We start from the raw sequence: 57,500 nt of genomic DNA, 5'->3' as shown, positions 1-57,500 counted from the left end.
TGCTCCGTCAGACTTTCGTCCATTGCGGAAGATTCCCTACTGCTGCCTCCCGTAGGAGTCTGGGCCGTGTCTCAGTCCCAGTGTGGCCGATCACCCTCTCAGGTCGGCTACGCATCGTTGCCTTGGTGAGCCGTTACCTCACCAACTAGCTAATGCGCCGCGGGCCCATCTGTAAGTGATAGCCGAAACCATCTTTCAGCATATCCCCATGAGGGGAAATGCATTATCCGGTATTAGCTCCGGTTTCCCGAAGTTATCCCAGTCTTACAGGCAGGTTGCCCACGTGTTACTCACCCGTCCGCCGCTGACTTCAGGGAGCAAGCTCCCATCCGTCCGCTCGACTTGCATGTATTAGGCACGCCGCCAGCGTTCGTCCTGAGCCAGGATCAAACTCTCCATATAAGAGTAAGATTTAGCTCTGATAAAAAAATTAAGATTAACGTTGACGTTTTTGTTCGTTCAGTTTTCAAAGGACGATCTTTTTTGTTTGCCGCTCATTAGGCGACTTAACTATCTTATCATAACCAAGTTATTGAGTCAATAGTTTTTTATTTATTTTTTGCTGTCTAGCTTGCTGTCTTGCAGCAACAGATATTAATATACCACCTATATGAAAGGTGCGCAATATAATTTCATTAAAAAAATACATGGTCGTTAAAGAAAAACTATTCTTATTTTTCCACTATTTCTTAGTGCGGACTTTCGCAGGCCAAGCGCTAATCTCTCTCTTAATAGCCCGCTCCTCCACACTTCGATAAACCATCTCCTTCTATAATAAAAAAGCTGGAGGCAGGCCCGTTTGTTATCGGGTCTGCCTCCAGCTGGAAAAAAGAATTCTGCTATATTTTTTAACGGTGGCGCATAAGCGGGAACAGCAGCACATCCCTGATGGAAGGAGAATTGGTCAACAGCATGACAAGGCGGTCAATTCCGATTCCCAGTCCTCCTGTCGGCGGCATGCCGTACTCAAGGGCTTCAATGAAGTCATCATCCATCATATGGGCTTCATCATTTCCTTGCTCACGCTCTTTCAGCTGTGCTTCAAATCGTTCGCGCTGATCGATTGGATCATTCAGCTCTGTGAAGGCATTAGCATGCTCACGGGCAACAATGAACAATTCAAAACGGTCAGTGAACCTCGGATCCTCTTCATTCTTTTTCGCAAGAGGGGAGATTTCAACAGGATGTCCGAAGATGAATGTCGGCTGGATCAGCTTTTCTTCTACTTTCTGTTCAAAGAATTCGTTGACGATATGGCCATATTCCATTGATTCTTTGATTTCTACATTATGTTCCTTCGCAAGGGCCTGTGCCTCTTCCTTGCTCATCTGCTGCCAGAAGTCTACACCGGTATGCTCTTTGATTGCATCTACCATATGAAGCCTTGTCCATTCCGGCTTTAAGTCCACTTCATATTCACCATACTGTACAGTCGTAGTGCCAAGGACTTCCTCAGCTATATGGGCAACCAGGTTTTCGGTCAGGCTCATGATATCGCGGTAATCTGCATAAGCTTCATAAAGCTCAATCATTGTGAACTCTGGGTTATGCCTTGTAGATACCCCTTCATTACGGAATACGCGGCCGATTTCATACACTTTCTCCAGTCCGCCCACTATCAGGCGCTTTAAGTGCAGCTCGATTGCGATGCGCATATACAGTTCCATATCAAGAGCATTGTGGTGGGTGATGAATGGGCGCGCAGATGCTCCTCCGGCGATGCTGTGCATCATTGGCGTTTCCACTTCAAGATATCCCTGGCTGTCCAGGTAGCGGCGCATTGATTGGATGATGCGGCTTCTTGTGATGAACGTCTTCTTGCTTTCCTGGCTCATGATCAGATCCAGGTAGCGCTGGCGGTATCTTTGCTCAACATCTTTTAAGCCATGGAACTTCTCAGGAAGCGGGCGCAGTGACTTAGTCAGAAGCTCGAACGCCTCCACCTTGATGGAAAGCTCGCCAACCTTTGTCTTGAACAGTGTGCCTGTTACGCCGACAAGGTCGCCAAGATCGGCACTATTGAAGATTTCATAGCTTTCTTCTCCTACAGCATCCTGCCTTACATAAATCTGGATCTGGCCTTTAAGGTCCTGGATATGCGCGAAGCCTGCCTTCCCTTTTCCGCGCTTCGTCATGATCCGGCCGGCAAGAGTGACAGAAATATTCTGTTCTTCGATTGCTTCTTTCTCCTGCTCTCCATACTCTTCAATCAAGTCCTCGGACTGGTGGGAGCGATCGAATCTCTTTCCGAATGGATCCATTCCTTTTTCCCGCAGGCTGTTCATTTTCTCTCTGCGGACTCTCATCAAGTCATTTAACTCTTCATGGCTTTCGCTCATAGAAATCATCTCCAATACTGATCTTTTTATGTAAACCCTCATACAGGAACATCAGGTTTGTTTGTATACTTCTATTATTTTACACAATTGACGTGAAACAGACATCATAAATGCAGAAATAGCGAAAAACTGCCAGCAAACCACTGGCAGTTTCTAATTATAACAAAAGTGTTTCAGATAGAGAAGAAAATGATAGCATCTTACCCGGCCTGGATTTCCTTGGCTTCCGCATCTAGCGCAAGCGCATTAAGGAGCGTTACAAGCTCTTCCCTTGTATTGCATTCATTGACGGCATTGCGGGCCTTGCCGTTCCCCCGGATGCCCTTTAAATACCAGGCGGCATGCTTTCTCATTTCCCGCACTGCGATATACTCGCTCTTCAGCGCGATCAAACGATCGAGGTGAAGGATGCATACATCCATTTTTTCACGAACAGATGGTTCATCCATCAGTTCCCCTGTCTCCAGGTATTTCACGGTACGGTAGATCATCCACGGGTTTCCGAGCGCAGCGCGCCCGATCATAACGCCGTCCACCCCGGTTTCGTCCAGCATCCTTTTGGCATCCTGCGGGGTCTGGACATCGCCGTTGCCGATCAGCGGAATGGATATATTCTGCTTCACTTCTTTAATGATATCCCAGTTGGCTTTGCCTTCGTACATTTGTACACGGGTGCGGCCATGCAGGGCAACAGCTCCTCCTCCGGCACTTTCGACAGCCTGGGCATTGCGCACTGCATATATATGGTCTTCATCCCAGCCCATCCGCATCTTGACGGTTACAGGCTTTGAAACAGCCGCTGTTACAGCCGAAACCATTTCATATATCTTATCAGGGTCCAGCAGCCATTTGGCACCGGCATCGCATTTAGTGATCTTCGGAACCGGGCAGCCCATATTGATATCAATGATGTCTGCGTTGGTGTTTTCATCTACAAACTTGGCCGCTTCAACCAAGGTATCCTTTTCCCCGCCGAAAATCTGCAGGCTCAAAGGTTTTTCCCGCTCATCTATATACAGCATATTCATCGTCTTTTCGTTTTTCATGACGATTCCTTTATCACTGATCATTTCGGCACAGACGAGGCCTGCCCCGAATTCTTTAACCGTCAGGCGGAATGCTGAGTTGCAGACTCCGGCCATCGGGGCGAGGACAACAGGATTCTTCATCTCAATGTCGCCAATCTTAAGCATATCTGTACCTCCTGTTTCTTCCACTCTCTATTATTCAATCTCCTGCGGCGGAGTTAATTCTTCAATGCTGATCTTTAATACATGCGCCACCTGGACGATGAAATCATCAGAGGGCATACGGTTGCCCCTTTCAATTTCGCCAAGTACAGAGACTGAAACACCCAGCTCCTTCGCAAAGCTTTCCTGTGTAAAACCTTTTAATTTCCGAAAAGCCCGAATACGTCTTCCCCATTTTTCTGCTTCCATATTCGCACTCCTTCTCTATCAGTCAGTTCCTCCAGCAATGCTTCAAGAGGCGTGTCCAATCCCGGAACATCTGTTCTTTCACCGATTTCAGCAAGAGGCACGATAACAAATGCCCGTTCTTTCATCCGGGGATGAGGAATGATAAGGTCCTCTGTTATCATATTTTCGTAATTATACAGCAGAATGTCAAGGTCTATGGTGCGCGGACCCCATCGTATTTCCCTTTTCCTCCCAATATTCTGCTCAATGGACATGCATGTTTCCAGCAGCTCATGCGGAGATCTGTCTGTATCTACAGCAATGACCATATTAAGGAACTCCCCCTGATCTTCGTAGCCGACCGGGTCTGTTTCATATATAGAAGAATAACTTACCAGGCTGATTCCCTGACTCTCTGAAAGCATTTGGATGGCTTCCTTGAGGTTGGCAGCTCTGTCTCCCATATTGGAGCCCAATGCGATAAATGACCTATTTTCCACGGTTATCGTCCCCTTGTGATTTCAACTGCGACAGAATCATAATGGCCAGGGATCGGGGGATCCGGCTTGATGACTTTGACGGTTACTGTGCTGATTGCAGCAAACTGCCCCAGCATTTCAGCAGATATTTTTTCAGCCAGCGCTTCTACGAGTTTGAATGGCTTTCCCTCAACCACCTCTTTGCAGACATGATAGATCTCACCATAATTGATAGAATCCTCAAGATTATCGCTTTTACCCGCTTTCTTTAAATCCGCCTCTACAATTAAATCCACGGCAAAACGCTGCCCCAGCTTGGTTTCTTCAGGAAAAACTCCATGATAGCCATAGAATTTCATATTATTCAGGTATATTTTATCCATGCTGCTCCCCCTTTCCCATTAAGGCATCCATCATTTTTGCCATGCGGCTCATTTCCTTCACATCATGGATCCGGATGATCTGGCAGCCTTTTTGAATGCCGTAGCAGACAGTTGCCCCTGTTCCTTCCATCCGTTCCCCGACAGGAAGGTCAAGGATGGTGCCAATCATGGATTTTCTTGATGTGCCCAGCAGCACTGGATAACCTAAACTGGTAATCAGGTCAAGATTCCTCATCATTTCAAGATTATAAGGCAGGTTTTTCGCAAACCCGATTCCCGGGTCGAGAATGATGTTTTCGTCTTTGACGCCGGCATTCCTGGCAATATGGATGCTTTCGTACAGATCATTGAGCACATCACGGACAAATACGGTATAATCCCTGTTTTTCCGGTTGTGCATCAGGATGATCGGGAACTCGAGCCTCGCTGCTGTTTCTGCCATCTCAGGGTCCTTCTTCGCTCCCCAGACATCATTGATGATATGGGCACCCGCATTGATGGCTTCCTCTGCGACTGCTGCTTTATATGTATCGATCGAGATCGGGAGCGGCACTTCCTTTGCCACAGCCCTGATCACGGGGATCACCCGCTCAAGCTCTTCTTCTGCAGAAACCTCATCAAAGCCCGGCCTTGTCGACTCCCCGCCAATATCAATGATATCAGCACCGTTTGCAGCCATATCCAGGGCGTGCTTCACCGCCTTATCGGTGTCAAAGTATTTTCCGCCGTCAGAAAAAGAGTCTGGGGTGGCATTCAGGATCCCCATGATTAAAGTCTTTTGGCCATAGTCCAATTCGTATGGCCCGCAATGGATGATTTGTCTGTTCATCTTTGTCCCTCCATTAGAAGTCCTTCTCGTCCCCATAGATGACTGCTGTATTTCCTATAGTCTTTATGCAGCATTCCGGCAAGCCGTCCGACCCCACCAGGAAATTGAACACCGGCAATGCCTGCCGCAGGTGAAATCTCCTGAATCGAGTTGGTAACAAACACTTCGTCCGCTGCCATCATCTCCTCTGGCTGATAAAAGCCCTCCTGCACCTGCAGGCCTTTTTTTTCAGCAAGCAGCATCACAAATTGCCTTGTGATGCCATTCAGGATACCCGTTTCCAATGATGGGGTATATAAGACATCTCCTTTCGCCCAGAAAAGATTGGACACAACCCCTTCAGCCAGGAAACCTTCTTTCGTCAGGAAGATCCCTTCCTGTCCAGGCACATGTCCAAGCTCTCTTTTCGCAAGGATGTTATTCATATAATGGTGGGATTTCAGCCGTTCATCCCCCTCTGGCGTATTGCGCCTCATTTTGAGGAGCACCAGCTCTTTTTCCGCCATCTCCCCCGCTGGCGGCAGCGGCCTTGCAAAGAGGATTGTCTGGGGTTTGCTGTAAACATCAGGGGGGAGGCCAAGCTCTTCGATGCCTGCAGATACATTCAGCCTCACATTGGCATTACGATATCCATTCCGCTCAAGCACCATGCTGATTTTCCCGGCCATGTCCTCTCTTGAAAAAGCTGCCTCGATATTGAGCGCGCGAAGCCCCCGGTTCATCCGTTCAAGATGATCGTCGAGCAGGAAAGGATGGCCATCATACACCCTGAATGTTTCGAATAGCCCCATTCCGTAAAGAAAACCGTGGTCAAAAGGCGAAATCACCGCTTCTTCAGCTGAAACAAGCTTGCCGTTTATCAAAACATACATGCTTAGGCCTCCACCATATTGGCATTCTTATAATGGGAAATGAAGTTGCTTAATAATACTTTTCCCGATTGAGTCATGATGGATTCGGGATGAAATTGGACGCCTTCTGCCTTCATGGTTTTATGGCGGATCGCCATGATCTCGCCTTCCTCTGTCCACGCCGAAATTTCAAAGCAGTCAGGCAATGTCTCTTTTTTAACAATCAGAGAGTGGTATCTGGTCGCAGGGAAAGGATTCGGCAAACCGGCAAAAATGGTTTTGCCATCATGGTAGATTTCCGAGGTCTTCCCATGCATCAGCCTTTCTGCCTGTACGACATCTCCGCCGAATGACTGGGCAAGAGACTGATGCCCGAGGCAGACGCCGAAAATAGGGATCTTTCCTGCAAAATGGGAGATCGCCTCCAGGCTGATTCCTGCTTCATTCGGGCTGCAGGGACCAGGGGAGATCATCAGAAAGGAAGGCCGGGCTGCTGCGATGTCCTCAAGGGCGGTCCCATCATTTCTTTTTACAACCAGCTCTTCCCCCAGCTCACCCAAATATTGAACCAGATTATAGGTAAATGAATCAAAGTTATCAATCATATAAATCATATCAGCAGCTCCCCGCCATTCTCGGCCAGCTCCTTTGCCTTCCAGAGGGCCATCGCTTTTTTAAGTGATTCTTTATATTCATGCTTCGGGCTGGAGTCGATGACAATACCGGCTCCCGCCTGTACATGGGCCTTCCCGTCTTTTACAAGCATCGTGCGGATGACGATGTTCAGCTCCAAATCTCCATTAAAGCCGATCCATCCGATTGAACCTGTGTACAAGCCCCTTCTCACAGGCTCCAGTTCTTCAATAATCTCCATCGTTCTGATTTTCGGCGCCCCGGTAATCGTCCCGCCGGGAAACACAGCATCAATGACATCATAGGGAGATCTGCCTTGCGCAAGGGTCCCCCTGACATTTGAGACGATATGCATCACATGGGAGTATTTTTCAATCACCATGAATTCATTCACTTCCACTGAGCCGTATTCAGCAACACGGCCAAGATCATTCCGCTCCAGATCTACAAGCATGACGTGCTCTGCCCGCTCCTTCTCGTTCTGGATCAGTTCCTCGGCAAGCCTTAGGTCCTCTGCTTCATCGGCCCCTCTTGATCTTGTGCCCGCTATCGGCCGCGTGCTGATCTCCCGCCCTTTCTTCTTGACCAGCAGCTCAGGCGAACCGCTGACAATCTGGTAATCAGGTGTATGGATATAAGCCATATAAGGCGACGGATTGAGCTGGCGGAGCTGATCATACACATCAATCGCTTCGACGCCGATCGGCCTTGTCTGCCTTACCGACAGGTTGACCTGGAATACATCCCCCTTGGAAATGTAATCCTGGATCCTGCTTACCGCTTCCTTAAATTCTTCTTCTTCCATAGATACCTCAAGAGCTTCACTGATCTGAGCCTTTTCCGGGACTCGGGGGGCAGGAACAGGGCTTATCCAGCGGGACATCCACTCTTCCGCCCTTTTTTCCGTGTCTCCGGGGTTCTTAGAGGATTCATATAAAAATAAAAGCCAGAGCTCCTCCTTTTCATGGTCAAAAATAAACCATTCCTTGAACAGGAAAAAATGAATATCCGGAAGCTTGAGGTCATCCTCTGACCAGACAGGGAGCTTTTCAACATATCTGGCATAGTCGTAGCTGATATATCCGATGGCTCCTCCCTGGAAGTCCGGCAGCCCTTCCAGCCGGCCGGCTTCATATCTGCCCATATATTCCTGCAGGCAATGAAGCGGATTGCCTTCTAGCAGCTCCGTTCCTTCGCGGGAAACTGCCTCAAGCTGCATGCCCCTGCCCGTCAGGATCACCTCCGGGTCAAAAGCTGCCATGCTGTATCTGCCGCCCCGCCCGCTCTCCAAGAGAGCATGATTTTCTTTTCCTGCAGATAAATGCCGGTAATGCTGATAAAACTCTGTATATGTATAAGCAGTTCTCCTGCTGTAGATTGACAGCTTCTCCATCCTGAACACTCCCATCCGAATCACTACTTTTCATCATACATGATTTGAAGCCGGCGGGACAGGTACTCCGCTCTCTGCAAAGGCATAAAAAACAGCAGCCCGGACGGCTGCTGTTCATTGTTTCTTCTATTCTTCGAACTGGTACAGCGGCGTGCTCAAATAGCGCTCCCCGTTGCTTGGGATGACGGCAAGGACTTTCTTGCCCTTCCCAAGCTCCTTCGCTACTTTAAGGGCAGCATAGATGGCTGCGCCTGACGAGATTCCGCCCAGGATTCCCTCTTCCTTTGCTGCACGGCGGGCATATTCAAACGCATCATCGTTTGTTACCTTGATTACCTCATCATACACTTTTGTATCAAGGATATCCGGTACAAACCCGGCACCGATGCCCTGGATTTTGTGGGGGCCCGGCTTTCCGCCGGAAAGGACCGGTGAATCTGCCGGCTCTACTGCGTAAATTTTGACAGAGCCAAACTTCTCCTTAAGCACTTCTCCTGCCCCGGTGATCGTTCCGCCTGTGCCGATCCCTGAGATAAAAGCATCCACCTGATCCATCTGTTCAGCGATTTCCTTCCCGGTTGTCCTTCTGTGGACCTCTGGGTTGGCTTCGTTCTTAAATTGCTGAGGCATGAAATAGCCATGCTCCTTCGCCAGCTCTTCAGCCCTGCGGATCGCTCCCCCCATCCCCTCAGGCCCTGGAGTGAGAACAAGCTCGGCTCCATAGGCGCGAAGAAGGTTGCGGCGCTCCATACTCATTGTTTCCGGCATAACGAGGATGGCCTTATAGCCTTTAGCTGCTGCAATCATCGCCAGCCCAATCCCTGTGTTCCCTGAAGTCGGCTCGATAATCGTATCGTCGGCTTTCAGATTTCCATCCTTTTCTGCAGCTTCAATCATGGCAAGGGCAATCCGGTCCTTGACGCTGCTGCCCGGATTCATATATTCCAGCTTCAAGTAAACATCAGCACTGTTTTCATCTGTCATACGGTTCAATTTGACGATCGGAGTCTGCCCGACCAATTCTGTAATCGAGTTTGCTACGCGCACCATTTGCATCCGCTCCCTAATCCGAGTATTTTTATTGGTTTTATAAAAACTTAACAGCGCAAAAGGAAATTGTCAATCAATATGCAGTCAAAACGACCCTGTTATTTAGAATTTTCTTTTAATTAACGCAGTTCTATATTCACTATGTAGTATTATATACCCTCATGCCTGCCTTTATGTTGAGGATAAACAAAAACGGACAGGCTGCCTGTCCGTTTTCATCCTATTGCTTTTCTTCCTGTTTATCATAGAAAGAGTCGACTTTGATTTCATTCCAGAATGGCTTGGCCGAAGCAGGGGTGTCCATCTGCTCGAGAGCGACCTGGCGGCGGATCTGATTTTTCACATCCTTGAAAGCATAATTCCGGCCTTCCAGATGCTCATGCAGCAGGATTACTGCATACCCGTCTTCCACTGCAACCGGCTCGCTCCATTCTCCTTCTTTCAGCTTTGCCGCTTCATCTATGAAATCCTGTGAAAAACGCTCATCTTCTTCGCTGATGAATCCGGTTTCCCCGCCCTGGTTGGCGGTGAATTCATCGATCGACCTCTCCATGGCCAGCACCGGAAAGCTCGAGCCATTTTCAAGCTCTTTTATTGTCTGTTCAGCTTCCTTTTTTGTTTTGACGACAATTTGAGAAATATGATAGGAATCAGGAACCTGGAAAAGACTCATATTTTGATCATAATAGTCCTTCATTTCCTCTTCGGTCACCACAACATCTCTTGTCAGCAGTTCCTCAAGGAGCAGACTGTATTTAATCTGCTCCTTCCACTTGCTTTCATCAAGCTGCTTCAGCTGATTGCCCTGATACATCGTTTTGACAAGCGTGAGCTCCCTTTCGACCGCTTCCTTTGATACCTTAACATCGTATTTCTCTGCCATGGCCCCGATTACCTTTTGGTCGATCAGATCATTCAGCACTTCCTTGCCATAGCGCTGCTCCATTTCGTTCAGCCATTCATCTCTTGTAATTTTACCATCTCCGACCTCAGCTACGGTCTCCCCGCTGCCGGCAAACAGTACGGCCGGCCTGATCGTCAATAATAGGATAAAAATAATGTTCAAAATGGACAGGCTGGCAATAATCAGCCAAAGTTGCTTTTTTTTCACAGTTTCCTCCCCCAGAAAACAGCTTTATACCGCTTCGCTTTTTAGTGCCTCAAGCTCTTCTTTTGAGTAATGGTATTTTTCATTGCAGAAATGGCACTGGGCCTCTGCTTCTCCGTCTGTATCGATCATATCCTGGATTTCATCCCTGCCGAGGCTGATAATGCTCGTTGCAAACCGTTCCTTGGAGCAGGTGCATTCAAAGGATACAGGCATCTTCTCCAGAATCTTGACATTTTCCTCTCCAAGAATCTCATTCAAGAGCTCTTCCGGTGTAAGGCCTTTTTCAATCAGCTTGGACACAGGCGGGATTTCCTTCAGCCTGTTCTCAATTCTTGTAATCGTCTCTTCATCTGTCCCTGGAAGAAGCTGGAGGATGAATCCGCCTGAAGCAAGGATTGTATTATCCGGATTTACCAGAACGCCAACTCCGACAGAGGAAGGGAGCTGCTCGGACATTGCAAAATAATAAGTGAAATCCTCCCCAAGCTCACCCGAAACAATCGGCACCTGTCCTGTGAAATGCTCTCTCATCCCGATGTCCTTGACGACGGTCAGCATGCCATCGGTCCCGACAGCCCGGCTTACGTCCAGCTTCCCCTGCTCATTCAAGTCAAAATGGGTCTGCGGATGCGTCACATAGCCGCGCACCTCTCCCTTGGAATTGCTGTCAACCAGGATCGGGCCAAGCGGGCCGCCTCCTTCAATCTTGATGGTCAGCTTCTCCTCGCCTTTCAGCATCGCTCCCATCATCACACCTGCGGTCATTGCCCTTCCCAGAGCAGCAGAAGCCGTCGGCCATGTATAATGCCTTCTTTGCGCCTCTCCCACCGTAGCTGTACTGCGGGCAGCATACGCACGCACCTGTCCGTTGAAGGCAAGCGCCTTAATCAAATAATCTTCCATCTTGTACTCCTTTCAAAGCTGTATTTCCTATTTCTTTATACTTTCCCTATTTCGTTTATAAATTAACTGTAATCCTTTCAAGGTCAAAAATGGATCGACAATATCAATCATATTTGATTCCTGGGCAATCAGATTGGCAAGCCCTCCGGTAGCAATGACCAGCGGATTCTCATCACTCTGGTCCTTCATCCTCTTCACAATGCCCTCTACCTGTCCAACATACCCATAAACAATGCCCGACTGCATGGCTGCTACCGTATTCTTGCCGACAATATGTTCAGGACGGGCAATCTCTATCCTCGGAAGCTTAGCTGCCTTTGAATACAATGCCTCAGTCGAAATATTGACCCCTGGCGCGATTGCCCCGCCCATATACTGCTTATCTTCATTGATATAGCAGTAGGTTGTCGCAGTACCAAAATCGACGATGATAAGCGGCCCGCCATACTCGTGGATGGCTGCCACAGCATTGACGATCCTGTCAGCCCCCACCTCGCGCGGATTTTCATACTTGATATTCAGACCGGTCTTAATGCCAGGGCCGACGACAAGCGGCTTATGAAGGAAGTATTTCTGGCACATCCTTTCAAGCGCAAACATGATCGGCGGCACAACCGAAGAAATAATGATGCCATCTATGTTAGAAAATGAGAGATTCACATGCTCGAAAAGAGATTTCACGATCATCCCATATTCATCTTCTGTTTTATTCCGGTTCGTCTCTATTCTCCAATGGTGCTTAAGCTCTTCGCCATCATATACACCAAGAACAATATTTGTATTTCCCACGTCAAATACAAAGATCAACATTCTCACCACTTTTATAATTTTTCTAACACAAACACACTGCCAACATCATATCACAACTCCTGTTGAATCGTAATAGAAAAAGGCCTGTATCTGCCTGTCCCTGCAGGGATATCCTTCCTGCCTGAATGCAGATGCTGCGGCTGCACCAATACTAAGATACCCTTATTGTTTCCCAAAAAGCAAAAAGCTGACTCAGCAGGCCCATTTTCTGGCCTTTCTGAGTCAGCTTCTTTATTGATTAGAGGTCGCGCTTTTCGTCAGCGCTGCCGGTTGGGCCGGCATCATCCTTCGGAGCGACCGGATCGTTTGAATCTGCCGGATGGATTTCCTTCACAGCATCTTCATCTTTCTTGATGTTGATATTGACCTTCATATCTTCTGTGCTGGCATCGATCACTTTGCGGTCAGGCAGCTTGCCAGTGTCCACAAGGCTCTTGATCTGTTCAGCATCGAGAGTTTCAATCTCCAGAAGTGTGTTGGCGATCAAGTCAAGCTTATCACGGTTTTCTGTAAGGACTTTTCTTGCTTTTTCATAACACTCTTTAATGATGCGCTGGATTTCCAGATCAATTTCATAGGCAATCGCATCAGAGTAGTTCTGTTCATTATTGAAATCCCTGCCAAGGAATACCTGGCCTTGGGACTGTCCGAACTGAAGCGGTCCGAGTTTATCGCTCATACCGAATTCGGTCACCATTCTCCTGGCAATGCCGGTTGCGCGCTGGAAGTCATTGTGGGCGCCTGTGCTGACTTCGCCAAAGACAATCTCTTCAGCTACACGTCCGCCCAGGAGGCCGACAATCTTATCCAGAAGCTCCGGCTTCGTCATGAAGTAGCGGTCTTCCTTCGGCAGCATGACAGCATATCCGCCAGCCTGGCCGCGCGGAACGATGGTTACTTTATGGACCATTTCGGCCTCATCGAGCACCACACCGATGACAGTATGCCCCGCTTCATGGAATGCCACGATATTTCTTTCCTTCTTGGAAATGACGCGGCTTTTCTTGGCAGGCCCGGCAATGACTCTGTCCGTTGCCTCATCAATATCGGTCATATCGACTTTCTTCTTATCGCGGCGTGCCGCCACAAGGGCAGCCTCGTTCAATAAGTTTTCAAGGTCGGCACCTGAGAAGCCTGGTGTCCGTGCTGCAATGGCCTTCAGATTGACAGACTCATCAAGGGGCTTATTGCGTGCATGTACCTTCAGAACTGCTTCACGTCCATTGACGTCCGGACGGTCAACAGTGATCTGGCGGTCAAATCGTCCCGGACGCAGAAGGGCCGGGTCAAGAATATCCGGACGGTTTGTTGCGGCTACGATGATGATTCCTTCGTTGGCCCCGAATCCATCCATCTCAACAAGCAACTGGTTCAGCGTCTGTTCGCGCTCGTCATGGCCTCCGCCAAGACCGGCGCCGCGCTGGCGTCCAACTGCATCAATCTCATCAATGAATATAATACACGGTGCATTTTTCTTAGCGTTCTCAAACAGGTCACGCACACGGGATGCACCGACACCGACAAACATTTCAACGAAATCGGAACCGCTTATCGAGAAGAACGGTACGCCCGCTTCACCGGCAACAGCACGCGCCAGCAGGGTTTTACCGGTACCCGGAGGTCCGACCAGAAGCACCCCTTTAGGAATTCGGGCCCCAAGATCCGCAAATTTGCGTGGATCCTTCAGGAACTCGACGACTTCTACAAGTTCTTGCTTTTCTTCATCCGCACCGGCAACATCCTTGAAGCGGACTTTCTTTTTCTCTTCACTATAAAGCTTGGCTTTGCTCTTGCCGAAGTTCATTACCCTGCTGCCGCCGCCCTGTGCCTGGTTGAGCAGGAAGAAGAACAGGATGAAAATGATGATGAACGGAATGATGCTAGTGAAGAATGTCACCCAGCCGCTTGTTTCCTTGGCAGGCTGTACATCCACCTTCGCATTGGCTGCCGCCTCATCTATGCGGTCCAGCAGATTGTCGCTGTTCCAAACATAAGTGATAAAGAATTTATCTTCTTCATAGCCTTCAAGCTTGCCCCGCACCTCAAAAACTCCGCGCTCAGGCTGCATCGAAAGCTCTGTTACCTCGCCGCTGTCCAGGTAACCGACGAATTTGTCATAGGATATATGTTCTGTCGGCTCATTGTTGCCGTTAAAGAAGCTGACAACGCCTATTATGACTAAAAAGATTAATAAATAAAAGATGGTATTCCGGAAGATCCGATTCATCCCTTACCTCCTCCCACGGTAAACAAACTATATTGTATAGTATCATAGTAAATCATGCCAATTCAAGAAATTACACTTTTGAAAACCGGGCTGGTCCATGCTTTTAGCAAGGCTTGTCAATAAACCTCTCACATATAGGATTGCTTAATCGTTGTTTGTGTATACTTCAGGCTTCAAAACCCCTATATATGGAAGGTTGCGGTATCTTTCCGCATAGTCAAGGCCATAGCCAACCACGAATGCATCCGGAACGATGAAACCTACATAATCAGCTTTGATATCAGCTTTTCTGCCGGTCGGTTTGTCCAGAAGGGTGACGATTCTGATGCTTTTGGCTTTCCTGTAGCGGAACAGCTCTACCAGATAGCTTAGTGTCAGGCCGCTGTCGATGATGTCTTCAATGATCAGGATGTCCCTGCCCTCGACTGAAGTATCCAGATCTTTCAGGATTTTGACTTCTCCGGAAGAGACTGTTGAATTGCCGTAGCTGGAAACGTCCATGAAGTCCATTTCAAGATACGTATCGATGCGCTTCAAAAGGTCTCCCATGAAAGGCATCGCCCCTTTCAGCACGCCGATTGCCAAAGGATAGCTGTCCATATATTCCTCAGTCAGCTGCTGGGCAAGCTCTTTAGTCTTTGCCTGGATTTCCTCTTCGGAAATTAATACTTTTTCGATATCGTTTTTCATGAATAGTGTGCCCCCTAGAAGATCAATGCTTTATATATGTTAAAAAAATATTCCTGGTGTCAGGACCTGCAGGCAGCTCATAAGCGGATTTGCTCAATCCGGGAATCCAGAGGATTTCGCCGCTGCTGTCAGTCACGATGGGCCAGCCGTTCCGTTCATACAAAGGGATTTTCCTGTCGATAAAAATAGATTTCACTTTTTTTGTCCCGTTCATTCCTTTTATCGTCATTCTGTCCCCTGTTTCGCGGGTGCGGACAACAAGCGGAAAATGCACATTATCCATGCTGACTTCAAAGGCATTCAGATCTGCCGCTCCTCTATCTTCTCCGCTTTCTTCTGCCAGTATGGCACCGGCGCCTGGTAGCTGGAGCTTTCCGGGCTGATTTATCTCAAAACGATAGGCTTGCACCTCAGAATGGCTGTACCTGAAATGGCAAAAGCCGTATGATCGTACAATTTTTAAGCCGTTTGGGAAATCAAGTGAACCGGATGGATGAGGATTGCTCAATATTGAAAATATCTTCTCAATATGTAAGGCGGATAATGATGCAGGCCTCTCTTGATAGAGATATTTTAATATTAGTTGAATACCTCTCCTTTGTAAAGGCATTGGCATTAGCATGAAGCGTTCTGCATCAATCGTGATTTCAGCATCTTCTTTCTTCATTACTGTATTCATTTCCCGCGCCGTTAATTCCTGAAGGAGCTGTTCATCACCGCGCAGCTCTTCGCTGAAGCGCTGAAAATGAACATGGGCCTGCGGGTTCTCCGATTTCAGGAATGGCAGGACGTTTTTCCTGAACCTGTTTCGGCTGTAAACATCCTTTTCGTTGCTCGGATCTTTTCGGGGGTCCAGCTCATTTCTTAAACAATACTCTTCAATTTCTCCTCGCTCAAGGCACAGGAAAGGACGGATGATTTCTCCGCCGGCAAACGGACGGGAGAAAGGGATCCCTGATCTTGCTTCCCCTGCGCTGCCTCTTGTGAGCCGCATCAGGATGGTTTCCATCTGATCATCCCCATGATGGCCGAGTGCCAGGTATGATGCCCCCGATGCCTCCATGGCTTCTTCAAAAAAGCGGTAACGGCATTCGCGCGCGGCTGTCTGGGAGCTTTTCCCGGTTTCCTTCATATAAGCCGGAACATCCTCCCGCCTCATCTCAAACGGAATGCTCCGCTCTTCACAAAAGGATTGGACGAACCGGGCTTCCTGATAGGATTCCTCGCCCCTGAACATATGGTCAAAATGGATCGCCGCCGGTTCAGCTCCCCACACCTTACGCTTTTTCCACAGCAAATGGAGCAGCGCCAGGGAATCGGGGCCTCCGGACACGCCGACAAGTACCTTTTTGCCTTCAAGCCTTACACCATGATGCCGAAGAAAAGCTTCGGCTTTTGCATCAAGCATAATAAATTCTTCCTTACTTGAAAAATCTATAGTCCCTTATACCCCTGGTGATAGGTGAATAACCTTATTGACGGAAAGGAAACTACTATATTAAGAATAGCATCTTTGCCTGTAATCTCCAAAGCATAACCCTGATGGATTGCATATCACACCCGGGGCGCTTCCCCCGCTCCATTATGTACGTATTAACATGCAAAAGGTTTCAGCATTTTTCTTAGACCAGCTGTCCATAAATATACACAAAATAAAGGATTGATATGACAAAGACAATAAGCAGCGTTTCAAGGAAACCGCCTTTTTTCTTTTGGTCCTTTGCACCCGGCCTTCTCCGTGAGGGGCCGGGGCCAGGGGTGGCGGCCTGGACCCGGGCAGCATTCCGCCGCGCCGTGCGGCTTTCAGGCTGTCCTCCTGCAGGCATCGCAAGAAGCTCTTGTCTCATCTCAGCAGCAGAACCATACCTTCCTTCAAGCGCCTTCAGGAGAACGGGCTCATACTTCAGCAGCTCTTTGTCCTGCCTGATCATATCCCTGAGCTGGCCGATTCCCCCTGCTGTCTTATTGAACCGCTTCGGATAGTAAAGATTGATCAGCACCATTGCAGCAGCGAATAAATCATACTGCGGATCGGCCTTCCTTGTGCCAAGCCCCCAATATCCGCGGTCGTAAAACTCCGTAAATTCCTTGATTGCCCTTCCTTTGATGGTTGTACCGCCCACATCGATGCAGCGTATCCTTGGAGGAGGGGAAGTCACAATCAGGTTCTCCGGCTTCAGGTCGCCAAACACCCAGCCGCTCTGGTGGAGCTTTTCCAGATCGCTGAGCAGCTGGGAAAGAAGCACCTCTGTCCAGGAAGGCCCTTTTTGCCGGATGAATCCGAGCAGATCCGGTCCGTGTATGTACTCCATTGCATAAAAGGAGATTCGCGCATCCTTCCTCTCCCAGTCATCGACATCAAGCAAAGAAGGCCCTAGGGCAGAACCCTGGACCTTGGCAAAGGATTTTAGCACATTTACTTCAGAGGTAACGGACATACCATTATCGCTCATCTTTAAGGCAACCTGCTGATTCCGGCACTGGGCAAGATAGACGATCCCATTCGCCCCGCTGCCCAGCTCCCTGATGATCGTATACCGGTTGCGATGCCATTTCCCTTCGATAATCGTCCCGGGGCTTACTTTACATAGAATCTTCAAAGTATTGTTCATCATCACGGGAAAGCAGGCTCCTTAGTGAACGTTTTTTCTTGAAATAGCTCAAAGCTTCACGGATTGCAGGCCCCGTGGGAGTGATGCCTCCTGTTGACAGCTTTGAAAATATGCTTGTAAGGGATTCGAGCCTCGGGGTCCAGTCCAGCAGTTTTTCGACATCATTCTTTTTCCCGGGAAATACAAATACCGCAAAACGGTTATCCCCCGAACGGGCATTCAAGCTCAGTGACAAATCGAGAAGGGCTTCCTTGACCGTCGGGAGCTTATGCTTCATGCTCGCACTTGTATCGACAAGGACCAGCACCTCAAGCTCGACTGTTTCCCCGAGCTCATCGACAACCTCCATGACCTCTCCCCTTTTTTCGGGCGGAAGGTCTTCAACTGTCTGGGAGCCGCCTAATATCTGCTGAAGCTCTTTATTCACCACACCCTGGAGCGTCTGGGTCATCGCCTTCCTCGTCACCATCTGCACCGTCTGCGATAACGCCTGCGAGTAGACGACCTGGCTTACCCCGCCCCCGGAAAGGGCAATCCCTTCAATTTCATTCATGCCCCGCTCATCGATGACATCCTTCTCCATCACTCCAATGACATTTACTGTAATGCCCTGTTCCTTCGCCAAAGCTGACATGGCCACAGGATCTTCACCCTGATTGGAGCAGCCATCTGTGATAAGCAGAATCTGTTTCAGTGTGCCGGTCTTCATAAAATCTCCCCTCCTGTACCTTATTGATACCATTTTCGACGGAACAGACAGGAAATATACATGCTCCGGCTAATGGATGGGCAAATTAATCAGTTGGCTTTCTGGCGCTGCTTGTGCACCGGGAAGGATGCCCACTTCGGCGTGTTATGCTTGATCTTCGAGACAACTACGGTCATATCATCCTCGATCAGCCCGGAGCGCGACCGGATAACCTCCTCCATGATCAGATCGGCAATTTCCTGAGGGTCCTCTGTTTTCAGCTCATGGATTTTCCGCTTCATCCACAGGTCGTAATTTTCCACATGCTTCGGCCCCTCGAATACCCCATCGCTCATCATGATCAGGAGATCGCCCGCCTTCAGCTGCTCGCTGACCACATCCACCTCGAATTCCTGGAGGATTCCCATCGGGAGATTGCTCGCCTGGACTTTCAGGACCTTGCCCCCTCTTTTAATAAAGCTTGGCGTCGATCCAACCTTCAGGAATTTGGCCGCCGCATTTTGCAGATCGACCATCACCAGGTCGAGGGTGGAAAAAATCTCGTCTGTTGTCCGCAATGAGAGCACAGAGTTGACCGACTTTATTGCCACCTTCTCCTCAATCCCTGACTGGAGGATTTTTTGAAGAAGCAGGAGGGTTTCCTTGCTCTCAATATGGGCCCTTTCACCATTCCCCATCCCGTCGCTGATGGCAATCGCATATTTACCGCCTCCGAGCTCAATGGTTGAATAGCTGTCTCCTGAAATCAGGCCGCCATCCTTCGCAGCATGCGCCACCCCGGTTTCAACCGCGTAGGCCTTGGCCGATCGGAATGTCACATAGCAGCTGCCGCTTCCAAACGTTGAACATTCCTCCGAATTGACAAGGATAGTCTCACCCAGAATATCTGACAGCATCGGGGCTATCAGTTTTTCACACTCGCCATGCCCCCTGCAGTAGGGGATCGTCATATCAATATCAACATCCCCCTGCTCCAGGCTGTAAATCTCCACCTGCTCGATCTGGATGCCAAACTCCTGGAGCGCTTCAAAGATGGATTCCTCCTGCTTATGATGATTTTCCCGCTCACGCTGGATTTCCTTTGCAAAATTGCCCATCACCTCTGACACGCCCAGCAGCTGGTCAGCCACAAGCCTTCTGCTTTCCTGCACCTGTTTTTTTAGCTTCAGGTTCGCCTGATAGAAAGTCAGCTCATGATGAACCGTCTCCAGCACCTTTTTCGAGCGTGTGCAATGTTTTTCCCACTCCCTTGTCAGCCTTCCGGAAACGGTCCCCTGCCGGGCATCCATTTCATGCATAATTTCTTTCATATAGTCATAGGTTGTATCAAAGTTCCTTGCCCAGCAATGATCTTTCTTGAAGCAGGTCTGGCATGTCTTCTCCGTGACATTGCTCAGGAAATAATCCAATTCCCTATCCTCCCCATCCCAGTCAATAGGATCATCATGGGAAGAAAAGCTCTTGGACAGAGCCTGGAATACAGTGGAGAATTGGGCGACACGCTGGGCAGTGACGTCCCGCATCTTCCTCATATACTGCTGCTGCTCAGCCGCATACTCCGGGGTCCCGGGAATATGCCTGGCCAGCTTCCCTGTCAGCGCCTGCGGAGTCAGGAAAAATAAAACTGTCGCCGCACCTGTCTCAAGGACGGTTTTCAGCAAGGTGCCGGTTCCTTCCCCATACATTCCGATCAATAATGTTGCAATCAGCAGGCCGCATGCCACTCCGAGCTTTCTCCCTTCCTTCAGCAGGCCGCCAAGAAGCCCGGAAAAAGCAAGCAGGCTCATATGATAAAAGCTCGAAACATTTGCCAGGCTGAAGATCAGTCCAGTCACCACCCCGACTGTTGACCCGACCGTTGCACCGGCAACAAATGCAAATAGAAGAACCAGATATCTGGATAATATATGTTCAACAGACAGGTCATACACCGACCAGCCGATTGTACCCGTCATAACCGAGGCAAGCATGATGATCAGGCAGACGATCTCCTCTGTCTTAAGCGACTGCCTCCTTTTCGATATGCTCAGCAGCGGAAGGCTCTGCAGGAAAATCAAAGTGAGAATAAAGCCGAGGCTTGCCTCCACGCCGGCCATCATCGCATCATAAAGTGCCAGCTGGCCCGAAACAATATAGGCTTCTGCAATCTTCCCGATCGCCAATATGAAAAATGTATACGCCGGCAAGGCTCTTACTTCATTTTTCAGCCACTTTTTTGAAACCCGGAAGGCGAAGAGGAACATAAAGCAGATGCCGAAGACTGATGCTGCATTCATCATCGATAAAGTGAATGCTCCGGCAGTAAGCCCGATCAGGGCCAGCGGAGCTTTATCTCTCTTGATCAGATAGACGGCCGCAAAGAAAGGAAGGCTGAAGGGTGTCAGTTTCGCCAGTATGAGCGCCCTCCCCAGGAGAAATCCGATCAATAGAAGGATATAGCCCTTTTTGATAAAAAAGGTCTCCATTTTCATCTGGAATTTGTGAAGGCCTTTTGCCAACTCGAGCTTCGATCCGTTGAAATCCACTTCCACAGCCGGCTCCATTACTGTCTGTTCTGCCTTTTCCATTCATTCCACTCCCCATATTTGTATCGTTGCTGATTATTATAAAATTGGTTATGCATAAAAGTTTGTCAAAAGAGGAGACAAGCCCCTGTTTTTCTTTCGACGGCTTTCCGCCTAAAAATATAAAAGCAAACAATAAAATGGCGGATAATCCCATAATGATGAATGCAGTTTTGAATATTCACACAAATAATAGATAGGAATGCCTTTACAGCGCGAATTACCTGCCAGAAAAAATTGGCGAACTGAAAAAAAGGAGAACCGACATTTTTCTTTCAAAATATTATTGACACCAGAGTCAATCCTTTGTATTATATTCCTTGTGCTTATATTATGGCGGTGTAGCTCAGCTGGCTAGAGCGTACGGTTCATACCCGTGAGGTCGGGGGTTCGATCCCCTCCGCCGCTATCCTTATATTTAAATACGGCCCCTTGGTCAAGCGGTTAAGACACCGCCCTTTCACGGCGGTAACACGGGTTCGAATCCCGTAGGGGTCATACATGAAATGCGGAGGGTGCTTGTTCAGCCCCGACAAGCTTAAGACGCCTCAGAAATGAAGGCGTCTTTTTGCCTTCAATTCTGAGGTGGCTTAAGACTCGAGGGGCTAGCACCCGGAGCTGGACAATGAAATGCGCAACCAGCTTGCCCAGCCCTTCAAAAAAACACCTGTTCCTTTCCGGAGCAGGTGTTTTTTATTTGTCTTACTTTTGAAACCACAAAAAAAGACAAGCCCCTCGGCCTGTCATTGTCTTGCAATATATAGAAAAAAATCAGCAGCAAGTTACCCTCGTTTAGCGCCTCTTCCTCCGCGTTTGGATTCAGTGTTGCGTTTTAGCGAGGCCAATCGATCTTCACTGTCTTTCAGGAACTTGGCCATTTTGGACTCAAAGTTCTCCCTTGGCGGACGGCTGTCACTCGGCCTTCCATTGCGCGGACGCGGAGATCCCGAATATCCGCCGCGGGATTCCCGGCGTTCAGGCCTGTCAGTTCTTTCTGGTCTAGCTGGTCTCTCTGGCCTGTCTACTGCTTTCTTGATGGATAAGCCGATCTTTCCATCCTTCTCCACATTAATGACTTTGACCTCAACCTGGTCACCGACCTTCAGGTGGTCATTAATATCCTTAACATAGTTATCTGCGACCTCACTAATGTGGACAAGACCGGTTGAACCTTCCGGCAGTTCTACGAACGCGCCGAAATTAGTAATGCCGGTTACCTTTCCTTGTAACTTGCTGCCTACTTCGATTGACATAAAAAGATTTTGCCTCCTTAAAGATTAAAAGAATTAAACTTACTTTATATTATACAGAATTTCAAAAAAGAGTGTCAATAAGACAGCTACTCGGATGTTTTTTCCTTTTCCTTCTTTTTGCCCTTATCCTCAGGCAGATTAAAGATAATTTCATCCTTTTCGGAAAGGAAATAGTTCTTCCTCGCAAGCTTGGCTATATATTCATCATCATTCAGTTTGACGATTTCTTCTTCCAGGATGACCTCATTCTTTTTAAGGGAAGCGAGCTTCTTTTCAAGGTTCTCTTTTTCGAGGGCCTTTTCTTCAAGAGCAGAGGATTGCGTGACGAGTGTAGAGATCATCAATACGGCGATGGCTGCAGCGCCAATGAAAAAGACAGTCAGCCTGCGGATAAGCAGGATTCTCTTCCTGGCTGTGCTGATCTCTGCATTCTCTTGCTGTTTGGCATAGTTTGTCTCAATTTTTGCTACTTTGCGTTTCCTGATGGCACTCACTCTCGCAGCCCCTCCTTGCCCATTTATTTATTTTTCCATCTGGTTAACAAGCTGTTTAAGTTATTCTTGAACGTGTGTAAATTTCCTGCCAATTTATTATATAACTTCTCGACGAGATTTTTAATCTTTTTCGGCAAAATCAACCAAAAAAGTGACCAAATCCATTTGACAGGGCTTAAAATCACTTTTAAAAGGGTCCATATGATCCGAAGTGCCAGCTTCAAAAGGGATATAATGCCTTTGCCGAGCATCAGAATAAGGGAAATAATACCCATCACAACCGATTGTATCGGTTTATAAATCAAAAGATGCGCCATTCTGACAAAAAAGCGGAATATCGCGGCAATAGCTTCAATCAAAGTTTCAAGCAGCCGGAGGAATCCCTGCTTCAGCAGGCTCTGGTATGCAGCAAACCCGCATAACAGGGCAATAAAGATATAGAACCTCAGCTCGCCCTGGTTGATTACGAACAATACATAAAAGACAGCAAGTCCCTGCAGGCTCCAAAATAAAAAATCATTGATGAAGACAATCCAGCTTTTTCTTTTGGCGCGTCGCAGGAAGCGGTTATAGGTATCGAGCGACGCGCCGAACGCGCTTCCCATGCCAATCATGGCAAGCATGGTAAGAAACTGCGCAGAAAGGGTCATCGGAATATCTTGCTAAAGAACCCTTTAGCTTTTTCCCCTTGCTGTTCGTCCATATATACGAGGTCAAAGACCTTTCCTTTAATGGACACGATCCCTTTTTCCACATCCAGATTCTTCATCTGGAGATTCTGGCCGCGGATGGCCAGGAAGCCCATGACTGTCTCCAAAAGGAATTCTTCATTATCAAAGCTTTCGACCTGCTTGACACCCGTAATATCCAGAAGCTTTCGTCCCCTCATGATGACATCATGATCAGGAGCACTGCTTTTGCCTGTGTTTGGTTCATAAAATTGGCTCATCCTCATCCCCCACAATTCCATAGTACAACCTTTTGTACATGTGTATGTGGGCGGAGGGGCGTTTAGAACATTCGGAGTCCGGCCGGGTTATTATATACCTGTTTCCCCGCCGGTGCTTTGTTAAACATTAATTTTCCTGCTGGTTTGGCCGTTCTTCCTTCAGGATGGTATACATTTCTGCCGCTTCTTCCTTGCGGCTTGTTTCCTGGAGGCGGTCAATCTTCGCTGTCACAATACGCTGCCCGAGCCTGACCGTCAGCTCATCCCCAACCTTTACGGTTGAGCTTGCCTTCCCCTGCTGTCCATTGATCAGGATCCTCCCCTGGTCCGCTACCTCTTTCGCGAGCGTTCTTCTCTTGATCAATCTTGATACTTTTAAAAATTTATCCAGTCTCATTCATGTCTCCCCCTTTATAATCCTTGCTGTTTCGCTTCATCCCAGAACCGGTCCAGCTCTTCCAGGCTGTACTCGCTTATGTCCCGGCCGCTTTCCCTGACCTTATCTTCAATATACGTAAAACGCCTGATGAACTTCTGATTGGTCGTGAAGACTGCCTGTTCTGGATCGATTTTGCAGAATCTCGCAATATTCACGAGTGCAAACAGGATATCGCCAAACTCTTTCGCTGCTTCTTCTGACCGCGGATCCCGGTTCATTTCCTCTTCAAATTCAGACAGCTCTTCTTTAACCTTCTCCCAAGCCGGCCCAATTTCCTGCCAGTCAAAGCCTGCGCCGGCTGCTTTCTTCTGGATATCCGCTGCCTGGAGCAGCTGCGGCATCGATTTGACGATTCCGCTCAAGAGCGATTCAGGTGCAGCTCCTTTTTCTTCTGCCTTGATTTCCTGCCAATTTTTCAGGACCTGCTCTTCTGTTTCCGCCGAGGCGTCGCCAAAGACATGGGGATGCCTGCGGATCATTTTTTCACTAGCAGACTGAATGACATCATCAACGGAGAAATAGCCGTCATCTTCCCCGATCTGCGCGTGCAGCACCACCTGCAGGAGGACATCCCCCAGCTCCTCGATCATATGGTCGATATCTTCATTATCAATTGCTTCAATAAGCTCATATGCCTCTTCGATCAAATATTTCCTGAGTGATTGATGGGTCTGCTTGATATCCCAGGGACAGCCGTCCGGCCCCCTCAATGCGGCAATGATTTCCCGGAACTTGCTGAATTCCCTGTAGAGGAGGGTTTCATCCTTTACAGGCGGCACATAGACCGAGGTGAGGTTATTGATTTCTGCTTCACGGTCAAGCTCAAACAAAGACACCTTCCGGATGCTCTCCCTGCTGCTCCCCGCTGCTGTGGCTATATAGACTTCATAATCATACGGAAGCATTTCCATCAGCGTCAGTTTCACATTGCTCGCCATATAGGTGTCATACACCTGTCCGATGATCATATGATGCTTCAGCATCACTTCGTCTTTTTTCAGGTCGGTGGCATCCAGCAGCTGAAAGCCTTCGATCGGATCTATTTTCAAAGCCTGAAACAGCGCGTCCAAAAAGCTCTGTCCTCCCCCGATCACGATTTCAATCCCAAGTTCAGGACCTTTCCCGATCAGGATCTGCACTGTTTTCTCAGCAACCAGCGGATGGCCCGGCACAGCATAGACGACATCCCCATCTGCTGCTTTCTCCAGTAGGATATCGCAAATTTCCTCATATACCTCTTCAAAGCGGCTGTGCTTTTCGTATACACGATCAAATGACTGAAAAGCCATCCCCTCATCCTGCAGCTCCCTGATCACCGGATGGTCCTCTGTCCTCAGATATACCGCTCCCTCAGCCTGAAGGGCTTTATAAACGCCAAAGGGCAGCTGTTCAAGATCTCCCGCCCCAAGGCCGTAAATCGTAATCTTATTCATTATGAATCATCTCCTGTTCCTGCCGGGCAGCAAATAGCTCAGCTTGCTTCCAAAAGGCAGCATGCTGATTTCTTCTTTTCTAAAAGTCTCTCCTTTTAAAGCTAAAAGCATGAATACAATTCCGCCTGATGCAGCTGCACTCAAGGCGGTGAAGCCAGCGGCAAGGCGGCCTTCCCCGGCCAAAAACCCCGCAGCCAGCAGATAAGCCTTCAAGAAAAGCAGCATGGCTGCGGCAGCGGTTCCGAGCCCCAGCACGAAACGGCCTGGCACTAAAGGCTGCCTCAACAGGAGGCGCAGCCTGGCGAGCAGGACAAGCAGCACAAAGGCCAGCGCTGCACATGCAGCAATTGCCGCCCCCATCGTCCCAGCAGCCGGCACAAGGAGAATGTTAAGGATATATTTCATCCCGAAGCCCCCTATAATCACAGCAGCCGGGAAAAAAGTGTGCCCCAGCCCCTGCAGAATGGCCGCAAGGGTCATGATGATCGAGGCAAAGAAAATGAACAGGCTCAGCACAGACAAAACTTCTGACCCTTCCGCATTCTCAAACAGCATGATATTGACCGGCTTGATGATCGCCCATAACCCGATGGCTGCTCCTGTCCCGAAGAGCAGGCTGACACGGAGGGCAAGGCCTGCCTTTTCAGCAAGGAACTTCTGATTGTTTTTCAGTTTTTCAGCTGTGATGAGCGGGACAAGCGAAAGTGACATCGAAGTGGCGATGACGGTCCCAAGCTGTATGAGCGGCTGGCCCCTGTCATAAATCCCCTTTAGCTTTTTTGCCTCTTCAGCATCGAGCCCTCCCGACACAAGCAGGGAATACAGATTCAGAGAATCTGCCAGCTGCAGAAGAATGAGCAGCATAGAAGCCGCACTGATGGCCGCTCCCTGGAGAGCGATGGTTTTCATCGTCTTCAGGACCGCTTTTCCTTTCAGTCCAATATCCGCCCTCCCGGCTGATTCCTTTTTCATCCGGCCCCAGAAATAAGCGGACAGAATGGCTGCGGAAGCAATGCCTCCTGTCACTGAACCAAAAACAGCCCCGCTCCCGGCCGTATATAAGGATGCCCCTTCTTTCATAAGAATGAACGCTGCAGCCAAAATGGTCGCCACACGGATGGCCTGCTCTCCCACCTGGGAAACAGCAGTCGGCAGCATATCGCCCCGGCCCTGAAAATATCCCCTGAGAAGCGCGGTCACCGGCAGAAGAAGAAAGACTGGGGAAAGAGTCCTTAAAAGGATACCCAGCTTTGGATCTCCCATTTGAGAAGCGATCCGGTCTGCACCGGCAAACATCACCAAGAAAGCAGCCAGGCCAATGGCCAAAAGAAAAAGTCCAGAGGCCGCCAGCAGCTGGAGAGCTTCTTTCCTGTTTTTTTCCTGTTCAGCATAAAGCTTTGAAATCACGACCGGGAAACCGTATGTAGACAGCACGATGGCAATCCCATAAAAGGGATAAACCTGCTGGTAAATATAAAAGCCGACATCCCCTACGATATTCTGGAAGGGGACTCTGTAGACTGCGCTCAAAACCTTAGTGATTAAAGCGGCAGCTGTTAGGATCAGGGCTCCTTTGAACAAGTCCCCTGATTGATTAGCGGGCTTCATCGCCCATCTCCTTCCAATAATGAATTCGAAAAGTATTATAGCATAACCAGCAGCCGCAGGACGGGATGACAGCGCAATAACCTTATTTCGTTACCCGCCTGTCATAAAACAAATGCCTGTGAAGCATTCTTTTTCTTTTTCCCCATAGAAAAAAGGCAGCCAGGCTGCCCCTTTCGATAATCTTTATAAGATGCAATACGTATTAGGACTCCATCTGCCTTGCCAAGAATCCAGCTGCTGTTTCCACAGCCTTCTGTTCTACATCGCCAAGTGAATCTTCCTTCGCATAAATGATGACTGCACCAATCGGGTCGCCATTGGCAATGATCGGGCCAATTGTATAAGCAGAAAGGCTTTCTTCGTTCCCGTCTGCAAGGGCATATTCGCCTTGATTGTTGACGAGGACAGAAGTTCTGTCTTCCATAGTTTTTTCCAGCAGATCACTGATGTTTTTGTTTAGGTAGTCCTTTTTTGAACCGCCTGCCATTGCGATAAATGTATCCCTGTCACAAATCAGGACCGGGTTTCCAAGGCTGTCATACAAGGCTTCTGCATATTCTTTTGCAAAATCGCTCAATTCGCTGATTGGTGAATACTTCTTTAAGATGACTTCACCATCGCGGTCTACAAATATTTCCAGAGGGTCACCTTCACGAATTCGCAGAGTCCTGCGGATTTCCTTCGGGATTACTACACGACCCAAATCATCGATACGACGAACTATACCAGTTGCTTTCATCCTGCGTTGCCTCACTTTCATCTGATGATTTTTAGCAGGAGAAGATTTTCTGCTTCCTTTTGTTGAAAACTTCTCCATGTTTGAACTTAGTATCTTTCATATGGAAAGTTCTATACACTTGCAAATATTTTTTCTCTTGGGTGATAACATTTCCTCAATAGGATAAACATTCCAGTATAAAAATCCTTACCATTTGAAATACCCTTGTCTACTCTTATTAAACACTTTTCTCATTTCAATTAGATGACAGGGACTTTTCCATTACTTTACGATATTGGATTATGCTGCTTCTTTTTGGATTTATCTATTCCAAGAATCATGTCATAGGCGGTGTTGAGCCATTTATCTGCACTGTAACCCTTTGTCTGGATGACCATCTTCAGCTTTTTGCCTTCCATGCCAAGGCCGACCATCCGTCCATGCTTTGTGCTTTCCCGGAAAATTTTCTGGCCGTCGATCAGAGAGCTTGCCTCCTCAGACAGGAGGATCAGCACTTCTGTCTTAGACTGCTTGATGAGTTCTACCCCGGCCTCCACGGCATGAACCTTCATTTCAGCGACCCGGAATAAATAAGCGACCTCATCCGGGTAGTCCCCGAATCTGTCTGTCATTTCTTCCTTCAGCCCTTCAATCTCATCCATCGAATCGATGCCGCGGAACCTTTTATACATTTCAATCTTCTGGTTTCCATCTGCAAGATAGGCATCAGGGATGTAGGCATCGATTTCCAGATCGATTTCCACAGAAGGTTTTTTATACGTTTCCGGATTTTCTTTCCGTTCTTCAATGGCCTCTTTGAGCATCTGGGAGTACAGATCAAAGCCGACAGAGTCGATGAATCCATGCTGCTGCGAGCCGAGCAGATTGCCGGCCCCCCTGATGGAAAGATCCCGCATGGCAATTTTGAAGCCTGACCCAAGCTCTGTGAACTCCTTGATGGCCTGGAGGCGTTTCTCCGCCACTTCTGTCAGAACTTTGTCTTTCCGGTAGGTGAAATAGGCATAGGCAACCCTGTTGGAACGGCCGACCCTTCCCCTCAGCTGATAGAGCTGCGACAGTCCCATCCGGTCAGCATCAAATACAATCAAAGTATTCACATTAGGGATGTCGACTCCCGTTTCAATGATCGTCGTGCTGACAAGGACATCCGCTTCGCCTTCAAGGAAGCTCAGCATAACTGACTCAAGCTCATTTTCCGTCATTTGGCCATGGGCTGCGACCACCTTGGCATCAGGGACAAGCATGGAAATTTCCTCTGCCTTTCGTTCGATATCCTCGACCCGGTTATACAGAAAATACACCTGGCCGCCCCGGGCCATTTCCCGTTCGATGGCTTCACGGACAAGTCCGCCATTGTATTCCATCACATATGTCTGGACCGGGAATCTGTTCTCCGGAGGCGTCTCGATGACAGACAAATCCCTCACCCCGAGCATTGACATATGCAGAGTCCTCGGGATCGGCGTCGCAGTCAATGTCAGGACATCGACATTTGTTTTGAGCTGTTTGATTTTTTCCTTATGGGTCACGCCGAACCGCTGCTCTTCATCGATGACGAGCAGTCCGAGGTCTTTATAAATGATTTCCTTAGAAAGCAGGCGGTGCGTCCCTACAACAATATCGACGGTTCCGTTTTTGAGCCCTTTGACCGTTTCGGTCTGCTGCTTCTTTGTCCGGAATCGGCTTAAGAGCCCGATTTCAACCGGATATTCCTGGAATCTTTCTCTCATTGTCTGGTAGTGCTGCTGGGCAAGGATCGTCGTCGGAACGAGGATTGCCACCTGCTTGCCGTCCGCAATTGCCTTAAAGGCGGCACGGATTGCCACCTCCGTCTTGCCATAGCCTACATCGCCGCACAGAAGGCGGTCCATCGGCCGCTCTTTTTCCATGTCCAGCTTGATTTCATGGATGGACCTCAGCTGGTCCTCTGTTTCCTGATAAGGGAAGGACAGCTCGAATTCACGCTGCATATCCCCGTCCGGAGAGAAGGCATAGCCTTTCGCTCTTTCTCTCTCGGCGTAAAGCTTGATCAGATCGTCCGCTATATCCTGGACAGAACTTTCTACCTTCTTCTTGACGCGCTTCCAGTCATTGCCGCCAAGCTTATAGATCTTCGGTTCTTTGCCTTCCGAGCCGACATATTTCTGGACCAGGTCGATCTGGTCGACCGGCACATACAGCTGGTCGCTGCCTGAATAGCGGATATTCAGATAGTCTTTGTGGAGGCCGTTGATCTCAAGGGTCTCAATGCCCAGGTATTTGCCGATCCCATGATTCACATGGACAACGTAATCGCCGATTTTAAGCTCTGAATAGCTTTTGATCCTCTCGGCATTAGACAGCTTCTGCCTGCGGGGCGAACGCTTCGCTGTTTTCTTATTAAAAAGCTCCTCTTCCGTAATGACGGCAATTTTCTGGATCGGCAGCTCAAAGCCTGTCTGAAGGCTTCCTTCCGTGATCTGGAACTTGCCCTTCAGGACCTCTTTATCAGGCTCGATGACGGCCGCCTCTATCTCATAATCAGCCAGCACGCTTTGAAGCTTTTTGACCCGGGCCATATCAGGACCGAGGAACAAGACAGAGAACCCGCTTTTCTTCCATCTTTCCAGCTCGCTTTTCAGCACATTCAGCTGGCCGTGGAAGTTCTGCATCTGCCTGCAGGAGACATTGATGATATTCTGCGGATTCGTATTCGGGACATGCCTTAAGAACAGGGACATGTAAACGATCGGCTGATGAGACCGGCTGATGAATTCCTTCAGGCTGTGGGAGATCTTCACGTCATGGACGATCTTTCCTTCGCCGAGCAGGCTTGTATACCATTCGGCTTCCTCTTTTTCAAGGGACTCATTCATCTCCTGGACTCTGCTGATTTCATCGATAAAAATAAGCCCATCCTGCGGGAGATAATCTAGCAAACTATTATTAGATTCGTATGCATAAGAGAGGTATTTGAACATCTGCTCAGGTTTTTGCCTGTTCCGGAGCTGCTCCAGCTCATATCCGATATTCTGTGCCAGCAGCTCTTTCGCTTTTTCATCCTTCAGCTTTTTCAGGCTGTCTGAAAGCCCTTTTTCCAGCTTCTGATACACCCTGTCGTAATGCTCATCTTCAAAAGGATTTTCGGTTGCAGGGCCGATATGGACCTGCTGCAGCTTTTCTTTCGAGCGCTGGTCTTCCAGGGAAAAAGAACGGATGCTGTCAATTTCAGTATCAAACAGCTCAATCCTGATCGGATCCGCTTCGGTCAGCGGATAGATATCCAGGATGCCGCCCCTGACGCTGAACTCCCCAGGGGAAGACACCATATCGGTGCGGCTGTAGCCCATTTTGACAAATTCGAGGAGCTGTTCCTCTATTTCTATGTCATCGCCAAGCTTTAATATCAGCTGGCGCGTCTTCCAAAGGGAAGGAGGCGGAAGCACCTTCCTCATCCCAGCCATCGGGATGAGGACAATTCCAGTGCCCTTTCCGCTCCAATGGTTGAGCGCGTCGATCCTCTGCGCCCTCAGCTCAGGGCTTGCAATGCTCAGCTCCGATGCGATCAGTTCATTGGCGGGATAAAGATATACATCATCCTCGCCTATCAGATTGACAATATCATCATATAATTTCTGTGCTTGTAACAGATTGTGAGTTACAACCAGCATAGGCTTCTTCGTCTGCTCATATATAGAGGCAAGGAAAAGCGTCCGCGCCGATCCGGTCAATCCGGCGATCAGCTGCTCTTTCAGCCCCCCGTTCACTCCGGAAATGACAGTCCCTATATCCTCCTGCCGGGTGAAAAGCTGTTTCAATCCTAGCATGGCAACCCCTCCTCTCGTCCTAAGTCATTATGTGTGCATATGGAAACAGAAAAACGCTTTGGAGTGTTCGTCCAAAGCTTTTTATTGAATAAGGTAATCGTTCTGATGGTAGTCAGGATTTCTTTCCAATGATTCCTGGCAATCCTCGCAGATCGATTTTATGTGTATATCCCCGGATGATCCATAGAGAATCATCTCCTGGCGTTCTTCTTCATTCAGTTTGTGGAACCCGAGGCTCTCTGCATGCATTGACAAGTTATCCAGCGTACCCATCTTCATGCCGCAATGGCGGCAATGATAGTGAAGTGCCATGCCTGTCCCTCCCTGTCTAACAATTGTTATTGCTAGTATTGCCCCGGAAGGGAATCTTATTCACTCACAGCCTGCCGCAAAAAAAACGCTAACTTAACTTTATCATATGTAAGGCCAAAAGAAATAATGAAAAGCTAAGATTGGTTATATTGATTCATGACCTCAAGAAAAGGTTTTGTGATCCAGTCTATACAGGCATCAGCAGAGCGGTCTGCCGCCTCATCCATCACTTTCTGTTCTTCTGCTGTAAAACGCCCCAGCACATAATCAGTCACCTTCATCCCGCCTTCAGGGCGCCCGATCCCGACGCGGACGCGGCTGAATTCCTGTGTGCCTGTATGCGCAATGGTCGATTTGATGCCATTGTGGCCTCCTGCACTGCCCTTCTGCCTGAGGCGGATTTTTCCCGGAGGCAAATCAAGGTCATCATAGATGACGGCCAGATCCTCTGTATCAATATCATAATAATCCATCAGCTGCCTGATGGATTCTCCTGACAGATTCATATATGTAAGCGGTTTTAGAAGGAATACTTTCTCTCCGTTGACGCGGCCCATGCCAAACATGCCCTTGAACTTTGCCTGGTCCATAGGGATATTCAGCTTCTCGGACAGCCTGTCAATGACATCAAAGCCGATGTTATGCCTTGTTTTCTCATATTCTCTCCCTGGGTTCCCCAGCCCTACAAATAATTTCATGTAAAATTCCCTCCACAAAGAAAAGCGCAAGCGCCTTGCCCCCTAAGGAACGCAGACTATGATTGCCACGTCCTGCGGCTCGAGGGGGCAGGCGCTGGAGCTAGACAGTAATCGAAGTAAAAAAATAAGATTTTTATTTTTCTTGCCTTATAAGAAAAGGTCTGACCAGCAGCCAGACCCTCAATTGTTAGTCTTCTTTTGCTTCAGTTTCCCGGCCTTCCTGATTTTCAGGGATGCCAGGCTCCTGCTCTTCGCCTGTGCTGATTTCCTCTTCCTGCCTTGGCGCTAGGATGGAAGCAATGACTGTTTCATCATCCGTGTTGATCGTGAAGCCGCGGCCTGCTTTAATATCAGCGGCCGTGATGCTTTCCCCGACCTGGAGATCTGCAATATTTACCTCTACGCTCTGCGGGATGTCATTTGGCTTGGCAGATATAGACAGCTCATGGACAGGCTGCTGAAGGACACCGCCGTCTTTGACGCCCGCAGCATCGCCGACAAGCTCGATCCTCACCTCTGCCATGATTTCCTGCGACATATCAACCGCCCTGAAGTCCAGGTGGGTAATTTCATTTTTCAAAGGGTCCGCCTGATAGTCGCTCAGCACCACATCATGCCTGGTGCCTTCTACATCAAGAGAAAAAACAGCGTTCCTGCCTGTTTCCCGGATTGTTTTGATAAAATCTGGACCGTTCAGGTAGATTGCCTTGCTTTCGATTTTATTCCCATAAACAACACCAGGAATATTCCCCTCATTGCGCAGCTGCGTCAGATTGGAATTGCGGAATTCTTTTCGTTCTTTTGCTTGAAGTAAAGTGCTCATAAAAAAACGTCCCCTTCCTCAATTTAAGGTGTAATTAAAAATGAACCATGCAAATGGACTGCATACTTATCTTTTTAAAAATGCCCTAATTGGAGATGTTTTAAACACTTTTGCCTGTAAGCTGTTTTTATAACATGATTATAGCATAAGAGGCTTGCCCTGCGGCAAGCCTCTCGTACAGCTGGATCAATCGAACAGAGTGCTGACAGACTGCTCCTCGTGGACGCGGATGATCGCTTCCCCGATAAGAGGCGCTACAGACAGCTCCCTGACTTTTGAAATTTTCTTTTCTTCAGGCAAAGCAATGGAGTTTGTGACAGCCAGTTCTTTAATATTTGAGTTCTGGATCCGCTCAATCGCCGGCCCTGACAATACAGGGTGCGTACAGCATGCATAGACTTCCTTCGCACCATTTTCGATCAGGGCATTAGCAGCAAGGGTGATCGTTCCGGCAGTATCGATGATGTCATCGATCAGAATGGCAATCTTGCCGTCGATATTTCCAACGATATTCATGACTTCCGCCACATTCGGCTTAGGGCGGCGTTTGTCGATGATGGCGATCGGAGCCTTCAGGCGCTCAGCAAGCTTACGGGCGCGGGTTACACCGCCGTGGTCCGGTGATACAATGACGATATCGCCATCCAGGTCCTTGTTCCCGAAGTAATCGGCCAGAATCGGAACACCCATCAGGTGGTCGATCGGGATATCAAAGAAGCCCTGGATTTGCGGCGCATGAAGATCCAGCGTGATGACGCGCGTCGCCCCGGCCGTTTCAAGCAGATTGGCTGCAAGCTTGGCAGTGATCGGTTCCCTGGCTCTCGCCTTGCGGTCCTGGCGGGCATAGCCGTAGTAAGGCATAACAATGTTGATGGTCTTGGCAGAAGCCCTCTTCAGCGCATCAATCATGATCAGAAGCTCCATCAAGTGCTCGTTTACAGGAGAGCTTGTAGACTGGATCACGAATACATCACAGCCCCTGATGCTTTCCTCGATGTTAATTTGGATTTCTCCATCACTAAAACGTGTAACAGAGCACTTTCCAAGCTCCACTCCGATTACCTTTGCAATTTCCGATGCCAGATCACGATTGGAATTCAGGGAAAACACCTTCAGGTTTGGATCTAAATACTGGTTCGACATGTTAACCTCCATTAGCTTTTTATCACTTTTATTTCTTGTTATTAAGCTTGCTCACATAATCTTCTTTATTCGTCTGCCTTGCACGGGCCACCGCCAGTGCTTCTCCCGGCACATCTTCCGTGATGGTAGAGCCGGCCGCTACATAAGCGCCTTTGCCGACTGTGACCGGTGCAACCAGATTGGAGTTGCAGCCGATGAATGCGCCGTCTTCTATTTTTGTCAGGAATTTATTTTTTCCGTCATAATTGACTGTGATTGAGCCGCAGCCGAGATTCACTTCGCTTCCGACTTCTGCATCGCCAATATAGCTTAGATGGGATGCCTTGCTTCCCTTGCCGAAAACAGACTTCTTGATTTCAACGAAATTTCCGACCTTCACTTCATCATGAATATGCGACAGCGGGCGGATATGGGCAAACGGGCCGATGGCCACATCATTGCCGATGCTGCTGTCATGGGCAACAGAATGCCTGATAACAGTGGTGTTCCCAATAGTGCAATCCTTGATTTCCGTGTTGGGGCCGAGCACGCATTCTGAACCGATCACCGCAGCCCCCTGGATGACTGTTCCCGGATAGATGACGGTATCCTGGCCAATCACAGCTTCAGCACTGATATACGTCTGCTCAGGATCGATCAGCGACACACCGTTCCTCATATGCTTCTCATTAATGCGCCTTTTCATGATGCTTTCTGCCTGTGAAAGGGCCACACGGTCATTGACGCCGAGCGACTCATCGAAATCGCCTGTCGCAAAGGCTGATACCGTCTCGCCTTCATTTTTCAGGATTTCAATGACATCCGGCAGATAATACTCCCCTTGGACATTGTCATTGCTGACGTTGTTCAGGGCGCGGAAGAGAGACGCATTATCAAAGCAGTATGTACCCGTGTTGATTTCCTTGATGTTTCTCTCCTGCTCTGCTGCATCCTTATGCTCGACGATTTTCTCGACATGCCCCTCTTCATTCCGTACAATTCTTCCGTATCCTGCAGGGTCGGGAGCGATGGCAGTGAGGATGGTTGCTTTTGCACCGGTTTCCTCATGATGGCGGAAGAGCGCCTCCATTGTTTCTGCTTTGATGAGGGGGGTATCCCCGCACACAACGATAGTCACGCCCTCTTTGCCTTCAAGGGCATCCTTTGCCTGCATGACAGCATGGGCTGTCCCCAGCTGTTCCTCCTGGAGGGCATAGCTGCTTGCGTCTCCCAGCTGGGATTTGACAAGTTCGGCGCCGTGGCCGATGATGGTGACGATTTTTTCTATATGAAGATTCGATACTTGATCCACAACATGCTGAACCATTGGTTTGCCGCAAACAGGATGAAGCACTTTATAAAGCTTTGACTTCATGCGTGTCCCTTGGCCTGCGGCTAAAATTACCGCGAAACGTGTAGACATTTACAGGCCTCCAATTTACCTTTTTATCCATTAAGAATATATCTTAAAAAGCCTTTCATTTCAAGGAATGTTGCCAAAGTACATATTTTTGTCATCATGAAGATTTTCTGGGAAGGGTTTTTTTTAGGGAAATGGTTTATAAAGGGGACATACCGGGGAAAGGCAATAATAAGTGAACTGGAAGAAAAAATGGCCATAAAAAAGAGCCTGACTCATGAAGTAGGCCCTTGTTGCAATTATACTTAAGAAGCTCCAGCTTCTTCAAATTCAACTTCTAATTCGCCTAAGCGGTGATATTCTGCCAAAACAGCTTCTTGGATCTTGCCGCGCGTCCCGGAATTAATCGGGTGAGCGATATCACGGAACTCTCCATCAGGTGTACGTTTGCTGGGCATTGCCACAAATAGGCCATTATTGCCGTCAATGACACGGATATCATGAACAACAAACTCATGGTCTAAAGTAATAGATGCAATTGCTCTCATCCGTCCATCTGTATTTACACGGCGCAATCTTACGTCAGTTACCTCCATTGGGTTCACCACCTTTACTAGTAAATAAATTCTAATTTTATAAATTCAACAAATTTTCCAATTCTCCTTCTTAAATGGGAATTTTTTTTTAGGTTTTTTCCCATCCTGTGGGGAAATGGACCGAAAAGGAGACGCTGACAAAATCTGCGGACCCTTATCTGACAGTACAAATCACCTAAATTAACAGTTAATTCAGAAAATATATTAAGATAAAAAAAAGCCCCCGTTACTTAACGAGCGCTATTACTTCAATTTCAACCAGTGCATCCTTTGGCAGCCTTGCCACTTCCACACAGGAACGGGCAGGCTTGTGCTCTCCGAAGTATTCTCCGTAGACTTCATTGATTTCCGAAAAGTCATTCATATCTTTGATGAAGACTGTCGCCTTCACGACTGTTTCCAGCGAAGCACCTGCTTCTTTCAGTACAGCCTGAAGGTTCTTGAACACCTGGTGCGTCTGCTCCTTAACATCTCCATCCACCATGATGCCGCCGGCGGTCAATGGAATCTGCCCTGAGCTGTAAAACATATTGTTAACAACAATACCCTGTGAGTATGGTCCGATTGCAGCCGGAGCCATTTCTGTCTGCACTTTTTTCATGGCTTTCCCCCACCTTTATCCGTTCTTATGCCTGAAATAGTTCCCCTCAGTCACATTGATCTTCTTATCTTTGACATCCACATCGGCAAGCTGGACAAGAGACAAATATTCATCAACAAGGCGTTCTTCTGCTTTTTCTGCTTCCACCAGGACCGCAATCCCGGCAACATGCGCCTTGAATTCCTCCAGCATGCTGATCATGCCGTTGACCGTACCGCCTGCTTTCATAAAATCATCGACAATCAGCACTTTTGATCCTTCTTCCAGGCTCCTTTTCGAAAGCACCATTGTCTGGATGCGCTTGGCTGACCCCGAGACATAGTTGATGCTCACAGTCGATCCTTCTGTCACCCTGCTGTCTCTCCTGACAATCACGACCGGCACGTTCAAGTATGCCCCGACAGCGTAGGCAAGCGGGATTCCTTTTGTTGCCACAGTCATGACCACGTCGATGTCAGCATCGGCAAAAGCGGAGGCAAAGACTCTCCCCGCCTTCTGGACAACCGCCGGATCGCCGAGGATGTCTGTCATATACAGATAACCCCCCGGCAGAAGCCTTTCCGGGCTGGCAATGACCTCACAAAGCCCGCTTATAAAAGGGCGTGCCTCATCATCGCTGACCTTAACAGAGTATTTCACTCCGCCGGCTGCACCCGGCACCGTCTGAAGGGTGCCGATCCCCCGCTGTTCGAATGTTTCTTTTATAATGGCCAGGTCTTCACTGATCGAGGATTTGGCAGATCCGTACCGTTCAGCAAAGTAAGTGAGTGACACCAGCTGCCGGGGATGCTCCAGCAGATAATTCGTCATGTCTATTAAGCGCTCGCTGCGACGAAACTTCATAATTACGAAACCTCCGAAATCCGAATAATTAACGATAATATACCACTAATATACGGATTTAATCAAGCTTATGCTGATCCCCCAGCATTCTTACCGCAAAGACCTGATCACAAAAGCCTTTCAGGCCATTATAAATCCGGTGCATTCTTGAATCATGGTGAACAAGGCCGAACACGGTAGGGCCGGAGCCGCTCATCAGCACCGCATCCGCTCCGAACCTTTTCATCTGGTCCTTGATCTGTGCGACCTCAGGATAAAGATTGAGTGTCACATCTTCCAGGACATTTCCGACATTCTGGCATACACCGCTGTATTCGCCTTCCTTGATAGCCTCAATCATGCCCGCGGTATTCGGGTGGCTGATCCTTTTCAGGTCCAGGCGCCTGTATACATCCGCAGTCGACACCCCTATGAACGGCTTAGCCAGTATCACCCAGCATGTCGGCGGTGCAGGCAGATGCTTGATCATTTCTCCCCGCCCCGTTGCCAGCGCAGTCCCGCCATAGACACAGAAAGAAACATCCGATCCTATTTCCGCTCCGATCTCTGCAAGCTCATCGAGTGACAGGCCGAGCCCCCACAGCTTATTCAGGCCTCTAAGGGCCGCTGCTGCGTCGCTGCTGCCGCCCGCAAGTCCTGCGGCAACCGGAATGGTCTTTTCTATCGTGATGGCCACTCCCTGTTTTACCTTGAACCGCTCCTTCAGCAGGGATGCCGCCTGGTACGCGAGATTCCGCTGGTCATCAGGCACAAACCGGTTATGGGAAATGATCCTGATTTCATCTTTTTTCAATTCAGTCAATTCAAGGCGGTCGGCAAGATCGATCGTCGTCATGATCATCTCCACCTCATGATAGCCATCCGGCCGTTTATACAATACATCCAGCGATAAATTGATCTTAGCCGGCGCCTTTACTAAAAGCTTCAAAATACCCACCTACTTCTGCTCATTTCAACGTCTCAGTTTTTGTCCTATTTTACCACAAAACAGGGCTTGTAAGACGTTCGAATCAGACATTCTTCAACAAATAAGTTATTTTACCATGCGATTGCGCCAGAGAAAAGGAAGAATAGCCTGTCCACAGCTGTCAGGAGAGCGCTGCATGGACGCAAAAAACCCGGGATTGCCCCGGGCCCGCAAATGCAGTTGTATGGTTTTAAGCTTGAAGCATATACATCATTTTTACTGAAGGAGGCTCTGCTGGGCTTTTTCAATCGCCAGTTTGACCATATTGCCGGCATCCTTTGCCCTGATCCCTCCCCAGCCTTCCTTCTGGACAACATCATAGAAGCCGAGCTCTTTCGCCAGTTCTTCCTTGAGGCCCTCTGACATGACGCCTTTTCTTCTGCTCAAACGCAACATCCCCTTTTTAAGCATTGCGGTACCTTTATTGTAAGCGGCTGCCGGCCGGTCCATGCAAGCCTATATTTGACTGTTCTTGCTGAGCAGGCAAAATAAAAAGCAGGGGCGGCAAAATCATTTTGCCGCCCCTGCTTTTTAGAAAAGGATATATATCAGCTTAAAGCCATATGTCCTGATGCGTCTTCATAGAAGGTAATTTGAACCGTTTCTGTTAAAACATCTGCATAACTGTAAGATACGCGTTCGAATGCATTTTCATCCTGATCAAGTTCAATCACAAATACAGAGGGATATGTTTCTGCCAGTACGCCTGAACGTTCAATCGTTTTCCTGCGCCCGCCATTGGCTTTAAGCAAAAGCCTTTTCCCCAAATTTGAATCAAGAGCTTTTTTTATGTCCGTTAATGTTTTTGCCATTCGGTCCACCTCACTATGTAAAGTATATCACACTGACACAGTAGAGTCAAATAAAAACATAAATTATAACAGTCTTTAAAAAAGATTGTCAATATATTTTCGTCTACTTTTTTTCTTATTTTTCAACATTTTTATCATTCCCTAAAATAAACGAATTATGTGTCAAATATGTATAAGACAGAAAATCCTTGCTGCATACAGTTTTGGAAGACTGAAAACAGAGCTGGCGGCGGGATGGATATATGGCTGTATTTCAAATCCGCTGCCATGCATGCGAAACAGAGTTTCACACACAAGAATTCCAATCAACCGGTACACTGACAGAGCCTCTGCAAAAAAAATAAGCCCGCTCTTATGCCGGCTTATTTCCCTTATTCTGCTCCCTTATTAAACGGCATGCCCGTCCGGAGCACACCCTTTGTTTCTATCCCGCCAAGCCCCTTTTCGCCTGTCAGCGTGTTTCGGAGAACATCCCATACATTGATTCTTTCCATAAAAGGCGTAAAACTGATCTTGGCTACAATATAGACAGGATCGAGGGCATGGATGTTGACGCGGGAGGGCGAGCTTGCAAAGTTGGCCCCTGCGTGGATCAGGGATTCAAAATGCGACTGGCAGGCGCCGGCAAATATGACCAGCTGATCCAGATGGGGAATCTTTCTCCGAGCTTCCCTGACCGTCTGGACAAAATGCTTGGAATGGCGGTAGGCATTTATATCGGTCACCTTGCCTTTGGCCTTTGAATAGGCATCATGTCCTGTGATGACCAGGATATCCGGCCTGTAGTAATCGATGAGCTGCCCGATCTTGCTGGACATCTCCTTTTCATTGCAGTGGATCCCGGTTACCGGGACACCGATCTTCTCATATAGGGAAAGGCACTTCTTCAGATAGGACGGATCACCGTCCAGATGAAGCACCCTGCCCGGGATCTGAAAATAATTGAACGGCTTGCTGTATGCGCCGGTTGCTTCGTATTCCTGCTTCTGCTTCAGGAGGCTGACATCCTGCCTGAACAGATTGTAAGACTGTTCCTCAAGAGACTGATACTGCCTCGACATCTTCATCCGCTCTGACTGGTTGATGACGATCAGGTCTTCATAAGGCGCATCAGCTATCAGCCTGATGTCCTCTCCATACAGAACCGCGAGTTTCCGGCCTTCTTCTTCACGTATATCAATCACCCGAAACATGATGTCACAGTTATATGAAACCCTTCCTACAATATCCATAAGGTTAATGCTCACTGGCGTCACTCCATTAAGCTCCTGTGCCGAGCTGGTCTAATCGCTTCTGGTTCTTTCATAAACTATGCAAATGCCCCTGCACATGTGCCTTCCCGGCAAACAGGACGAAATGGAGCCCATAAAAAAGAAGCCCTGCGGTTTTCAGGGCTTCATGCTCATCATTTATTAAACTGGGGATATAATTCATCGCTCAGACGGCCAAATTCCTCGATTGAAAGGGTCTCGCCGCGCCTGGAAGGCTCGATGCCTGCCGCCTCCAGTGCAGAAAGGATTCCCTCCTTCTTCTGCTTTCCTTCATGCAGCTGGCTTGTCAGGTTGTTGAGGATGGTCTTCCTCCTCTGGGCAAAGCTTGCCCTCGTCACCTGGAAAAAGAACGACTCGTCCTTCACGAGAACTGGAGGCTGCTCCCTCCTTGTCAGCCTGATTACGGCCGAGTCGACATTCGGCTGCGGTATAAAAACCGTTTTCGGAACGATCATGACCGTTTCCGCTTCTGTATAGTACTGGACGGCAATCGAGAGCGAGCCGTAGTCCTTCGAGCCCGGCTTGGCCGAGATGCGGTCAGCCACTTCCTTCTGGAGCATGCAGACAATCCCGCGGATCGGCAGCTTTTCCTCCAGGAGCTTCATTATGATCGGTGTCGTTACATAATACGGAAGATTGGCGACAACCATCACATCCTGTCCTGGTGCAAACCTTTCCTCGATTGTTGTTTTGACATCCGCTTTAAGGACATCCTGATGGATCACCTCGGTGTTCGGGTATGGTGCGAGCGTTTCCTGCAGAATCGGAAGAAGCCTCTGGTCGATTTCAAAGGCGACCACTTTTTCGCTCCGCTTGGCCAGCTGCTCTGTGAGCGCTCCAATCCCGGGGCCGATCTCAATCGCTCCTGAGCCTTCCCGGAGCCCGGCATGGTCGACAATCCGATTCAGTATATTAGTGTCTATCAGGAAATTCTGCCCCAGGCTCTTTTTAAAGCTGAAGCCGTATTTTTCAAGTATGGCACGTGTCCTAAGTGGTGTTGCGATATCTTTATGCATGGCGCTCCTCCTGGTCGATCGCTTCAATGGCAGATGCAAAGTCTTCTTTCGGGACCTGGAACATCATCAGTCTCTTATGAAGCTGTTTTCCGTTAGTATACCCGATCTTAAGAAGCCTTCCCAGCTTCTCCCTGCGCTCCCTCGCGCTGCTTCCGCCGATAAGGCCGGCCAGGATAAGGTCTTCCTGGGTAATCTCCTCCCGGGCTGTCTCCTGCATCGTCTGGGCCTCCTGGAGGGCTTTCCTGATCGTCTCCGGGGAAGCATGCTCGACTCCCAAGCCTCGCCCTGTCTTTGGCAGGGCATCTGTTTTATCTATGAAAGCATGCTTGCACCCGGGCACATGGCGGGTGATGCTATCACGGATCTTCTGGCCCGGAAAGTCCGGATCCGTCAGAACGATTACGCCCCTCTTGCTTTGTGCATGCTTGATTTTTTCCAATGTCGCGGCATTGATGGCTGAACCGTTCGTTTCAATTGTGTCAGCATTGACCGCCCTTTTAATGGCAGTCGTATCATCCCTGCCTTCCACTACAATGATTTCTTTAATCTTCATTGGTCCTCCAAAATTAAAATGAAAAATTTGATAAAAACTTGAAACATTTTTGTAATCTGAGTCGTCTAATAGTATGAGTGGCAATAAAGACAATCAACTGTGTTTTATTATATATTACCGAATCGCCGGGAAAAAATCATTCGGCATTTACACACCCCGCAAAACAAAGAAAAAACAGGAGAAATTCTTCCCCTGCATAAATCGTTCAATCCAATATTTTTATTTTAACCGTCTTTCTTCCCCAGCGGTATGCATCCGACTTGGAAGCAAAGAATACATCGATCTTATTTCCTTTAATGGCAGAGCCGGTATCGGCAGCCACCGCATAGCCATAGCCTTCGACATAGACTTTCGTGCCAAGCGGGATTACCCGCGGATCAACGGCAATGACTTTTATGCCAGGGTTGGACTTAAGATTGATTCCTGTAGCGGTTATGCCCGAGCATCCGCTGCAGCTTGGAGTATATGCAGTAGAGGAAACATACATCTCCCTGCCGGACTCGCTTGAGCCCGCTCCGCGGGAAACAGCAACCCTCTGTGCCATAACCTTCGTGCCGACAGCAACAATCTTATCCTTTTTCTCTTTTACTTTCTTTTCACTGAGCAATTTTCTGGATGTTTCTTTCCCGTTTTCCAAAACAACTTCATACTGCCTTGATAAAAGGCCTTCCTGCCCATGGGAGACAACCTGTTCCTTCCCCTTGGCAAGGCTGGCGTCCTTCTTAGTAACCACGGCATAACTGATTGGTTCTTCCACTACATCGGTGACTTTTTCAACTCGAATGACATTGACAATGGCATTTTCCTTGACTGTCTCTTCTAGCTTTGGTTCAACACGGTCCATATTGTTTAGTGTAATTCCCTGCTGCGATAAAAAGTCAGCGACCGTAGTCGAAGTTGACCACATTTGTTGTTTCTTGCCGCCCTCAATGAGCGTTAACGCAAAAGCTTTTTCCACTTCTATCTTCAAATCGTCCTTAATTTCCTCTTCCGGCTCCGGATTGACTTTATCATGCTCTGAAAGTGCGATATTCTGCTCCTTTAAAAGCCCGCCCACCGTATCTGCCGTTGTCCAAATCGTTTTCTTCCCGCTGCTGTCTGTCAGTTGAACCTGTTTCGCCGGCTCCCATACTACTTCCAAGCCGTCCTTTACCTTTGTGCTTCCCGAGGGAAACAGATAGTCTTCTGAGCGAAGGGATATTTCCAGATCATCGAATATATCTTGAATGGTAGCTGCATGTGTTTTGATGACTTTGTCCTGGCCATTCATGGTAAGTGCTACTGTTTTTTTCGAGGTTTCATAAATCATGAACCCGGCAGCTGCCGAAAAAACTATTAAACTAGCAACCATGACGGTCAGTTTTTTCTTACTCAAAGACTTGGAAAACAGGTTTTTCATGTTCTCAATCGCGATGAAAAACGCCTCCTTTTCTCTTCGGAGTGATTATATAGAGTATCTTGCCGACTGTCAACCCAAACACTTTTCTCTCATTTTGCTGCGTTTCCTTGGCGGGAGGGGAAAACGTATTTCCTATTATGCAAAAAAAACAAGAGAAAGGAAAGAGAGACTTATCGACACGGTTATCCTATGATGGAAAGGAGGCGTGTAGAACTTTTAAGAATTGGACCTAATAGGGACAAGCTCCCCCATGAATCGACAAAATCGCTTAGCGGCTGATGCCGAATAATCTTTTTGCATTCTCCATAGTAGCTTCTGCCACTTCTTCAAACGCCAGCCCTTTCAATTCGGCAATCTGCTCAGCCACGAGCTTTACGTAAGCTGGCTCATTCCTTTTGCCGCGGTAGGGATGCGGGGCAAGATAGGGGCAATCTGTTTCAATCAGCAGCTTTTCCAGCGGAACCGCCTCTGCGACTTCCTTCGGTTTTTTTGCATTCTTGAAGGTTACCGGGCCTCCGAGAGAGATATAGAAGTTCATATCAAGGCATTCCTTAGCGACCTCGACACTGCCGCTGTAGCAATGCATGATGCCGCCAACCTCGCCCGCTCCCTCTTCTCTCAGGATTTCCACAACATCGGCTGTTGCGTCCCGATTATGGATGACGATCGGCAGCTTTACTTTCTTTGCAAGCCTGATCTGCCTCCTGAATACATCCTTCTGCACATCCTTCGGTGATTTGTCCCAATGATAGTCCAGCCCCATCTCCCCTATGGCCACCACTTTCGGGTGGGCAGCCAGCTCTTCGATCCACGCCAGGTCTTCATCCGTCATATCAATAGCATCGACCGGGTGCCAGCCGACACACGCATAAATAAACTCATAAGCTTCTGCCAGTTCCATTGCCCTTGTGATCGTCGGGCGGTCAAAGCCGACAACAACCATATGGGAAACCCCTTCCGACTGTGCCCTTCCTATCACTTCTTCCAAATCTTCCTCAAACTGCTCGGCATTCAGATGTACATGTGTGTCGAATAACATAGAAAATCTCCTTACTTCTAAAAATGTTATATTTATATCTCTATTATTTCATTTATGTTACAAGGCTCTTTCATATCCTTAAATGAAAGAAAACATAGGGCTGTCTGACGCTTATGAAACGCAAAACATCCCTATGTCCATTCTGCTGGCTTATTTTACACGCGCTCCGTTTGGCAGCGACTCGGCGATGGTCGCAAGGGACAGCGCTCCGTCCTCGCTTCCAGCCAGGATCATGCCTTCTGACAGCTCGCCCCTTAACTTAACAGGCTTAAGGTTGGTCACACAGACAACTTTGCGGCCGACAAGCTCTTCCGGCTTATAGAATTTTGCAATCCCGGAAACCACCTGCCTCTTTTCATAGCCAAGATCAAGCTGAAGCTTCAAAAGCTTATCCGCTTTTTTAACCGGCTCAGCGGAAATGACTTCGGCTACCCGCAGGTCCAGCTTCATGAAATCATCAATTGTGATTTCCTCGCTGTCCGGCTTTTCAGGCACTTTCTTCTCTTCTGCCTCAGGAGCTGGTGCGCTTCCCTGCATTTTTTCTTTAATGAATTCAACTTCTTCTTTCATATCAAGCCTTGGGAAAATCGGATCCCCTTTGACTACCTTCGTATTCTCTGGGATCAGGCCGAATGTCTCGAGGCTCTCCCAGGATGTCAGCTCTTCTGTATTCACATTAAGCTGATTGAAGATACCGTCCGGCGTGCGAGTAAGGAAAGGCTTCAGCAATACGCCGGTCCTTCTCAGAGACTCAGCCAGGTGGAACATCACATTGCCCAGCTCTTCCTTGCGTGCTTCGTCCTTAGCAAGCACCCATGGCTGTGTTTCATCTATATACTTGTTCGTCCTGCTCACAAGCTGCCACACAGATGAAAGGGCAACAGAGAATTCCATCTTTTCCATCGCTTCTTCATACTTGGCGACTGTCTCTTTGTTCACGTCCAGCAGCTGCTTGTCAAACTCGCCTTCAGATCCTTTATAGGCAGGTATCGTCCCGTCAAAATACTTTTCGATCATTGCGACCGTGCGGTTCAGCAGGTTGCCCAGGTCGTTTGCCAGGTCGAAATTGACCCTTTCAACAAATCCTTCCGGTGTAAAAACGCCATCCGCCCCGAACGGCACTTCACGGAGGAGGTAATAGCGGAGGGAATCCAATCCGTAGCGGTCGATCAATGTAACAGGATCAACGACATTCCCTTTGGATTTGGACATTTTCCCATCCTTCATCAATAGCCAGCCGTGTGCAAATACCTTTTTAGGCAGCGGCAGATCCAGCGCCATCAGCATGATCGGCCAGTAGATCGTATGGAAACGGACAATTTCCTTGCCAACCAGATGGACATCCGCAGGCCAATAGTTCAGATACTTGGAGTCATCTTCTGTTCCGTAGCCAAGAGCTGTAATATAGTTGGAAAGTGCATCGATCCATACATACACGACATGCTTTGGATTGTCCGGCACTTTTACGCCCCAATCAAAAGTTGTCCTTGAAACAGCCAGATCCTCAAGGCCGGGCTTGATGAAATTGTTGATCATTTCATTCTTGCGTGATTCAGGCTGGATGAAATGCGGATTTTCTTCATAATACTTCAGCAGCCTGTCTGCATATTTGCTCACCTTGAAGAAATATGACTCTTCCTTCACTTTATTGACAGGGCGTCCGCAGTCAGGACAGTTGCCGTCAGCCAGCTGGCGCTCCGTGAAATAAGATTCACAAGGCGTACAATACCAGCCTTCATATTCACCCAAATAAATATCGCCCTGCTCAAGCAGGCGGGCGAAAATCTTTTCAACAACCTGTTTGTGGCGGTCCTGGGTCGTGCGGATGAAATCATCATAGGAAATGTCCAGCTTGCTCCACAGATTCTTGATGCCATCGACAATCTCATCGACATACTCCTGCGGCGTTACGCCCTTTTCCTCAGCCTTCTGCTGGATTTTCTGTCCATGTTCATCCGTACCGGTCAAATACATAACATCAAAGCCGCGCAGGCGCTTATAGCGGGCCATCGCATCGCCGGCCACTGTTGTGTAAGCATGGCCGATATGCAGGTTGCCGCTCGGATAATAGATCGGGGTTGTAAGATAAAAGGTCTTCAATTTTCCTTCCATTGGTTTCCCTCCTGTTAATGTTCAGCAAAGTAAGAGCAAGCAAAAGAAACAAGCTCGTCCATCTATTTGATATGGCAGACAAGGCCCTGAATGCAAAAAATCCCGCCCTTTCCAGGACGAGAGCGAAAATCAGCCTAGCATGCCCGCAATCAAGCAAATTCACTATGTTTTCTATACTCGTCAGCATAGCCTCTTATACCCTCAAAATATACCTAAAAATATCAAATAGTGCAACTAAGAAAAGCGGAGGCGACTTGCAATTTAAGGAACGCAGGCTAAATACGCCACGTCCTGTGGCAACGCCTGCATGACCCACATCCTGTGGGCCCAGCATAAGACGCGGCAGAATAAAAGGCGTTCTTTGCCTTTAATTCTGCCGTGGCTTATGACTCGAGGCTCTAGCCGCTGGAGCTGGATACGAAGAAAAGCGGAGGGCGCTTGCCCGGTTCTGAAGCTCCAGCTTCCATCCTCATAAATCCGGAACCGAGCTCGAAGTATATATTATGAAGCGTTTCGACATTTTTGTAGAACTTTGTCGAATAATGTTATCATAGTATAAAATTGTACTCTTAATTCAAAGTAATTATCAAAACAGCACTATACCAGAAATGTGTCTCCTCAGCCACAAAACCCTGATATAGCAACTTTCTTCATCTCCTAAAAATTTCTATAAAAATTTGATTTAAAAGTAATTGACGTATTTGGGAATGGCTGGTATTATGTTATTTATAAGAATTTTGTCGAATAATGACGAATCTATAGATAGAGAAAAAGAAAACAGTGGAGATATGAGAGGAGATTTTATTATGAAATCTACAGGTATTGTTCGTAAAGTTGATGAGCTGGGACGCGTAGTTATTCCAATCGAATTAAGACGTACACTTGGCATCGCAGAAAAGGACGCTCTTGAAATCTATGTTGATGATGAGCGCATCATCTTGAAAAAATATAAGCCAAACATGACTTGCCAGGTTACTGGTGAAGTATCTGATGATAACATCACACTTGCAGGCGGCAAGCTGATCCTGAGCCGTGACGGTGCAGAGCAGCTGCTGAAAGAAATCCAAAACACATTTGAAACTGCAAAATAAAAAAAGTACTCAGCATTCAAGTCACTTGCGTTCTATGTAAGTGTAATACTTTTTGATTATATAAGAAAAGAAAAAAGCTTCCATATACCGGAAGCTTTTTTCTATTGCTCAATATGATAAGCGCTGTACACTTCTCTTTTATTCAGGCTCCTGTCCTTCGCTGTCTGCTTGATGGCATCCTTGGAGCTCATTTCCTTCACAGATATATAATGCTTCACATGCTCCTCAATGGAAAGCTGTTCCCACCACATATCTTCTTCTGCTGATTCTCCCTCCGGATTCCCTTCAAGAATAATACAGAATTCTCCTCTGACTTCATCAGATTCTGCCCATTCCACAAGCTCTGAAAGGCTGCCCCGGATGAATTCTTCATATCTCTTGGTAAGCTCCCGGCATAGAACCGCCTGGCGTTCGCCTAACTGCCCGCTCATCAGCTGCAGCGTTTCCTTCAGGCGATGCGGGGATTCGTAAAGGATGACTGTTGCATCAATCTTAGCGAGCTTTTCCAGCTCCTGCTTTTTTTCTTTTTTCTGCCTGTTCAGGAAACCGTAGAAATAAAAAGGCTGTGAAGTGATGCCTGAAGCAATGAGAGCCGTCAGTGCAGCATTTGCCCCCGGAAGCGGAACAACAGTCAGCTGGTGTTCAAGCGCCTTTACAACCAGGTCATAACCCGGATCAGAGATAGTCGGCATCCCGGCATCACTCACCACGGCAACAGCTGATCCTTCTTCAAGTATCTGGATGATTTTTTCACCGCTATGGCCTTTATTATGCTCGTGATAGCTGATGACAGGCGTATCTATTTCAAAATAATTGCAAAGCTTCTTCGTATTTCTCGTATCCTCAGCTGCAATATAATCGGCCTCTTTGAGCATCCGCACAGCCCGGAAGCTCATATCCTCGAGATTCCCGATCGGCGTCGGCACCAAATAAAGCGTACCTTTCGTATAATCATTGCTAAAGCTTTTTTGCTGCCACATCAAAATCACCTGTTTCCTTCATTAGAAAGTCTTCTTTCTTTTTTCTGCTCAACTGCTTGAATTGATATTCTGCCCTCATCGCCTCGGTTTTTCCTGAAAAGACCTGATGGTAGACAAGCGCAACCGGTCCGCGTCCCCTTGTATATTTAGCGGCCTTCCCTTCATTATGAAGCCTGAACCGCCTGTCGAGGTCATTGGTATAGCCGGCATAAAGGCTGCCATCCCTGCATTTTAAAACGTAGAAGTAATGTGCATCATTTTCCATATAACATCTCACTGATTTCCGGTGTATATTCATGATCCTTATTATAGATATAAAGCGGCGGCAGCACCTTCAAATCGGGGCTTCCCTGCTTGACCCCTTCGACAAGAAGCATATTGGCTTCTTTTCCCTGCTTCGGATAAACGAATTGGATCCGCTTAGGCTCAAGCTTATACTGCCTCATCAAAGTGACAATATCAAGGAGCCTTCCTGGCCTGTGGACAAAAGCAGCCTTCCCTCCCTGCTTCAGCAGCTGGCTGGAGACGCGCACCACATCCTCCAGTGTGCACAGGATCTCATGCCTGGCAATGGCAAGATGCTCATTGGCATTGATCTGATCTTTGGCTGGTGTAAGGAAATAGGGCGGATTGCATGTCACGATATCATACTTCCCATGCCCAAGCATGGCCGGCATCTCTTTGATATCGCCATGGATCATCCTGATCCTGTCTTCCAGTCCATTATACTCAATGCTTCTTACGGCCATATCATAGAGCCTTTCCTGGATTTCCACACCGGTGATCGCCCCTTTGGTCCTGCTGCTCATAAACAGTGGAATCACTCCGTTCCCGCTGCATAGGTCAATCAGGTTCCCTTTCTGGATCGGCACATACGCAAACCTCGCCAGCAGGACAGCATCCAGTGAAAAAGAAAACACAGACGGGCTCTGGATGATGCGCAGCTTTTCGGCAAGCAGATAATCCAGCCGCTCATCCCCTTTTAAATTCAGCATACAATTTCCTCCGATAAACATTGTAAAAAGAGCCTTCCCGGCAAAAGGAAGGCTTGCATCATTTCTTATTAAGGAAGGAAAGGCAGAAAAGGCAATCCCCTTCTTTGCGCGGGCTCCCGAAATGCAGATTGCAAATATGGAACCCTTCCTGGTAAAGCCTTGCAAGATTGTCATAGCCTTCGCCAATATCGATGACTTTATCATCCTGCTGCGGCTTGCTTTTCCCTTTCTTGTCTTTCTTCCTGTTGGACTGTTGCTCTGCAGTCGTTTCCAGCCGGCGCCTTAAGTGGTCATTCTCCAGCTTCAGGGAATTATTCTCCTCAAGTATCTCCGCCAGATGCTGCTTAAGTTCGCCAAGCTGTGTATACAGTTGTCCGATTTGGGTTTCCATATTGATCACGGAGTCAAAAATCTCTTTTTTATCCACGCGTTCCACCTCATTAATCTGTGGATTGTACCGAAACAGCACCTTCTGTCAGCACTTCGTCCAGCGTATATTCAAGGACACGCTCCTGGTCTCTCACTTCCACTTGCAGAACGCGTTCTAAAATATTGAGCCCTACTACTTTGCCGCGGCCCTGTGGAGTATTGATGACCTCTCCTATATCCGGCAGCTGCTCTTTCGCAGACTCATACTCATCATTCTCGTACTTCAGGCAGCACATGAGCCGTCCGCACAGTCCGGATATTTTAGTAGGGTTAAGGGAAAGGTTCTGGTCCTTTGCCATCTTGATCGAAACCGGATCAAAATCCCCCAGGAAGGTAGAACAGCACAGCATCCTACCGCATGGGCCTATGCCACCGAGCATCTTAGCTTCGTCCCGAACACCAATTTGGCGCAATTCGATCCTTGTCCGAAAGATCGCTGCCAAGTCTTTTACGAGCTCCCGGAAATCAACTCTTCCGTCGGCTGTAAAGTAAAAAATCACTTTATTTCTATCAAATGTATATTCAACATCAACAAGCTTCATATCAAGCTGATGGGTGCTGACTTTTTCACAGCATACCTCATAGGCTTCATGTGCAGCTTCCTTATTTTCGTCAACAATCATCCGATCCTTTTGATCTGCAATTCTCAGAACTTTCTTCAATGGAAGGACAACATCGTTCTCATCCACTTGCTTCCGGGCAATCACTACTTTTCCGTACTCTACACCCCGGACTGTTTCCACGATTACAAAGTCGTCCTTTTGAATTGAGAGATCTCCGGGATCGAAGTAATAAATCTTCCCGGCTTTCTTAAACCGTACTCCCACTACATCATACAAATGAAGATCCCTCCTGCAATTTTAACACAAGCTGTTCCATTAACAGCTGCGGATTCATATTTGCGTGCAGCTTTCTTTTTGCCTCCAAAATGGCTGTCATCTGCTCGGTCAGATGACGTCCGGACGTTTGTAATGCATATTGCTCTAAACGGTTCATCTCGTTTAGATAAACAGCCTGTCCCTGTTTCCCAAGCTGTATATATAGTAAATCCTTAAAGATAAGTATCAGCAAATCCAAACCGCGATCAAACTGCTCTTTCTCTTTAAAGTGCATAAACCATTCTTCCTGCAGTGCAACCATTGCCTCTAAAGGATTCTTTTTCAGCACTTCATATAATTTTAACACTATTTTTTGTGCTTGTGCAAACCAATCATCGCCAGAGAGAGCGATTGCTTCATCCAGATTATTGGTTAATTGGGCCAATAACGGCGCCATTTGCGGGCTTACACCGTTTTCCGCGAGCTGCATTTCCATATTTTGGGGTGTAAGCGGAATGAATGAAATCGTCTGGCAGCGGGACAAAATCGTCGGCAGCATCCTTTGGCCCTGTTCGGTCATAAGGATAGCAACCGAGTCAGAGTTTGGCTCCTCCAGAAACTTGAGAAGGCTGTTCGCCGCATTCACCGTCATTTTATCGGCATGATTGATCATATAAAGCTTGCGCTTCGATTCCACCCCGGTTTTCGAGAATTCCTCCTGAAGCGCTTGTATCTGATTTTTTTTAATTGATAGCCCGTCAGGCTCCAGCAGATGGATATCCGGATGGTTGCCGCTGTTGATCCGCCTGCAGTTATTACAAACCTCACAGGGGATATAGCCGCCCTCCGGCCTTTCGCAGAACAGGCTTTTTGCCAGAAGAAGCCCGGCATCTTTCTTGCCGGTCCCCCTCATCCCTTCAAATAAATAGGCGTGGGCAAGCCGGTCCTTCTGTATGCTGTTTTTGAATAATTTCAATACGGCAGGCTGAAGCTTCTCCAGCTGCTCCCACGTTTTTGCCAAACTGATCACTCACCTACATATATATATTAATCAGCAGTCCTTTGATTTCCCCGATTTTCCCAAGGATACCGATCGACTGCTCTTCCTTCTTCATGACTTCCTCCGTCAGCTCAACCAGCTTCTGGTCAATGGTCTCCACGATCTTTAAAGACCGGCCCTGTCCATACTGGTTCCAGCTGTGGGACTGGTTCAGCTCCATACCGTAGTCGACTGTTTCCTTCACAAAGCGTTTGACAAGTGTCTTAAACTTGGCAAGATCTTTGAAATTGCGCGATCTCCCCAGACGTTCCCCGGCAGAGTCGATATCCTTTAAAAGCCCCTGAAGCTGGGCCATCTGCATTTTTCGATCCTGCTTCTGGACAAGCTGCTGGAACTTGGCTCCATCGCCTGGCTGCAGCTTCTGATCCTGCTTAACCTTATCCAGGCTAAGGCGCATATCCTGATTTATTTTCAAAGCGATCGTCTCCTGTTATCCCTTATTAAAACTGGTGGAAGCTTTCAACCGGCAGAACGAATACTGTCGCACCGCCCACCTCGACCTCAACCGGATACGGCACATAAGAATCGGCATTTCCGCCCATCGGCGAAACAGGCGCCACAAGCTGGTCGCGCGCGCTGCAGCTGTCCTTTATGACCTGCAGGGCCTTATCCACCCGGATGTCATCTGTACCAATCATAAAGGTCGTGTTGCCTGCTTTTAAAAAGCCGCCGGTGCTCGCCATCTTTGTTGCCCTGAAATTATGCTCCACTAACGCACTCATCAGCTTATTGCTGTCCTGATCCTGAATAACGGCTAATATTAGCTTCATCTATTGTCACGTCCTTTAAAAAGTGTTTTGTCCGCGTATTTCTATCTATATTATAGCAAGAATTCTGTCTATAAACAGCGTCTATTCAAGGTCATTGAAATAATTCCGTTCTCTAAAGAACAAATTCATCTTCATGAAAAGGAGAAAAGGCCCCGGGAGGCCATTTCGTCCTGCATCTATTTACTGGAAAGCAGCGATTTAATCCTGGCAGCTGCCAGCTGGCAGACTTCCTCCACAGGCAGAGAAGCATCAATCCGGTTGATCCTTTCCGGGAATCTCGCGGCCAGGATCTCGTAGCCTTCCCTCACCTTATTGTGAAATTCCAGGCTTTCAAGATCCAGCCTGTTCACTTCCCGCCCCTCGTTCCGGCTGATCCTCTTAAGGCCGGAAGCAGGGTCGATGTCAAAATACAAGGTCAGCTCAGGCATCATGCCTTCAATGGCAAAATGATTGATGGAATAGACCTCATCAATTCCTAGTCCCCTTGCATATCCCTGATAGGCAAGAGAACTGTCAATAAACCGGTCGCAAAGAACGATATAGCCTTCATCCAGGGCAGGCTGCACCTTCTCCGCCAAATGCTGCCTTCTCGCTGCTGCATACAGAAGCGCTTCGGTACGCGGATCCATTGCCGTATTGTTTGTATCCAGGATAACAGACCTGATCTGCTCCGCGATTTCAATGCCGCCCGGCTCCCTGGTCTGCATCACTTTATATCCTTCATCGGCGAGCCCGCTCGCCAGCATATTGATAATTGTCGTCTTGCCGGCTCCCTCAGGGCCTTCCGCCGTTATAAATAACCCTTTATCCATCATGTTCCTCCTGCTTACATTCTGCCTTTAAGCATATATGCTGATTTGATTTTTATCTAAATGGCTGCCGCCCTGAAACCTTGCCCCGCTTGCCTGTAAAAGCCGGATGCTCTTCACATCCTCTGCTGATATCACTTCACCAGGGAAAAGGAGCGGAATGCCGGGAGGGTACGGAATGATCAGCTCTGCGCATATCTTTCCTGCCGCCTCCTCCATGGATACTGCTTTCCTGCTCATCCCCATCTGATCCCGGGTACTCATTGCCAGGGTCGAAACGGATGGCTTTTGAAAATAATTCATCTTCACAGTCTGGCTCTTCCTTTTTCCGGACATAGCTTTCTCCGTTTTAAAAATAATCTCTCTAAAAGGAAAATCCATATCCTTCTTTAAGAGCGGGAGGACAAACACGACATTATAGGGATCCGCCATCTCAGGATAAATCCCCTCGTCCTCCAGCAGGCTCTGCAGCTCAAAGCCGGACAATCCTTCAGTCTGGATCACAACCTTCAGCGGGTCGCCTGTGCCTTCTTCATATTCCAGTACATGCAGGCCGCTTATGCCGGCCAGCCCGCGCCTGAATGACTTTATACGATTAAGGAGGCTTCTTTCATCCTCTTCCGTAAATGTTTCTAAATAATGCCTGGCACCATCCAATGATGCCATAATCGGATAAGAGGGACTGCTGGACTGCAGCATCTGCAAATATTCCCTTGCTCCCTCAAAACCGATGAGCCGGCTATTATAATGGAGATAAGCACCCATCGTCATGGCAGGGAGCGTCTTATGGGCTGACTGCACCACGAAATCAGCACCCAGTTCGACTGCTGACTTCAGCCCGGACATTTTTATAAGATGGGCCCCATGCGCCTCATCCACCAATACAGGAATCCCACTCATATGGGCTTTATGGATGATTGCCTCCAAATCAAATACCATGCCATAATAGTTCGGATAAGTCAGGATGATCGCTTTAGCACCAGGGTGCAGGCTGATCGCCTTTTCCACCGTCTCTGGAGCAATGCCGCCGGCCACTCCCCAGTCACCATTATACTCCGGCCCCAGGAAAACAGGATGCGCTTTGGCAAGCCGGATCCCATTCAAAACGGACTTATGGCAATTCCGCTGCACAAGGACCGTCTCCCCTTCCTTAACGGTACCCAGGATCATGGCGAGATTCCCAGCAGTCGACCCATTTATTAAAAAAGAGCTATCCTCAGCTCCATACAGCTTGCTTACTAAAAGTTCTGCTTCCCGGATTGCCCCTGAGGCAGCATGGAGGTCATCAAGCCCGGACAATTCCGTCACATCCAGCTTCAGTGCCTCTGCATACACCTTTTGTGTGCCTTTATATAAAAAGCCATTCTTATGCCCCGGGACATGCAGGGAAATGCTATCCTCATCTATATGCTCCATCAGCCTGCCGAACAGGGGAAGATTACTATAGTTATTCATTGTCATCACCAGTTTGTTAGATTCTTCACCTATTTTATCAGACACCATCCTAAAAAGATAATGCGCCCCCCAAATAAAAATAAGCTGTTCCCGAAAGAATTGCCTATAGACATACACCCGGAAGCGAAGCAGAACATACAATAGAAAACATGTAAATACACTCGAGACTTTTCGAAAAATTGTATTATTTTCTACACAATGGACAGAATAAGAGGTGGAGGTGGAGATATGGATTCTTTATTGGCAAACAATCAGATGCAGAAAATCTGTGTCATTTGCGAAGAGAATAAAACAAGGGGCATACATTTATATACTTCTTTCATCTGCACAGACTGTGAATCTGATCTGATTAACACCGACACGGACAATCCAAAGTATAAATATTATCTAAAAAAACTGCGGAAAGTAAATACGCCGGAAATATTCTCGTAGAAGCTGATGCTTCTTTTTTTTGTGGTTTGCTGAAGGTAAGCAGACATTTTTAAATTGTAGGCGTGGAAGGAGCAGCATGTTAGCAGCATTTGAAGGCAGAGTGAAGAGTTTGGCAGCCTGAGCTGTAAACCGTTAGTTAAGTTGGGAAGCTGGCAGATTAACGGGTCAGGTGCTCAGATAATAGCAAACACAGCAGAATATTATTCATTTCTTTCTCATCAAACCATCATTCCTCTGCCAGTCTTTTTTTCGGGATCTTTACGAAAATAGTCCTTTGCAGGGTGAAGGGATGGAAGAGGGTCTTTTAGTGCCGCTGCTTAGCGGTTGGGCTTTGGGTGATGTTTAGGGGAAATGGTAAAATATGAGGGGGATTCGGTAGATTAAATGAGCAATTCGGTAAAATAATTAGCCAATTGTTTAAATTATTTGTCAAGTTGGTAGATTATCCGGCGTATTGATGAAATTCATGATTTAAACAGCTGCTCAACCTGATATTCTAATCAAAAAATACTGCTCGTTTGCACACCCGGTGTTCTTTTTTCAGCAATCTCAGGAATTTAGCGGGGGGCTATAGTTGTTTTAGGGCAAATGGTAAATTAACTGGGGTATTCGGTAAATTAAATGAGCAATTCGGTAAATTAATCTGCCAACTAGTTAAATTAATCGCAAAGTTGGTAGATTATCTTGCCAGTTAATTGAATTCGCAATTAAATCGCCCATTCTTCCCTTCAAAAACCCTGCTCATTCACCCACCCGACCGCTAATCTCCACTCAAAAGCACTTTTCTTATTAATACCCTCTCCATTTGCCTAAAAAAAGCGCAAAAAAAGAACAGTCACGCAGACTGTTCTTCGTTTCGCCCGGCAGCGTCCTACTCTCACAGGGGGAGAACCCCCAACTACCATCGGCGCTGAGAAGCTTAACTTCCGTGTTCGGTATGGGAACGGGTGTGACCTTCTCGCTATCGCCACCAGACTATTTAGATGAGGTTTTGTTCCCTCAAAACTAGATAATGTATAAGAAGAAGAATGACTGAGTAATCAATTGTGGTTAAGTCCTCGATCTATTAGTATCTGTCAGCTCCACGTGTCACCACGCTTCCACCTCAGACCTATCAACCTGATCATCTTTCAGGGATCTTACTAGCTTGACGCTATGGGAAATCTCATCTCGAGGGGGGCTTCATGCTTAGATGCTTTCAGCACTTATCCCTTCCGCACATAGCTACCCAGCGATGCCTTTGGCAAGACAACTGGTACACCAGCGGTGCGTCCATCCCGGTCCTCTCGTACTAAGGACAGCTCCTCTCAAATTTCCTGCGCCCACGACGGATAGGGACCGAACTGTCTCACGACGTTCTGAACCCAGCTCGCGTACCGCTTTAATGGGCGAACAGCCCAACCCTTGGGACCGAC

The 57,500-nt window shown here is 48.0% G+C and carries 57 protein-coding genes, 2 tRNA genes and 3 rRNA genes (2 of these 62 only partly in view); 4 read left to right on the top strand and 58 right to left on the bottom strand.

Annotated elements, in window-relative coordinates:
• From AC4E8B_RS00485 to spoIIE, 20 genes are all read right to left on the bottom strand, one after another.
• Positions 1-402, bottom strand: a 16S ribosomal RNA gene (locus tag AC4E8B_RS00485) (it extends 1,148 nt beyond the left edge of the window).
• Between the two features lie 446 nt (positions 403-848).
• Positions 849-2,348, bottom strand: a complete 1,500-nt coding sequence (gene lysS / locus AC4E8B_RS00480) for a lysine--tRNA ligase (RefSeq protein WP_490219423.1) — start codon at positions 2,346-2,348, stop codon at positions 849-851.
• Between the two features lie 191 nt (positions 2,349-2,539).
• Positions 2,540-3,532 carry a tRNA dihydrouridine synthase DusB gene (gene dusB, locus AC4E8B_RS00475; protein WP_490216388.1) on the bottom strand — a complete coding sequence of 331 codons (993 nt, stop codon included), beginning with the start codon at positions 3,530-3,532 and terminating at the stop codon, positions 2,540-2,542.
• A 30-nt stretch (positions 3,533-3,562) separates the two neighbouring features.
• The gene (locus AC4E8B_RS00470; RefSeq protein ID WP_490216387.1) at positions 3,563-3,778 is read right to left on the bottom strand and encodes a helix-turn-helix domain-containing protein; all 216 of its coding nucleotides are present in this window, start codon (positions 3,776-3,778) and stop codon (positions 3,563-3,565) included.
• Positions 3,730-4,257: a 2-amino-4-hydroxy-6-hydroxymethyldihydropteridine diphosphokinase gene (gene folK, locus AC4E8B_RS00465; RefSeq protein WP_490216386.1), complete on the bottom strand. Its 528-nt coding sequence runs from the start codon at positions 4,255-4,257 to the stop codon at positions 3,730-3,732. The genes AC4E8B_RS00470 and folK overlap by 49 nt, the downstream gene beginning before the upstream one ends.
• 2 nt (positions 4,258-4,259) lie before the next feature.
• The gene (gene folB / locus AC4E8B_RS00460; protein WP_490216385.1) at positions 4,260-4,619 is read right to left on the bottom strand and encodes a dihydroneopterin aldolase; all 360 of its coding nucleotides are present in this window, start codon (positions 4,617-4,619) and stop codon (positions 4,260-4,262) included.
• A complete protein-coding gene (gene folP / locus AC4E8B_RS00455; protein WP_490216384.1) occupies positions 4,612-5,448 on the bottom strand; it encodes a dihydropteroate synthase in 837 nt (278 codons plus the stop codon). The genes folB and folP overlap by 8 nt, the downstream gene beginning before the upstream one ends.
• Positions 5,445-6,320 (bottom strand): aminodeoxychorismate lyase, encoded by an 876-nt coding sequence (gene pabC, locus AC4E8B_RS00450; protein ID WP_490216383.1) that lies wholly within the window; start codon positions 6,318-6,320, stop codon positions 5,445-5,447. The genes folP and pabC overlap by 4 nt, the downstream gene beginning before the upstream one ends.
• A 2-nt stretch (positions 6,321-6,322) precedes the next feature.
• Positions 6,323-6,913, bottom strand: a complete 591-nt coding sequence (pabA, locus tag AC4E8B_RS00445) for an aminodeoxychorismate/anthranilate synthase component II (protein WP_490216382.1) — start codon at positions 6,911-6,913, stop codon at positions 6,323-6,325.
• Positions 6,910-8,325, bottom strand: coding sequence for an aminodeoxychorismate synthase, component I (gene pabB, locus AC4E8B_RS00440; protein WP_490216381.1), 1,416 nt, complete (start codon positions 8,323-8,325; stop codon positions 6,910-6,912). The genes pabA and pabB overlap by 4 nt, the downstream gene beginning before the upstream one ends.
• Before the next feature lie 126 nt (positions 8,326-8,451).
• Complete coding sequence (cysK, locus tag AC4E8B_RS00435; RefSeq protein ID WP_490216379.1) at positions 8,452-9,375, bottom strand: cysteine synthase A; 924 nt, start codon at positions 9,373-9,375, stop codon at positions 8,452-8,454.
• A gap of 220 nt (positions 9,376-9,595) precedes the next feature.
• Entirely contained in the window at positions 9,596-10,486 is an 891-nt protein-coding gene (locus AC4E8B_RS00430; protein WP_490216378.1) for a peptidyl-prolyl cis-trans isomerase, read from the bottom strand.
• Between the two features lie 24 nt (positions 10,487-10,510).
• Positions 10,511-11,389, bottom strand: a complete 879-nt coding sequence (hslO, locus tag AC4E8B_RS00425; RefSeq protein WP_490216377.1) for an Hsp33 family molecular chaperone HslO — start codon at positions 11,387-11,389, stop codon at positions 10,511-10,513.
• Between the two features lie 27 nt (positions 11,390-11,416).
• Entirely contained in the window at positions 11,417-12,196 is a 780-nt protein-coding gene (locus AC4E8B_RS00420) for a type III pantothenate kinase (RefSeq protein WP_490219421.1), read from the bottom strand.
• Between the two features lie 241 nt (positions 12,197-12,437).
• Complete coding sequence (gene ftsH / locus AC4E8B_RS00415) at positions 12,438-14,426, bottom strand: ATP-dependent zinc metalloprotease FtsH (protein WP_490216376.1); 1,989 nt, start codon at positions 14,424-14,426, stop codon at positions 12,438-12,440.
• 144 nt (positions 14,427-14,570) lie between these two features.
• Entirely contained in the window at positions 14,571-15,116 is a 546-nt protein-coding gene (hpt, locus tag AC4E8B_RS00410) for a hypoxanthine phosphoribosyltransferase (protein WP_490216375.1), read from the bottom strand.
• Positions 15,117-15,138: 22 nt separating this feature from the next.
• The gene (tilS, locus tag AC4E8B_RS00405; RefSeq protein WP_490216374.1) at positions 15,139-16,524 is read right to left on the bottom strand and encodes a tRNA lysidine(34) synthetase TilS; all 1,386 of its coding nucleotides are present in this window, start codon (positions 16,522-16,524) and stop codon (positions 15,139-15,141) included.
• Between the two features lie 214 nt (positions 16,525-16,738).
• Complete coding sequence (locus tag AC4E8B_RS00400) at positions 16,739-17,731, bottom strand: serine/threonine protein kinase (RefSeq protein WP_490216372.1); 993 nt, start codon at positions 17,729-17,731, stop codon at positions 16,739-16,741.
• Positions 17,700-18,437, bottom strand: a complete 738-nt coding sequence (locus tag AC4E8B_RS00395; protein WP_224906419.1) for a VWA domain-containing protein — start codon at positions 18,435-18,437, stop codon at positions 17,700-17,702. The genes AC4E8B_RS00400 and AC4E8B_RS00395 overlap by 32 nt, the downstream gene beginning before the upstream one ends.
• An 89-nt stretch (positions 18,438-18,526) precedes the next feature.
• Positions 18,527-21,004, bottom strand: a complete 2,478-nt coding sequence (gene spoIIE / locus AC4E8B_RS00390; protein WP_490216370.1) for a stage II sporulation protein E — start codon at positions 21,002-21,004, stop codon at positions 18,527-18,529.
• A gap of 332 nt (positions 21,005-21,336) precedes the next feature.
• Here spoIIE and AC4E8B_RS00385 point away from each other — a divergent pair.
• Positions 21,337-21,410 (top strand) — tRNA-Met (locus AC4E8B_RS00385).
• 17 nt (positions 21,411-21,427) lie between these two features.
• A tRNA-Glu gene (locus tag AC4E8B_RS00380) sits at positions 21,428-21,499 on the top strand.
• A gap of 284 nt (positions 21,500-21,783) precedes the next feature.
• Here the strand turns inward: AC4E8B_RS00380 and AC4E8B_RS00375 are convergent.
• The 26 genes from AC4E8B_RS00375 to metG form a co-directional block, all read right to left on the bottom strand.
• The gene (locus AC4E8B_RS00375) at positions 21,784-22,254 is read right to left on the bottom strand and encodes a S1 domain-containing RNA-binding protein (RefSeq protein WP_490216369.1); all 471 of its coding nucleotides are present in this window, start codon (positions 22,252-22,254) and stop codon (positions 21,784-21,786) included.
• 86 nt (positions 22,255-22,340) lie between these two features.
• On the bottom strand, positions 22,341-22,748 hold the full coding sequence (locus AC4E8B_RS00370) for an FtsB family cell division protein (RefSeq protein WP_490216368.1): 408 nt from the start codon (positions 22,746-22,748) through the stop codon (positions 22,341-22,343).
• Between the two features lie 23 nt (positions 22,749-22,771).
• Positions 22,772-23,398: a spore cortex biosynthesis protein YabQ gene (yabQ, locus tag AC4E8B_RS00365; protein WP_490216367.1), complete on the bottom strand. Its 627-nt coding sequence runs from the start codon at positions 23,396-23,398 to the stop codon at positions 22,772-22,774.
• On the bottom strand, positions 23,395-23,697 hold the full coding sequence (gene yabP / locus AC4E8B_RS00360; RefSeq protein WP_490216365.1) for a sporulation protein YabP: 303 nt from the start codon (positions 23,695-23,697) through the stop codon (positions 23,395-23,397). The genes yabQ and yabP overlap by 4 nt, the downstream gene beginning before the upstream one ends.
• Before the next feature lie 127 nt (positions 23,698-23,824).
• Positions 23,825-24,094 (bottom strand): RNA-binding S4 domain-containing protein, encoded by a 270-nt coding sequence (locus AC4E8B_RS00355; RefSeq protein WP_490216363.1) that lies wholly within the window; start codon positions 24,092-24,094, stop codon positions 23,825-23,827.
• 14 nt (positions 24,095-24,108) lie between these two features.
• A complete protein-coding gene (gene yabN / locus AC4E8B_RS00350) occupies positions 24,109-25,569 on the bottom strand; it encodes a bifunctional methyltransferase/pyrophosphohydrolase YabN (RefSeq protein WP_490216361.1) in 1,461 nt (486 codons plus the stop codon).
• A 6-nt stretch (positions 25,570-25,575) separates the two neighbouring features.
• Complete coding sequence (locus tag AC4E8B_RS00345; RefSeq protein WP_490216360.1) at positions 25,576-27,177, bottom strand: putative polysaccharide biosynthesis protein; 1,602 nt, start codon at positions 27,175-27,177, stop codon at positions 25,576-25,578.
• Between the two features lie 202 nt (positions 27,178-27,379).
• Entirely contained in the window at positions 27,380-27,916 is a 537-nt protein-coding gene (gene spoVT / locus AC4E8B_RS00340; protein WP_490219420.1) for a stage V sporulation protein T, read from the bottom strand.
• Between the two features lie 266 nt (positions 27,917-28,182).
• Entirely contained in the window at positions 28,183-31,722 is a 3,540-nt protein-coding gene (gene mfd / locus AC4E8B_RS00335; protein WP_490216358.1) for a transcription-repair coupling factor, read from the bottom strand.
• An 81-nt stretch (positions 31,723-31,803) separates the two neighbouring features.
• Positions 31,804-32,034, bottom strand: coding sequence for an anti-sigma-F factor Fin (gene fin, locus AC4E8B_RS00330; RefSeq protein ID WP_490216357.1), 231 nt, complete (start codon positions 32,032-32,034; stop codon positions 31,804-31,806).
• 134 nt (positions 32,035-32,168) lie between these two features.
• The gene (gene pth, locus AC4E8B_RS00325; RefSeq protein ID WP_490216355.1) at positions 32,169-32,732 is read right to left on the bottom strand and encodes an aminoacyl-tRNA hydrolase; all 564 of its coding nucleotides are present in this window, start codon (positions 32,730-32,732) and stop codon (positions 32,169-32,171) included.
• A gap of 187 nt (positions 32,733-32,919) precedes the next feature.
• Complete coding sequence (locus AC4E8B_RS00320) at positions 32,920-33,555, bottom strand: 50S ribosomal protein L25/general stress protein Ctc (protein ID WP_490216353.1); 636 nt, start codon at positions 33,553-33,555, stop codon at positions 32,920-32,922.
• A 186-nt stretch (positions 33,556-33,741) separates the two neighbouring features.
• A complete protein-coding gene (locus AC4E8B_RS00315; RefSeq protein WP_094769611.1) occupies positions 33,742-34,698 on the bottom strand; it encodes a ribose-phosphate diphosphokinase in 957 nt (318 codons plus the stop codon).
• A 28-nt stretch (positions 34,699-34,726) separates the two neighbouring features.
• Complete coding sequence (gene glmU, locus AC4E8B_RS00310) at positions 34,727-36,100, bottom strand: bifunctional UDP-N-acetylglucosamine diphosphorylase/glucosamine-1-phosphate N-acetyltransferase GlmU (RefSeq protein WP_490216351.1); 1,374 nt, start codon at positions 36,098-36,100, stop codon at positions 34,727-34,729.
• Positions 36,101-36,342: 242 nt separating this feature from the next.
• Complete coding sequence (gene spoVG, locus AC4E8B_RS00305; RefSeq protein ID WP_009336662.1) at positions 36,343-36,633, bottom strand: septation regulator SpoVG; 291 nt, start codon at positions 36,631-36,633, stop codon at positions 36,343-36,345.
• 226 nt (positions 36,634-36,859) lie between these two features.
• Positions 36,860-37,234, bottom strand: a complete 375-nt coding sequence (gene ridA, locus AC4E8B_RS00300; protein ID WP_490216349.1) for a 2-iminobutanoate/2-iminopropanoate deaminase — start codon at positions 37,232-37,234, stop codon at positions 36,860-36,862.
• Positions 37,235-37,249: 15 nt separating this feature from the next.
• On the bottom strand, positions 37,250-38,077 hold the full coding sequence (gene purR, locus AC4E8B_RS00295; protein ID WP_490216348.1) for a pur operon repressor: 828 nt from the start codon (positions 38,075-38,077) through the stop codon (positions 37,250-37,252).
• A 58-nt stretch (positions 38,078-38,135) separates the two neighbouring features.
• On the bottom strand, positions 38,136-39,005 hold the full coding sequence (ispE, locus tag AC4E8B_RS00290; protein WP_490216346.1) for a 4-(cytidine 5'-diphospho)-2-C-methyl-D-erythritol kinase: 870 nt from the start codon (positions 39,003-39,005) through the stop codon (positions 38,136-38,138).
• A 255-nt stretch (positions 39,006-39,260) separates the two neighbouring features.
• A complete protein-coding gene (locus AC4E8B_RS00285; RefSeq protein ID WP_490216344.1) occupies positions 39,261-39,440 on the bottom strand; it encodes a protein sspF in 180 nt (59 codons plus the stop codon).
• Positions 39,441-39,592: 152 nt separating this feature from the next.
• Entirely contained in the window at positions 39,593-39,856 is a 264-nt protein-coding gene (gene veg, locus AC4E8B_RS00280) for a biofilm formation stimulator Veg (RefSeq protein ID WP_009796178.1), read from the bottom strand.
• A gap of 371 nt (positions 39,857-40,227) precedes the next feature.
• Complete coding sequence (gene yabG / locus AC4E8B_RS00275; protein WP_490219418.1) at positions 40,228-41,088, bottom strand: sporulation peptidase YabG; 861 nt, start codon at positions 41,086-41,088, stop codon at positions 40,228-40,230.
• Positions 41,089-41,261: 173 nt separating this feature from the next.
• Positions 41,262-42,143: a 16S rRNA (adenine(1518)-N(6)/adenine(1519)-N(6))-dimethyltransferase RsmA gene (rsmA, locus tag AC4E8B_RS00270; protein WP_490216342.1), complete on the bottom strand. Its 882-nt coding sequence runs from the start codon at positions 42,141-42,143 to the stop codon at positions 41,262-41,264.
• Complete coding sequence (gene rnmV / locus AC4E8B_RS00265) at positions 42,136-42,696, bottom strand: ribonuclease M5 (RefSeq protein ID WP_490216340.1); 561 nt, start codon at positions 42,694-42,696, stop codon at positions 42,136-42,138. Before rnmV ends, rsmA begins: the two co-directional genes overlap by 8 nt.
• 205 nt (positions 42,697-42,901) lie before the next feature.
• Positions 42,902-44,095, bottom strand: a complete 1,194-nt coding sequence (locus tag AC4E8B_RS00260) for a ubiquitin-like domain-containing protein (protein WP_490216339.1) — start codon at positions 44,093-44,095, stop codon at positions 42,902-42,904.
• A gap of 268 nt (positions 44,096-44,363) precedes the next feature.
• Positions 44,364-45,134 carry a TatD family hydrolase gene (locus tag AC4E8B_RS00255; RefSeq protein ID WP_490216337.1) on the bottom strand — a complete coding sequence of 257 codons (771 nt, stop codon included), beginning with the start codon at positions 45,132-45,134 and terminating at the stop codon, positions 44,364-44,366.
• Between the two features lie 150 nt (positions 45,135-45,284).
• On the bottom strand, positions 45,285-47,246 hold the full coding sequence (metG, locus tag AC4E8B_RS00250; protein ID WP_490216335.1) for a methionine--tRNA ligase: 1,962 nt from the start codon (positions 47,244-47,246) through the stop codon (positions 45,285-45,287).
• 806 nt (positions 47,247-48,052) lie between these two features.
• Here metG and abrB point away from each other — a divergent pair.
• On the top strand, positions 48,053-48,337 hold the full coding sequence (abrB, locus tag AC4E8B_RS00245) for a transition state genes transcriptional regulator AbrB (protein WP_490216333.1): 285 nt from the start codon (positions 48,053-48,055) through the stop codon (positions 48,335-48,337).
• Positions 48,338-48,438: 101 nt separating this feature from the next.
• On the opposite strand, the gene rsmI is transcribed toward abrB, so the two are convergent.
• From rsmI to AC4E8B_RS00195, 10 genes are all read right to left on the bottom strand, one after another.
• Positions 48,439-49,317, bottom strand: coding sequence for a 16S rRNA (cytidine(1402)-2'-O)-methyltransferase (rsmI, locus tag AC4E8B_RS00240; RefSeq protein ID WP_490216331.1), 879 nt, complete (start codon positions 49,315-49,317; stop codon positions 48,439-48,441).
• Positions 49,295-49,582, bottom strand: coding sequence for a GIY-YIG nuclease family protein (locus tag AC4E8B_RS00235; protein WP_490216329.1), 288 nt, complete (start codon positions 49,580-49,582; stop codon positions 49,295-49,297). The genes rsmI and AC4E8B_RS00235 overlap by 23 nt, the downstream gene beginning before the upstream one ends.
• A complete protein-coding gene (locus AC4E8B_RS00230; RefSeq protein WP_490216327.1) occupies positions 49,572-50,312 on the bottom strand; it encodes a tRNA1(Val) (adenine(37)-N6)-methyltransferase in 741 nt (246 codons plus the stop codon). The genes AC4E8B_RS00235 and AC4E8B_RS00230 overlap by 11 nt, the downstream gene beginning before the upstream one ends.
• 58 nt (positions 50,313-50,370) lie before the next feature.
• On the bottom strand, positions 50,371-50,739 hold the full coding sequence (yabA, locus tag AC4E8B_RS00225; protein WP_009791694.1) for a DNA replication initiation control protein YabA: 369 nt from the start codon (positions 50,737-50,739) through the stop codon (positions 50,371-50,373).
• 13 nt (positions 50,740-50,752) lie between these two features.
• Positions 50,753-51,580 carry a PSP1 domain-containing protein gene (locus AC4E8B_RS00220; RefSeq protein ID WP_490216325.1) on the bottom strand — a complete coding sequence of 276 codons (828 nt, stop codon included), beginning with the start codon at positions 51,578-51,580 and terminating at the stop codon, positions 50,753-50,755.
• Positions 51,573-52,580 carry a DNA polymerase III subunit delta' gene (gene holB, locus AC4E8B_RS00215; protein WP_490216323.1) on the bottom strand — a complete coding sequence of 336 codons (1,008 nt, stop codon included), beginning with the start codon at positions 52,578-52,580 and terminating at the stop codon, positions 51,573-51,575. The genes AC4E8B_RS00220 and holB overlap by 8 nt, the downstream gene beginning before the upstream one ends.
• Positions 52,581-52,593: 13 nt before the next feature.
• On the bottom strand, positions 52,594-53,034 hold the full coding sequence (locus AC4E8B_RS00210; protein WP_490216321.1) for a YaaR family protein: 441 nt from the start codon (positions 53,032-53,034) through the stop codon (positions 52,594-52,596).
• A gap of 25 nt (positions 53,035-53,059) precedes the next feature.
• Positions 53,060-53,389 carry a cyclic di-AMP receptor DarA gene (darA, locus tag AC4E8B_RS00205; RefSeq protein WP_009791690.1) on the bottom strand — a complete coding sequence of 110 codons (330 nt, stop codon included), beginning with the start codon at positions 53,387-53,389 and terminating at the stop codon, positions 53,060-53,062.
• 176 nt (positions 53,390-53,565) lie between these two features.
• A complete protein-coding gene (tmk, locus tag AC4E8B_RS00200; protein WP_490219416.1) occupies positions 53,566-54,201 on the bottom strand; it encodes a dTMP kinase in 636 nt (211 codons plus the stop codon).
• A 27-nt stretch (positions 54,202-54,228) separates the two neighbouring features.
• Positions 54,229-55,653 (bottom strand): aminotransferase class I/II-fold pyridoxal phosphate-dependent enzyme, encoded by a 1,425-nt coding sequence (locus AC4E8B_RS00195; protein WP_490216318.1) that lies wholly within the window; start codon positions 55,651-55,653, stop codon positions 54,229-54,231.
• A 228-nt stretch (positions 55,654-55,881) separates the two neighbouring features.
• On the opposite strand from AC4E8B_RS00195, the gene AC4E8B_RS00190 reads away from it, so the two are divergent.
• Positions 55,882-56,085: a sigma factor G inhibitor Gin gene (locus AC4E8B_RS00190; RefSeq protein ID WP_490216317.1), complete on the top strand. Its 204-nt coding sequence runs from the start codon at positions 55,882-55,884 to the stop codon at positions 56,083-56,085.
• 858 nt (positions 56,086-56,943) lie between these two features.
• On the opposite strand, the gene rrf is transcribed toward AC4E8B_RS00190, so the two are convergent.
• Together rrf and AC4E8B_RS00180 are read right to left on the bottom strand one after the other, a co-directional pair.
• Positions 56,944-57,060 (bottom strand): 5S ribosomal RNA (gene rrf / locus AC4E8B_RS00185).
• 71 nt (positions 57,061-57,131) lie between these two features.
• Positions 57,132-57,500 (bottom strand): 23S ribosomal RNA (locus tag AC4E8B_RS00180) (it continues 2,576 nt past the right edge of the window).

Source organism: Bacillus sp. SRL543, from assembly GCF_984799205.1.
The sequence above is the reverse complement of the archived record's forward strand: the minus strand, read 5'-3'. Positions and strand labels throughout refer to the sequence as shown.

Excerpts from the sequence above, each read along its gene's own strand:
- lysS (WP_490219423.1), bottom strand. The coding sequence starts at position 2,348 with ATGATTTCTATGAGCGAAAGCCATGAAGAGTTAAATGACTTGATGAGA.
- dusB (WP_490216388.1), bottom strand. The coding sequence starts at position 3,532 with ATGCTTAAGATTGGCGACATTGAGATGAAGAATCCTGTTGTCCTCGCC.
- AC4E8B_RS00470 (WP_490216387.1), bottom strand. The coding sequence starts at position 3,778 with ATGGAAGCAGAAAAATGGGGAAGACGTATTCGGGCTTTTCGGAAATTA.
- folB (WP_490216385.1), bottom strand. The coding sequence starts at position 4,619 with ATGGATAAAATATACCTGAATAATATGAAATTCTATGGCTATCATGGA.
- folP (WP_490216384.1), bottom strand. The coding sequence starts at position 5,448 with ATGAACAGACAAATCATCCATTGCGGGCCATACGAATTGGACTATGGC.
- pabC (WP_490216383.1), bottom strand. The coding sequence starts at position 6,320 with ATGTATGTTTTGATAAACGGCAAGCTTGTTTCAGCTGAAGAAGCGGTG.
- pabA (WP_490216382.1), bottom strand. The coding sequence starts at position 6,913 with ATGATTTATATGATTGATAACTTTGATTCATTTACCTATAATCTGGTT.
- pabB (WP_490216381.1), bottom strand. The coding sequence starts at position 8,325 with ATGGAGAAGCTGTCAATCTACAGCAGGAGAACTGCTTATACATATACA.
- cysK (WP_490216379.1), bottom strand. The coding sequence starts at position 9,375 with ATGGTGCGCGTAGCAAACTCGATTACAGAATTGGTCGGGCAGACTCCG.
- hslO (WP_490216377.1), bottom strand. The coding sequence starts at position 11,389 with ATGGAAGATTATTTGATTAAGGCGCTTGCCTTCAACGGACAGGTGCGT.
- ftsH (WP_490216376.1), bottom strand. The coding sequence starts at position 14,426 with ATGAATCGGATCTTCCGGAATACCATCTTTTATTTATTAATCTTTTTA.
- hpt (WP_490216375.1), bottom strand. The coding sequence starts at position 15,116 with ATGAAAAACGATATCGAAAAAGTATTAATTTCCGAAGAGGAAATCCAG.
- tilS (WP_490216374.1), bottom strand. The coding sequence starts at position 16,524 with ATGCTTGATGCAAAAGCCGAAGCTTTTCTTCGGCATCATGGTGTAAGG.
- AC4E8B_RS00400 (WP_490216372.1), bottom strand. The coding sequence starts at position 17,731 with ATGATGAACAATACTTTGAAGATTCTATGTAAAGTAAGCCCCGGGACG.
- AC4E8B_RS00395 (WP_224906419.1), bottom strand. The coding sequence starts at position 18,437 with ATGAAGACCGGCACACTGAAACAGATTCTGCTTATCACAGATGGCTGC.
- spoIIE (WP_490216370.1), bottom strand. The coding sequence starts at position 21,004 with ATGGAAAAGGCAGAACAGACAGTAATGGAGCCGGCTGTGGAAGTGGAT.
- AC4E8B_RS00375 (WP_490216369.1), bottom strand. The coding sequence starts at position 22,254 with ATGTCAATCGAAGTAGGCAGCAAGTTACAAGGAAAGGTAACCGGCATT.
- yabQ (WP_490216367.1), bottom strand. The coding sequence starts at position 23,398 with ATGACCCTTTCTGCGCAGTTTCTTACCATGCTTGCCATGATTGGCATG.
- yabP (WP_490216365.1), bottom strand. The coding sequence starts at position 23,697 with ATGAGCCAATTTTATGAACCAAACACAGGCAAAAGCAGTGCTCCTGAT.
- AC4E8B_RS00355 (WP_490216363.1), bottom strand. The coding sequence starts at position 24,094 with ATGAGACTGGATAAATTTTTAAAAGTATCAAGATTGATCAAGAGAAGA.
- yabN (WP_490216361.1), bottom strand. The coding sequence starts at position 25,569 with ATGAATAAGATTACGATTTACGGCCTTGGGGCGGGAGATCTTGAACAG.
- AC4E8B_RS00345 (WP_490216360.1), bottom strand. The coding sequence starts at position 27,177 with ATGAAGCCCGCTAATCAATCAGGGGACTTGTTCAAAGGAGCCCTGATC.
- spoVT (WP_490219420.1), bottom strand. The coding sequence starts at position 27,916 with ATGAAAGCAACTGGTATAGTTCGTCGTATCGATGATTTGGGTCGTGTA.
- mfd (WP_490216358.1), bottom strand. The coding sequence starts at position 31,722 with ATGCTAGGATTGAAACAGCTTTTCACCCGGCAGGAGGATATAGGGACT.
- fin (WP_490216357.1), bottom strand. The coding sequence starts at position 32,034 with ATGGCACTTCACTATCATTGCCGCCATTGCGGCATGAAGATGGGTACG.
- pth (WP_490216355.1), bottom strand. The coding sequence starts at position 32,732 with ATGAAATTATTTGTAGGGCTGGGGAACCCAGGGAGAGAATATGAGAAA.
- AC4E8B_RS00320 (WP_490216353.1), bottom strand. The coding sequence starts at position 33,555 with ATGAGCACTTTACTTCAAGCAAAAGAACGAAAAGAATTCCGCAATTCC.
- AC4E8B_RS00315 (WP_094769611.1), bottom strand. The coding sequence starts at position 34,698 with ATGTCGAACCAGTATTTAGATCCAAACCTGAAGGTGTTTTCCCTGAAT.
- glmU (WP_490216351.1), bottom strand. The coding sequence starts at position 36,100 with ATGTCTACACGTTTCGCGGTAATTTTAGCCGCAGGCCAAGGGACACGC.
- spoVG (WP_009336662.1), bottom strand. The coding sequence starts at position 36,633 with ATGGAGGTAACTGACGTAAGATTGCGCCGTGTAAATACAGATGGACGG.
- ridA (WP_490216349.1), bottom strand. The coding sequence starts at position 37,234 with ATGAAAAAAGTGCAGACAGAAATGGCTCCGGCTGCAATCGGACCATAC.
- purR (WP_490216348.1), bottom strand. The coding sequence starts at position 38,077 with ATGAAGTTTCGTCGCAGCGAGCGCTTAATAGACATGACGAATTATCTG.
- AC4E8B_RS00285 (WP_490216344.1), bottom strand. The coding sequence starts at position 39,440 with ATGTTGCGTTTGAGCAGAAGAAAAGGCGTCATGTCAGAGGGCCTCAAG.
- veg (WP_009796178.1), bottom strand. The coding sequence starts at position 39,856 with ATGGCAAAAACATTAACGGACATAAAAAAAGCTCTTGATTCAAATTTG.
- yabG (WP_490219418.1), bottom strand. The coding sequence starts at position 41,088 with ATGGATATTGTAGGAAGGGTTTCATATAACTGTGACATCATGTTTCGG.
- rsmA (WP_490216342.1), bottom strand. The coding sequence starts at position 42,143 with ATGCATAAAGATATCGCAACACCACTTAGGACACGTGCCATACTTGAA.
- rnmV (WP_490216340.1), bottom strand. The coding sequence starts at position 42,696 with ATGAAGATTAAAGAAATCATTGTAGTGGAAGGCAGGGATGATACGACT.
- AC4E8B_RS00260 (WP_490216339.1), bottom strand. The coding sequence starts at position 44,095 with ATGAAAAACCTGTTTTCCAAGTCTTTGAGTAAGAAAAAACTGACCGTC.
- AC4E8B_RS00255 (WP_490216337.1), bottom strand. The coding sequence starts at position 45,134 with ATGTTATTCGACACACATGTACATCTGAATGCCGAGCAGTTTGAGGAA.
- metG (WP_490216335.1), bottom strand. The coding sequence starts at position 47,246 with ATGGAAGGAAAATTGAAGACCTTTTATCTTACAACCCCGATCTATTAT.
- abrB (WP_490216333.1), top strand. The coding sequence starts at position 48,053 with ATGAAATCTACAGGTATTGTTCGTAAAGTTGATGAGCTGGGACGCGTA.
- rsmI (WP_490216331.1), bottom strand. The coding sequence starts at position 49,317 with ATGTGGCAGCAAAAAAGCTTTAGCAATGATTATACGAAAGGTACGCTT.
- AC4E8B_RS00235 (WP_490216329.1), bottom strand. The coding sequence starts at position 49,582 with ATGGAAAATGATGCACATTACTTCTACGTTTTAAAATGCAGGGATGGC.
- AC4E8B_RS00230 (WP_490216327.1), bottom strand. The coding sequence starts at position 50,312 with ATGCTGAATTTAAAAGGGGATGAGCGGCTGGATTATCTGCTTGCCGAA.
- darA (WP_009791690.1), bottom strand. The coding sequence starts at position 53,389 with ATGAAGCTAATATTAGCCGTTATTCAGGATCAGGACAGCAATAAGCTG.
- tmk (WP_490219416.1), bottom strand. The coding sequence starts at position 54,201 with ATGGATAAAGGGTTATTTATAACGGCGGAAGGCCCTGAGGGAGCCGGC.
- AC4E8B_RS00195 (WP_490216318.1), bottom strand. The coding sequence starts at position 55,653 with ATGAATAACTATAGTAATCTTCCCCTGTTCGGCAGGCTGATGGAGCAT.
- AC4E8B_RS00190 (WP_490216317.1), top strand. The coding sequence starts at position 55,882 with ATGGATTCTTTATTGGCAAACAATCAGATGCAGAAAATCTGTGTCATT.